At 33.1% G+C, this 57,671-nt stretch carries 58 protein-coding genes and 2 tRNA genes (2 of these 60 only partly in view); 30 read left to right on the top strand and 30 right to left on the bottom strand.

The genetic code is table 11. The features are described from left to right. On the bottom strand, positions 1-532 hold the 5' portion of the coding sequence (locus tag NNH57_RS09475) for a CDC27 family protein (RefSeq protein ID WP_074408858.1). The gene continues 191 nt to the left of window position 1, outside the view; the window shows 532 of its 723 coding nt (coding positions 1-532); its start codon is at positions 530-532; its stop codon lies off the left edge, out of view. A 19-nt stretch (positions 533-551) separates the two neighbouring features. After that, the gene (locus NNH57_RS09480) at positions 552-4,004 is read right to left on the bottom strand and encodes a pyruvate carboxylase (RefSeq protein WP_074408859.1); all 3,453 of its coding nucleotides are present in this window, start codon (positions 4,002-4,004) and stop codon (positions 552-554) included. Positions 4,005-4,285: 281 nt separating this feature from the next. Here NNH57_RS09480 and NNH57_RS09485 point away from each other — a divergent pair, with 281 nt between their 5' ends. Together NNH57_RS09485 and NNH57_RS09490 are read left to right on the top strand one after the other, a co-directional pair. Next, positions 4,286-5,125, top strand: a complete 840-nt coding sequence (locus NNH57_RS09485; protein ID WP_074408860.1) for a hypothetical protein — start codon at positions 4,286-4,288, stop codon at positions 5,123-5,125. Between the two features lie 190 nt (positions 5,126-5,315). Then, entirely contained in the window at positions 5,316-6,140 is an 825-nt protein-coding gene (locus NNH57_RS09490) for a hypothetical protein (protein WP_074408861.1), read from the top strand. An 81-nt stretch (positions 6,141-6,221) separates the two neighbouring features. Here NNH57_RS09490 and NNH57_RS09495 read toward each other — a convergent pair whose 3' ends face one another. From NNH57_RS09495 to NNH57_RS09515, 5 genes are all read right to left on the bottom strand, one after another. Continuing rightward, the gene (locus NNH57_RS09495) at positions 6,222-7,352 is read right to left on the bottom strand and encodes a TRAP transporter substrate-binding protein (RefSeq protein WP_254504152.1); all 1,131 of its coding nucleotides are present in this window, start codon (positions 7,350-7,352) and stop codon (positions 6,222-6,224) included. Between the two features lie 85 nt (positions 7,353-7,437). After that, positions 7,438-8,784: a TRAP transporter large permease gene (locus NNH57_RS09500; RefSeq protein WP_108807768.1), complete on the bottom strand. Its 1,347-nt coding sequence runs from the start codon at positions 8,782-8,784 to the stop codon at positions 7,438-7,440. A 2-nt stretch (positions 8,785-8,786) separates the two neighbouring features. After that, a complete protein-coding gene (locus NNH57_RS09505; protein ID WP_074408863.1) occupies positions 8,787-9,287 on the bottom strand; it encodes a TRAP transporter small permease subunit in 501 nt (166 codons plus the stop codon). Between the two features lie 288 nt (positions 9,288-9,575). Next, positions 9,576-10,337, bottom strand: a complete 762-nt coding sequence (gene yaaA, locus NNH57_RS09510) for a peroxide stress protein YaaA (protein ID WP_108807767.1) — start codon at positions 10,335-10,337, stop codon at positions 9,576-9,578. Between the two features lie 93 nt (positions 10,338-10,430). Next, the gene (locus NNH57_RS09515) at positions 10,431-10,832 is read right to left on the bottom strand and encodes a VOC family protein (protein WP_074408865.1); all 402 of its coding nucleotides are present in this window, start codon (positions 10,830-10,832) and stop codon (positions 10,431-10,433) included. A gap of 405 nt (positions 10,833-11,237) precedes the next feature. Here NNH57_RS09515 and NNH57_RS09520 point away from each other — a divergent pair, with 405 nt between their 5' ends. Next, positions 11,238-12,614 (top strand): glycoside hydrolase family 99 protein, encoded by a 1,377-nt coding sequence (locus NNH57_RS09520; RefSeq protein ID WP_108807766.1) that lies wholly within the window; start codon positions 11,238-11,240, stop codon positions 12,612-12,614. 72 nt (positions 12,615-12,686) lie between these two features. Here the strand turns inward: NNH57_RS09520 and NNH57_RS09525 are convergent, their stop codons facing one another. The 5 genes from NNH57_RS09525 to NNH57_RS09545 all read right to left on the bottom strand — a co-directional run bounded on the left by NNH57_RS09525 (position 12,687) and on the right by NNH57_RS09545 (position 17,211). Next, entirely contained in the window at positions 12,687-12,878 is a 192-nt protein-coding gene (locus NNH57_RS09525) for a cold-shock protein (RefSeq protein WP_024770737.1), read from the bottom strand. Positions 12,879-13,037: 159 nt separating this feature from the next. Continuing rightward, positions 13,038-14,381, bottom strand: coding sequence for an amidohydrolase family protein (locus NNH57_RS09530; protein WP_108807765.1), 1,344 nt, complete (start codon positions 14,379-14,381; stop codon positions 13,038-13,040). Between the two features lie 88 nt (positions 14,382-14,469). Then, a complete protein-coding gene (locus NNH57_RS09535; protein WP_108807764.1) occupies positions 14,470-15,561 on the bottom strand; it encodes a helix-turn-helix domain-containing protein in 1,092 nt (363 codons plus the stop codon). A gap of 61 nt (positions 15,562-15,622) precedes the next feature. Then, positions 15,623-16,678 (bottom strand): RluA family pseudouridine synthase, encoded by a 1,056-nt coding sequence (locus tag NNH57_RS09540; protein ID WP_234423362.1) that lies wholly within the window; start codon positions 16,676-16,678, stop codon positions 15,623-15,625. After that, positions 16,675-17,211: a PASTA domain-containing protein gene (locus NNH57_RS09545; protein ID WP_254504154.1), complete on the bottom strand. Its 537-nt coding sequence runs from the start codon at positions 17,209-17,211 to the stop codon at positions 16,675-16,677. Before NNH57_RS09545 ends, NNH57_RS09540 begins: the two co-directional genes overlap by 4 nt. Before the next feature lie 258 nt (positions 17,212-17,469). Between NNH57_RS09545 and NNH57_RS09550 the strand changes: the two genes are divergently transcribed. From NNH57_RS09550 to NNH57_RS09565, 4 genes are all read left to right on the top strand, one after another. Beyond that, the gene (locus tag NNH57_RS09550) at positions 17,470-18,453 is read left to right on the top strand and encodes a D-alanine--D-alanine ligase (RefSeq protein WP_108807763.1); all 984 of its coding nucleotides are present in this window, start codon (positions 17,470-17,472) and stop codon (positions 18,451-18,453) included. A 63-nt stretch (positions 18,454-18,516) separates the two neighbouring features. Beyond that, positions 18,517-18,972, top strand: a complete 456-nt coding sequence (gene coaD / locus NNH57_RS09555) for a pantetheine-phosphate adenylyltransferase (RefSeq protein ID WP_074408870.1) — start codon at positions 18,517-18,519, stop codon at positions 18,970-18,972. Positions 18,973-18,981: 9 nt separating this feature from the next. Beyond that, on the top strand, positions 18,982-19,371 hold the full coding sequence (locus NNH57_RS09560) for a VOC family protein (RefSeq protein WP_108807762.1): 390 nt from the start codon (positions 18,982-18,984) through the stop codon (positions 19,369-19,371). Positions 19,372-19,457: 86 nt separating this feature from the next. Then, entirely contained in the window at positions 19,458-19,916 is a 459-nt protein-coding gene (locus NNH57_RS09565; protein ID WP_074408872.1) for a GyrI-like domain-containing protein, read from the top strand. 80 nt (positions 19,917-19,996) lie between these two features. Here NNH57_RS09565 and NNH57_RS09570 read toward each other — a convergent pair whose 3' ends face one another. Next, the gene (locus tag NNH57_RS09570) at positions 19,997-20,371 is read right to left on the bottom strand and encodes a hypothetical protein (protein WP_074408873.1); all 375 of its coding nucleotides are present in this window, start codon (positions 20,369-20,371) and stop codon (positions 19,997-19,999) included. A gap of 41 nt (positions 20,372-20,412) precedes the next feature. Next, positions 20,413-20,730, bottom strand: coding sequence for a roadblock/LC7 domain-containing protein (locus NNH57_RS09575; RefSeq protein ID WP_074408874.1), 318 nt, complete (start codon positions 20,728-20,730; stop codon positions 20,413-20,415). Positions 20,731-20,929: 199 nt separating this feature from the next. Here NNH57_RS09575 and NNH57_RS09580 point away from each other — a divergent pair, with 199 nt between their 5' ends. Beyond that, the gene (locus NNH57_RS09580; protein WP_074408875.1) at positions 20,930-21,223 is read left to right on the top strand and encodes a hypothetical protein; all 294 of its coding nucleotides are present in this window, start codon (positions 20,930-20,932) and stop codon (positions 21,221-21,223) included. A gap of 233 nt (positions 21,224-21,456) precedes the next feature. Here NNH57_RS09580 and NNH57_RS09585 read toward each other — a convergent pair whose 3' ends face one another. Genes NNH57_RS09585 through NNH57_RS09600 form a run of 4 tightly spaced genes read right to left on the bottom strand, consistent with a single transcriptional unit; the run spans position 21,457 to position 24,312 of the window. Then, positions 21,457-21,675 (bottom strand): hypothetical protein, encoded by a 219-nt coding sequence (locus tag NNH57_RS09585; protein ID WP_074408876.1) that lies wholly within the window; start codon positions 21,673-21,675, stop codon positions 21,457-21,459. Then, the gene (locus tag NNH57_RS09590) at positions 21,672-23,066 is read right to left on the bottom strand and encodes a radical SAM protein (protein WP_108807761.1); all 1,395 of its coding nucleotides are present in this window, start codon (positions 23,064-23,066) and stop codon (positions 21,672-21,674) included. Before NNH57_RS09590 ends, NNH57_RS09585 begins: the two co-directional genes overlap by 4 nt. Positions 23,067-23,122: 56 nt before the next feature. Next, positions 23,123-23,578, bottom strand: a complete 456-nt coding sequence (locus NNH57_RS09595; protein WP_159099203.1) for a lysozyme inhibitor LprI family protein — start codon at positions 23,576-23,578, stop codon at positions 23,123-23,125. Further along, positions 23,575-24,312 (bottom strand): prolipoprotein diacylglyceryl transferase family protein, encoded by a 738-nt coding sequence (locus NNH57_RS09600; RefSeq protein ID WP_074408878.1) that lies wholly within the window; start codon positions 24,310-24,312, stop codon positions 23,575-23,577. Before NNH57_RS09600 ends, NNH57_RS09595 begins: the two co-directional genes overlap by 4 nt. A 313-nt stretch (positions 24,313-24,625) precedes the next feature. Between NNH57_RS09600 and NNH57_RS09605 the strand changes: the two genes are divergently transcribed. Further along, positions 24,626-25,759 carry a hypothetical protein gene (locus tag NNH57_RS09605; RefSeq protein ID WP_074408879.1) on the top strand — a complete coding sequence of 378 codons (1,134 nt, stop codon included), beginning with the start codon at positions 24,626-24,628 and terminating at the stop codon, positions 25,757-25,759. 134 nt (positions 25,760-25,893) lie between these two features. On the opposite strand, the gene NNH57_RS09610 is transcribed toward NNH57_RS09605, so the two are convergent. Next, complete coding sequence (locus NNH57_RS09610) at positions 25,894-27,735, bottom strand: SulP family inorganic anion transporter (protein WP_108807759.1); 1,842 nt, start codon at positions 27,733-27,735, stop codon at positions 25,894-25,896. A 160-nt stretch (positions 27,736-27,895) separates the two neighbouring features. Here NNH57_RS09610 and NNH57_RS09615 point away from each other — a divergent pair, with 160 nt between their 5' ends. Then, the gene (locus NNH57_RS09615) at positions 27,896-29,641 is read left to right on the top strand and encodes a M14 family metallopeptidase (protein ID WP_108807758.1); all 1,746 of its coding nucleotides are present in this window, start codon (positions 27,896-27,898) and stop codon (positions 29,639-29,641) included. 28 nt (positions 29,642-29,669) lie between these two features. Here NNH57_RS09615 and NNH57_RS09620 read toward each other — a convergent pair whose 3' ends face one another. The 3 genes from NNH57_RS09620 to NNH57_RS09630 form a co-directional block, all read right to left on the bottom strand. Continuing rightward, positions 29,670-30,902, bottom strand: coding sequence for a glycosyl hydrolase family 18 protein (locus NNH57_RS09620; RefSeq protein ID WP_108807757.1), 1,233 nt, complete (start codon positions 30,900-30,902; stop codon positions 29,670-29,672). A 104-nt stretch (positions 30,903-31,006) separates the two neighbouring features. Then, entirely contained in the window at positions 31,007-31,468 is a 462-nt protein-coding gene (gene lysM / locus NNH57_RS09625) for a peptidoglycan-binding protein LysM (RefSeq protein ID WP_034244109.1), read from the bottom strand. Positions 31,469-31,535: 67 nt separating this feature from the next. Further along, complete coding sequence (locus NNH57_RS09630) at positions 31,536-32,144, bottom strand: NUDIX hydrolase (protein ID WP_074408883.1); 609 nt, start codon at positions 32,142-32,144, stop codon at positions 31,536-31,538. A gap of 8 nt (positions 32,145-32,152) precedes the next feature. Here NNH57_RS09630 and pyrE point away from each other — a divergent pair, with 8 nt between their 5' ends. Together pyrE and NNH57_RS09640 are read left to right on the top strand one after the other, a co-directional pair. Next, positions 32,153-32,794 carry an orotate phosphoribosyltransferase gene (gene pyrE / locus NNH57_RS09635; RefSeq protein WP_108807756.1) on the top strand — a complete coding sequence of 214 codons (642 nt, stop codon included), beginning with the start codon at positions 32,153-32,155 and terminating at the stop codon, positions 32,792-32,794. Between the two features lie 15 nt (positions 32,795-32,809). Beyond that, positions 32,810-33,202 carry an orotate phosphoribosyltransferase gene (locus tag NNH57_RS09640; protein ID WP_074408884.1) on the top strand — a complete coding sequence of 131 codons (393 nt, stop codon included), beginning with the start codon at positions 32,810-32,812 and terminating at the stop codon, positions 33,200-33,202. Here the strand turns inward: NNH57_RS09640 and NNH57_RS09645 are convergent, their stop codons facing one another. Then, the gene (locus NNH57_RS09645; RefSeq protein ID WP_108807755.1) at positions 33,203-33,934 is read right to left on the bottom strand and encodes a biotin--[acetyl-CoA-carboxylase] ligase; all 732 of its coding nucleotides are present in this window, start codon (positions 33,932-33,934) and stop codon (positions 33,203-33,205) included. It abuts the gene before it with no gap. Between the two features lie 89 nt (positions 33,935-34,023). Here NNH57_RS09645 and rsfS point away from each other — a divergent pair, with 89 nt between their 5' ends. The 6 genes from rsfS to NNH57_RS09675 all read left to right on the top strand — a co-directional run bounded on the left by rsfS (position 34,024) and on the right by NNH57_RS09675 (position 38,806). Beyond that, entirely contained in the window at positions 34,024-34,395 is a 372-nt protein-coding gene (gene rsfS, locus NNH57_RS09650; RefSeq protein ID WP_024770761.1) for a ribosome silencing factor, read from the top strand. Positions 34,396-34,408: 13 nt separating this feature from the next. Further along, the gene (gene ftsH, locus NNH57_RS09655) at positions 34,409-36,361 is read left to right on the top strand and encodes an ATP-dependent zinc metalloprotease FtsH (RefSeq protein WP_074408886.1); all 1,953 of its coding nucleotides are present in this window, start codon (positions 34,409-34,411) and stop codon (positions 36,359-36,361) included. 116 nt (positions 36,362-36,477) lie between these two features. Next, entirely contained in the window at positions 36,478-37,089 is a 612-nt protein-coding gene (locus NNH57_RS09660; protein WP_025666716.1) for an LUD domain-containing protein, read from the top strand. A 1-nt stretch (position 37,090) separates the two neighbouring features. Then, positions 37,091-37,900: a phosphatidate cytidylyltransferase gene (locus NNH57_RS09665; protein WP_108807754.1), complete on the top strand. Its 810-nt coding sequence runs from the start codon at positions 37,091-37,093 to the stop codon at positions 37,898-37,900. Beyond that, complete coding sequence (locus tag NNH57_RS09670; RefSeq protein ID WP_074408888.1) at positions 37,890-38,537, top strand: phosphatidylserine decarboxylase family protein; 648 nt, start codon at positions 37,890-37,892, stop codon at positions 38,535-38,537. Before NNH57_RS09665 ends, NNH57_RS09670 begins: the two co-directional genes overlap by 11 nt. Positions 38,538-38,539: 2 nt before the next feature. Continuing rightward, positions 38,540-38,806 (top strand): acyl-CoA-binding protein, encoded by a 267-nt coding sequence (locus tag NNH57_RS09675; protein ID WP_074408889.1) that lies wholly within the window; start codon positions 38,540-38,542, stop codon positions 38,804-38,806. A gap of 63 nt (positions 38,807-38,869) precedes the next feature. Here the strand turns inward: NNH57_RS09675 and NNH57_RS09680 are convergent, their stop codons facing one another. Further along, positions 38,870-41,503: a valine--tRNA ligase gene (locus NNH57_RS09680; protein ID WP_074408890.1), complete on the bottom strand. Its 2,634-nt coding sequence runs from the start codon at positions 41,501-41,503 to the stop codon at positions 38,870-38,872. A gap of 257 nt (positions 41,504-41,760) precedes the next feature. On the opposite strand from NNH57_RS09680, the gene NNH57_RS09685 reads away from it, so the two are divergent. After that, positions 41,761-42,165 (top strand): DUF1573 domain-containing protein, encoded by a 405-nt coding sequence (locus NNH57_RS09685; RefSeq protein ID WP_074408891.1) that lies wholly within the window; start codon positions 41,761-41,763, stop codon positions 42,163-42,165. A gap of 57 nt (positions 42,166-42,222) precedes the next feature. On the opposite strand, the gene NNH57_RS09690 is transcribed toward NNH57_RS09685, so the two are convergent. Continuing rightward, entirely contained in the window at positions 42,223-43,572 is a 1,350-nt protein-coding gene (locus NNH57_RS09690; RefSeq protein ID WP_074408892.1) for an aspartyl protease family protein, read from the bottom strand. 457 nt (positions 43,573-44,029) lie between these two features. On the opposite strand from NNH57_RS09690, the gene NNH57_RS09695 reads away from it, so the two are divergent. From NNH57_RS09695 to NNH57_RS09710, 4 genes are all read left to right on the top strand, one after another. Next, the gene (locus NNH57_RS09695) at positions 44,030-45,223 is read left to right on the top strand and encodes a pyridoxal phosphate-dependent aminotransferase (RefSeq protein ID WP_074408894.1); all 1,194 of its coding nucleotides are present in this window, start codon (positions 44,030-44,032) and stop codon (positions 45,221-45,223) included. Positions 45,224-45,357: 134 nt separating this feature from the next. After that, positions 45,358-46,371: a UDP-N-acetylmuramate dehydrogenase gene (gene murB, locus NNH57_RS09700; protein WP_074408895.1), complete on the top strand. Its 1,014-nt coding sequence runs from the start codon at positions 45,358-45,360 to the stop codon at positions 46,369-46,371. 149 nt (positions 46,372-46,520) lie between these two features. After that, positions 46,521-46,727 carry a membrane or secreted protein gene (locus NNH57_RS09705; protein ID WP_074408896.1) on the top strand — a complete coding sequence of 69 codons (207 nt, stop codon included), beginning with the start codon at positions 46,521-46,523 and terminating at the stop codon, positions 46,725-46,727. 38 nt (positions 46,728-46,765) lie between these two features. Then, positions 46,766-47,338, top strand: coding sequence for an RNA polymerase sigma factor (locus NNH57_RS09710; protein ID WP_025666705.1), 573 nt, complete (start codon positions 46,766-46,768; stop codon positions 47,336-47,338). A gap of 15 nt (positions 47,339-47,353) precedes the next feature. Here the strand turns inward: NNH57_RS09710 and NNH57_RS09715 are convergent, their stop codons facing one another. Next, complete coding sequence (locus NNH57_RS09715; protein WP_025666704.1) at positions 47,354-47,584, bottom strand: hypothetical protein; 231 nt, start codon at positions 47,582-47,584, stop codon at positions 47,354-47,356. A 277-nt stretch (positions 47,585-47,861) separates the two neighbouring features. Here NNH57_RS09715 and lipA point away from each other — a divergent pair, with 277 nt between their 5' ends. Genes lipA through NNH57_RS09730 form a run of 3 tightly spaced genes read left to right on the top strand, consistent with a single transcriptional unit; the run spans position 47,862 to position 52,015 of the window. Further along, on the top strand, positions 47,862-48,734 hold the full coding sequence (gene lipA, locus NNH57_RS09720; protein ID WP_074408897.1) for a lipoyl synthase: 873 nt from the start codon (positions 47,862-47,864) through the stop codon (positions 48,732-48,734). Between the two features lie 24 nt (positions 48,735-48,758). Continuing rightward, positions 48,759-49,763 carry a type I glyceraldehyde-3-phosphate dehydrogenase gene (gene gap, locus NNH57_RS09725; RefSeq protein ID WP_108807751.1) on the top strand — a complete coding sequence of 335 codons (1,005 nt, stop codon included), beginning with the start codon at positions 48,759-48,761 and terminating at the stop codon, positions 49,761-49,763. Positions 49,764-49,792: 29 nt separating this feature from the next. After that, positions 49,793-52,015 (top strand): tetratricopeptide repeat-containing hybrid sensor histidine kinase/response regulator, encoded by a 2,223-nt coding sequence (locus NNH57_RS09730; RefSeq protein ID WP_165944048.1) that lies wholly within the window; start codon positions 49,793-49,795, stop codon positions 52,013-52,015. Between the two features lie 102 nt (positions 52,016-52,117). Here the strand turns inward: NNH57_RS09730 and lpxK are convergent, their stop codons facing one another. Continuing rightward, a complete protein-coding gene (gene lpxK / locus NNH57_RS09735; protein ID WP_108807750.1) occupies positions 52,118-53,128 on the bottom strand; it encodes a tetraacyldisaccharide 4'-kinase in 1,011 nt (336 codons plus the stop codon). A 105-nt stretch (positions 53,129-53,233) separates the two neighbouring features. Between lpxK and NNH57_RS09740 the strand changes: the two genes are divergently transcribed. The 4 genes from NNH57_RS09740 to NNH57_RS09755 all read left to right on the top strand — a co-directional run bounded on the left by NNH57_RS09740 (position 53,234) and on the right by NNH57_RS09755 (position 57,126). Further along, complete coding sequence (locus tag NNH57_RS09740; RefSeq protein ID WP_108807749.1) at positions 53,234-54,328, top strand: Nif3-like dinuclear metal center hexameric protein; 1,095 nt, start codon at positions 53,234-53,236, stop codon at positions 54,326-54,328. A gap of 3 nt (positions 54,329-54,331) precedes the next feature. Then, positions 54,332-55,108, top strand: a complete 777-nt coding sequence (locus tag NNH57_RS09745) for a zinc ribbon domain-containing protein (RefSeq protein ID WP_025666698.1) — start codon at positions 54,332-54,334, stop codon at positions 55,106-55,108. Between the two features lie 62 nt (positions 55,109-55,170). After that, positions 55,171-56,409, top strand: coding sequence for a glycosyltransferase family 4 protein (locus NNH57_RS09750; RefSeq protein WP_074408902.1), 1,239 nt, complete (start codon positions 55,171-55,173; stop codon positions 56,407-56,409). 237 nt (positions 56,410-56,646) lie between these two features. After that, entirely contained in the window at positions 56,647-57,126 is a 480-nt protein-coding gene (locus NNH57_RS09755; RefSeq protein ID WP_074408903.1) for a hypothetical protein, read from the top strand. 93 nt (positions 57,127-57,219) lie between these two features. Here the strand turns inward: NNH57_RS09755 and rpsT are convergent, their stop codons facing one another. The 3 genes from rpsT to NNH57_RS09770 form a co-directional block, all read right to left on the bottom strand. Next, a complete protein-coding gene (rpsT, locus tag NNH57_RS09760) occupies positions 57,220-57,468 on the bottom strand; it encodes a 30S ribosomal protein S20 (protein WP_074408904.1) in 249 nt (82 codons plus the stop codon). Between the two features lie 34 nt (positions 57,469-57,502). Beyond that, positions 57,503-57,574, bottom strand: a tRNA-Glu gene (locus NNH57_RS09765). A gap of 67 nt (positions 57,575-57,641) precedes the next feature. Then, positions 57,642-57,671: transfer RNA gene (locus NNH57_RS09770), tRNA-Glu, on the bottom strand; it runs 42 nt beyond the window's last position.

The raw sequence follows: 57,671 nt of genomic DNA on the forward strand, positions 1-57,671 counted from the left end.
TCTGTCTCAAATTATCTTCTGCTTTTTCAGACTGTCCTATTTCTTCTAATGCCAAACCATATAAAAACTGACTTCTAGATCCTTTAAAATCAGGTTTAGCATTTATCTTCTCGGCACAAAAGATAACTTTATCATAGTTTTTGATTTGATAATACCCTTCGATCAATTTTTTGATGACACCTGTATCTTTATCATAATTAGTACTAAGTGCCACTTCGTATTCGTTTATAGCATTAGTATAATCTTTTATTTCTAATAAAGCATCTGCCAAATTCACTCGATTCTGAAATGTATCAGCAAATTCTAATTGTTTTTGTAAATCATCAATCTTCTTGGTAGGATTAATCACGTTCACAATTTCATTCTGAACCACATCCAAATCTTTCTTACTAAATACCTGAGTCAAAAGGTAGATAACACTCCCCAATACTGGTAAAAATATAATTACAAAAAACCAATAGTAATTGTTTTTATTCTTGATAGCATGGTAAATACAAAAGCCTTGTAAGGCAATAATTAAAAAATATGGCATGATGTAAAAATAGACAAAACTATTTAAGCATGATCACCAAATCATCTGCATTTACCATCGTACCTGATTTAAGAACAATTTTCTTAATCACTGCATCTTCATTGGCTGTGATGGTGGTTTCCATTTTCATGGCTTCGATGATAAATAGTGGATCATTCTTCTTTACTTCCTGACCTGTTTTGACTAATACAGAAGATAATGATCCTTGTAAAGGGGCACCTATCTGTTTAGCATCGGCCTTATCGATTTTGGCATGTATTACTTTATCTACCTTAATCGAATGATCTTGTATCTCTACATTTCTGGTTTGACCATTTACTTTAAAGAATACAGTTACTTTACCATCATCATGAGGTTCTCCTACCGATATTAATTCTATTAACAGAATTTTTCCTTTATCAAGTTTTATAATGATCTCCTCTCCAGGTACCATTCCATAAAAAAAGTTTTTGGTTGGTATCGTCATCACATTACCATACTTTAAGTGATGATTATAGGCTCCTGTAAAAACTTTTGGATATAATTTATAAGAAAGGAAATCTGTAATATCCAGTTCTCTTCCCATACCTTTTTTGAATATTTTGACAAACTCTGTAAATTCGGTTTCAAAATCAACAGGTTCCAGATGTGCATTAGGTCTGTTTGTAAATGGTTTTTGATCTTTTAGTATTGATTTCTGAAGATCTTTTGGGAATTCGCCAACGGGCTGCCCTAATTCTCCTTTAAACAAACTAACCACCGATTGTGGATATGAAATAGTATCTCCCCGCTCTTTTACATCTTCTATGGTTAGGTTATTACTCACCAGATATTGCGCCATATCCCCCACTACTTTAGAGCTTGGTGTTACCTTCACAATATCTCCGAAAAGCTCATTTACTTCTCCATACATTTTAGTAATTTCATGAAAGCGATCTGCTAACCCTAATCCCTGCGCTTGTGGTTTTAAGTTAGAATATTGTCCTCCTGGGATTTCGTGTTGATATACTTCTCCTGTTCCTGCTTTTAGTCCAGACTCGAAAACATAATAGTATTCGCGTACAGCCTCCCAGTAATTAGAATACTCATTTAATTTAGAGGTATCCATTACATTCTCACGCTCATGAAATCTCATCATTTCTGTTATCGCATTAAAATTAGGTTGTGCTGTTAATCCAGATAGCCCACCTAAAGCAACATCTACAACATCTACACCCGCTTCAATTGCTTTGAGATATGTTGCTGATTGTACCGAAGAAGTATCATGCGTATGCAGATGTATAGGAATATTAATTTCGGATTTTAATGCCGAAACCAATTCATACGCAGCATATGGTTTTAGCAATCCTGCCATATCTTTGATTCCCAGAATATGTGCTCCTGCATTTTCGATATCTTTGGCCAGTTGAATATAATAATCGAGAGTATACTTCGTTCGGTTTGGATCTAAAATATCTCCTGTATAGCATAAGGAACCTTCGGCAAGTCCTTGTGTTCTTGTACGTACATGTTCGATACATGGGGCTATAGATTTCATCCAGTTTAGGGAATCAAAAATTCGAAATACATCTACTCCATTCTCCCAGGATTGTTCTACAAATTTCCCTATCAAATTATCAGGATATGCTGTATATCCTACACCATTAGAGCCACGAATCAGCATTTGAAGTAATATATTGGGCATTGCTTCTCGTAGCGAGCGAAGTCTTTCCCATGGATTTTCTTTAAGGAAACGAAGGCAGACATCAAAAGTAGCTCCTCCCCAAACTTCCATACTAAAGATTTCGGGATGGTTTTTAGCAAATCCTTCTGCCACTTTAATCATATCATAGGTACGCATTCTGGTTGCTAACAAACTTTGATGCGCATCACGCATCGTAGTATCTGTAAAATGAATTTTCTTTTCATTCTTGAGCCATGTTGCAAATTTCTCTGGTCCTAATTCGGTAAGTAAATCTTTGGTTCCTTTTGTATATCCCGAGGTTTCGTCAAATTTTGGAACCGTAGGTACTACAAAAGTTTTTGTATCGTCAATCTTTTTAACATCAGAATTACCATTAACGATAATATCTCCTAAGAAATTGGCCAATTTGGTAGCTCGATTACGAGGCTCTTTAATCGTAAATAATGATTTTGTATTCTGAATAAAATTAACAGTTACCTCTCCTTTTCTGAACGTATCGTGCCTTAGGATATTAGCCAAAAATGGCATATTGGTTTTTACACCACGTATTCTAAACTCAGACAGCGCTCTTAACATTTTTCTACATGCACCATCCAGAGTTCTACTATTTGCCGAAATTTTAACCAACATCGAGTCAAAGAATGGCGAAATGGTTACTCCCTGATACACACTACCAGCATCTAACCGAATCCCAAACCCCGAAGCACTACGATAGGTTGTAATAGTACCATAATCAGGTTTAAAATCATTTTCGGGATCTTCTGTTGTAATCCTACATTGTAATGCAAACCCCGTTGTTTTTATACTCTCCTGACTTTCAATTTTAATCTGTTTATCAGATAATTTATATCCTCCTGCAATAAATACCTGAGCTTTGATCAGGTCTATTCCTGTTACAATCTCTGTCACTGTGTGTTCTACCTGTACACGTGGATTTACTTCAATAAAATAAATACTTTGATCTTCATCAACCAAAAATTCTACAGTACCGATATTATTATAATCTACTGCTTTACAAATAGCAAGAGCATAATTGTATAAATCCTGTTTTATATGTTCGGATACTCCAAAAGAAGGAGCATATTCGATTACTTTTTGATACCGTCGTTGTACCGAACAATCGCGTTCAAAAAGATGCACCATATTACCGTGATGATCTGCTACGATTTGTATTTCGATATGTTTTGGGTTCTCTACAAACTTCTCTAGAAATACGGTATCATCTCCAAAGGCATTTAAGGCTTCTCTTCGTGATTCTGGGTATGCTTTTTCTAGTTCTTCATCATTTCGAATCACTCGCATCCCTCGGCCTCCTCCTCCAGAAGCAGCTTTAAGCATTACCGGATACCCAATACGCTTCGCTTCTTTTAAAGCAATTTTTACATCTGTAAGATCCTCTTTATTACTCTCTATGATAGGAATATCATTCTCGATCGCTACCTTTTTAGCCGTAATCTTATCTCCCAGAGAACGTAAAACCGATACTTTGGGGCCAATGAATATAATATCATTTTCTAAACATTGTTGTGCAAACTCTGCATTCTCAGAAAGAAATCCATACCCTGGATGAATTGCATCTACATTATTGCTTTTGGCAACCTTTATAATGGCCTCTACATTTAAATAGGGCTTTAATGGTTCATTATTTTCGCCAATCTGATATGCTTCATCTGCCTTGTACCTGTGTAAAGAATATCGATCTTCGTAGGTATACACTCCTACTGTTTCTAATCCAATTTCTGTACAAGCTCTAAAAATACGGATTGCAATTTCCCCCCGATTAGCTACTAAAACTTTTTTGATTTGCATGATATAAATTATGAGTTAAAACCATTTTTAGCGAACATTCGCTACGAAGATATTCATAACAAAAATGCTGTGCAACAGTAATGTTAAAATTGGTATAAATAAAATTAATCTGTGATATGCTTAACAATCTTCTGTCTCCAATTCAGCATCTTATAATAACATCTTATAACATAACCTTAACACAAATTAACTACACTCTTTATAAGATTCTGTGAGTTATAATCGTTTACTGATCATACGTCCCATAACATTTTTCAATTTATTAATTAAAGCTTTTAACAATGAAAAAAAGAATTTTTGCCTACACAGGCCTGTTATTCATAACCTGTAGCTTCTTGCTAAGCTGTAGTAATGACGATGACGCAACACAAATACCAACTACTGCGGTTACGACTTCAAAACAATATAAAGACATCACATCTGCTAACAAAGAAATAAATTCTGTAGTAGAAAATGTTTTTAATACCGAAACTAATATTGGTAATAAGTCTTTTTCTAATGTAAAAACACCTGAGTGTGCAACGATCACTTCTGAAGTAACTGATCAAACCAAAACAGTTACTATCGATTTTGGAGATAATTGCGAGTTACCTAATGGTGAAGTAATTTCTGGTAGAATTCAGATGAGTTTTAGTCTTAAACTAGATACAGAAAGTAAAATTGAGATTAGTTATAGCCTAGATAAGATTGTTTATAAAGATATTACTGTGAGTGGAACTGCCACTACTATATTTTCTTTTAACAGTGACACAGGAAATACTAAATTCACTACAAATTCTGATTTCACATTTGCATGGACAGATGGAATTACTGCTACAAGTAAAACTAATTTTGCAACAGAGTCTTTCCCAGGAAATAGTAATCCAGACACACCGCCTAATCTAATTTTTTATAGTTTAACTACAGGTAATAGTCTCACTCAGTTTAGTAATGGTGATCGATTTGCTGTGGAGATCACAACTCCTCTACGTAATGAAAGTTCATGTCAATACACTGTGAGTGGTATTATAGTAACTACAGAGAATAGTGCTGTTATTACTTTAAACTATGGTGATGGGGAATGCGATAATATTGCAACTCAGACTGATGCTGATGGTAATGAAACTACTATCGAATTGTAGTACGATCTTTCAAAATAATTAAAACGTTTTAGAAAAAATTTCTGAAACGTTTTTTTTGTTATACCATGAAAATAATCTAATAAACTTTAACAAAGGATTAGTACCTCTCATTGACTGTATTAGTTAAGTTTGCCGCCCAATACCCCGCAGTTAACTTATATATAAACCTTTATTTTTTAATTATTTTCTTATGAAAAACAGAATTATTGCTTTTGCAAGTATTTTGGTAGCTACCACTTTTTTGTTTAGTTGTAGCAGTGACGATGACAACACAAATGAAACAAATCCGATTACCGCCTCGGCTAAATATAAAGATGTGAGGTCTGCAAATCGAGAAATTAACGCTGCAGTACAAGGTTCTATGAACAATCCATCTAATGCGAATCGTAGTTTAAAGAATAGATCTAATGATTGTATCACCCTTACTTCTGAATTAACAGATACCGGAGGAACCGCTACTATCACTTTTGGTGAAAATTGTACATCTCCTGATGGAAAAGCTATTTCGGGGACAATTTTATTAAGCTATAAGATGAAAGAAGCTTCTGGAGTGTTAGCATTCGATATAACATACACCTTAGAGAACTTTTCTTTTAATGGTATAACGGTAAGTGGAAGCTCTATTGCCACATACAATATACTAGACAAAAAATTTGTTACAGATTCTAACTTTAAGTTTACCTGGGACGATGGGCTTTCTGTACTAAGTAAGAATACTACTTCAGTTGAAATCGTAATTAATGAAGAATCTGCCGAGTCATATACTCTTATTAATATGGATACTAAAGCTGAGTTTAGTAGTGGAGAATTATATACTTCTAAAACTACCACTCCTTTGAGAGTAGAAAACGACTGTAAATATGTTGTAAGCGGTGTTCTTGTAACCAATGAAAATGCATCAACCATTACTTTAGATTATGGTGATGGAACTTGTGATAATGTTGCAACGCAAACTGATTCTGATGGAACTGTTACCACAATAGATTTGGACGTAGAAGAAAACTTCACGCTTTAATAATCATTTTGTGTCTTATCTATTATAATCGATAAGAAAAACCGTTTCAAAGAAAATTTCTTCTGAAACGGTTTTTTTTGATTACTTCTGTATCTTATTATAATAAGCTTTTTCTGTTACTTCGGACCATTTGGAGATCCTTTTCTGAAAGCTTGAATAGCTCTCATATACTTCCTTAGAAAGTGGATCATCTCCTATCATTTCCTGGATGGCTTCATCGGTAAATCCTCGCAGAGCATCTAGAGTTCCTTTAGAAAATTCACGAATCTCGACACCTTCTTCATGTATTAATTTATCGAGATAAATCCCATTTTGTCTATCGAACTCTGCCAAAACCCATACTTGTGCTCGTTTAGAAGCTGCTTCTAAAACGGCTTGCAGATGTGGGGGCAAACCATCATACAAGTTCTTATTAATAAAAAACTCAAGTTGTGAACCGGTCTCATGCCATCCTGGTGTATAATAATATTTTGCAATTTTATGAAACCCCATTTTATAATCGTGATACGGGCCAATCCATTCTGTAGCATCAATAACTCCTCTTTCTAAACTTGTATACACCTCGCTACCTGCAACCAAAACTGCTGCTCCACCGGCTTTTTCTAATACTTTTCCTCCAATTCCTGGTAAGCGCATTTTTAATCCTTTAAAATCTTCTACAGAATTGATTTCCCGGTTAAACCATCCTCCCATCTGTACACCTGTATTTCCTCCCATAAATGGTACGAGGTTAAATTTGGCATATGTCTTTTTCCATAATTCATATCCTCCTCCTGTTTCTAGCCAGGAGGTAATTTGTTGACTATTCATCCCAAATGGTACGGCCGCAAAAAACTGTGCTGCCGGGGTTTTTCCTGCCCAATAATATGCTGCTCCACATCCCATCTCAATAGTTCCCTGGGATACTACATCAAAAGCTTCTAACGGAGGTACTAATTCTCCACCACCATATACTTTTATTTTAATCTGCCCATTAGACAATTCCTCTACCCATTCTGAGTATTTCTCTGCAACTTCACCTACTACCGGAAAGTTTGGCGGCCAGGTGGTCGTCATTTTCCAATAAAACACTTTGTCTGGTTTAGTCACATCATACGAAGTAGTACGCATACTTGCCGGTGGATCTCCCAAACAAGAAAGAAATAACACTACAGTGGCTACTAAGGTCAAATACCTTAAAATTTTATGTTTTTGGATGATAACAAACTTCATAAGACTTAGTACTATATTATTAAACATCTTTAGAAATAAAAAAAGGGTATTCTTTTATCGTTTCTAAAGGATACATTTTAGTATTCTATTTTGATATAAAAATAATTTCAGGAAAAAATACAACTACACCAACAATAATTAATTGAATAATGATAAAAGGTATAATTCCTTTATAAATCTGACTGGTTTTTACATGATCTGGCGCAACACCTTTAAGATAAAACAAAGCAAAGCCAAATGGTGGTGTTAAAAAGGACGTTTGCAGATTTAATGCTATTAAAATCCCGACCCACAACATATCCATACCAAAAGCATTAAAAATTGGAGTTACTACCGGTACTATAATAAAAACGATTTCAATAAAATCAATAAAAAAGCCTGCAATAAAAATCACTACCATCACCAATAGCAAAAACATAAGAGGTGTTAAATTAGATGACATAATCAATTCTTGCAGATATGCATCTCCCCCCAACGTTCTGAATACTAAGGTAAATGTAGTTGCTCCTAAAAGAATAAAAAACACCATCGATGTTAATTTTGTAGTTTCCTGAGCTACTTCTTTTAGAATTTTAAACGAAAACTTTTTTTGAATTATGGTTAGTATTGTTGCGCCAATAGCTCCAATAGCAGAAGCTTCTGTAGGAGAAGCTATACCCGTAAAAATAGACCCCAATACCAATACTATTAAAAGTATTGGCAAGAAGAGTACTTTTAGAATTTTTGAAGTAAAATTAGCTCCTCTAAATGCTGCAATCTCTTCTGCAGGAATACTGGGAGCATCTTCTTTATGAACGAAAGATTTTATTAAAATATAGGCAATATATAATCCTACCAATATCAAGCCTGGCAATAGTGCTGCAGAAAATAACGCTCCTACATCTACAGAGGCTGCTCCTCTTGATGAGCTATTGATTGTGTCTGCTAATAATACCAATACAATCGATGGTGGAATGATTTGCCCTAATGTTCCTGACGATGCTATCACTCCGGTTGCAAGCTCTGTTTTGTATCCTCGTTTAAGCATTGTAGGTAGGCTTATTAATCCCATTGTCACAACTGTTGCTCCCACAATCCCGGTAGATGCTGCAAGTAAAGCACCAACAATCACTACAGAAATTGCCAAACCACCACGTACACGCCCAAACATCATTGCCATAGTTTCTAATAAGCTCTCTGCAAGACCTGATTTTTCTAACATTATCCCCATAAAAATAAATAGAGGAACCGCCATTAGCACATAGTTATTAACTACTCCCATAATTCTTGCCGGAAGCAAATAAAATGTAGACATCTGAAACACTTCTGGAGCAAAAATAGATACCCCAAAGGCAAAGGCTACCGAAATCCCTCCTAACGTAAAAGCAACTGGATATCCTCTTAGAATCAGAATGAAGATAATTACAAATAGTAGTATTGCCAGGTATTCCATTTCTAATTCTTATTAAAAATAATTTGAATTGATTTCAACATATGGGATATTCCTTGAAGTAACAGAAAAACAAAACCCAGAGTAATACAAAATTTAAGTATGTATAGGGCAGGTAAGCCTCCCGGTTGAGGAGAACTCTCTCCTATCATAAAAGAAGATAACCCATAATACCAGGAAGAAACAATAACTACATAACACCAGGGAATAAGCAAAAGAGCTCCCCCTAACAGGTCCACCCACGCTTTTCCTTTTCTAGAAAGTTTGGTATAAAAAACATCTACCCGTACATGTTTCTCGTATTTAAAAGTATACCCAGACGCTAAAAGAAATAGCATCCCAAAGAGATAAATCTCTATTTCGATCATCCATACATAGGTAAACTTGAAGATATAGCGAATAATTACATCAAGACCAATGACTATCGCCAGTAACGCTGCTACCCAACTAACCAGTACTCCTATTTTCTCACCAACTCTGTCGAGAAAATTGATAATTTTTTGCATCTAATGATTTATGTTACTAATATCTGGGTTGAAGATACTAAAATTAGATGCATTTAAAAACGGAAGTTAGTAATTGAACTCGTCCTGAGTAATGCTTTTGCCTACAAAATCCACATTTTGCACTCTAATTTTGTTATTTTTTTTCAACGTAGCTAAGGCTATGCTGAAAAAAAAATTAACTTCATTATGGCACAAAAGCCAAACTTTTCGGCTTAAAACCACTACTCAGGATGAGTTCATTGTTAAATAACGTATCGAAGATTTTCGATACCCACATACGTATTAAAGTTACCGTACAAAAACCAATTCATTAGGTTTAGTTGTATATTCTTCACTAAACCCATACCCTTCATAATTAAACCCTTTTAAATCTTCAATAGTTTCTGCACCAGTATCTATAATATAACGAACCATCATACCTCTGGCTTTTTTGGCAAAGAAGCTTATCATTTTAAGTTTGTCTCCTTTCCAATCTTTAAATTGTGGAGTAATCACAGGTACTTTTAATGCTTTTTTATCTATTACGCTAAAATATTCATTACTTGCCAGGTTAATAAATAATTCATCATCCTGTAATTCATCATTGAAATACTGTGTAATTGTTTTTTTCCAAAACTCGTATAAATTATTTTTTCGCCCTACTTTTAATTTAGTCCCCATCTCAAGACGGTAAGGTTGCATTAGATCTAAAGGTTTTAGAACTCCATACAATCCAGAAAGTATTCTTAATTGATTCTGTAATGTGTCTAATTTTTTTTCGGGAATAGTATACGCATCTAACCCGATATACACATCTCCGTTAAACGAATATACCGCGGGTCTTGCATTTTCCTTTGTAAATGGAAGGTGAAACTCCTGATTACGTTGCCAATTAAGTTGTGCCAACTTATCACTTATACTCATTAGGTCAGACAATTTTTTAGGTGTTTTTTTCTTTAATACACCATTTAACTTTTCTATTTCTGTAAGAAAGGCCGGAGTCGTATACTGCTTAGTTGGTAATGTGGTTTCAAAATCTAATGATTTAGCGGGAGATATTACAATTTTCATGTAGGTGACTTTTTTGTTCTTCAAAAATACAATTGTCTATGGACAATTAAAATCTATATCTGTATTTATTCTCTATTTAGGTATTTGCAAAAGTTATTTTGATTTCAGAATATATTCTTCTATCTGTTTAATAAAAGTTTCTTCATCTCTAAACGCTATCAGATTCCTATCGGGATCGTAAAATTTTGCTACTTTTCCCCAATGGTGTTCCTGATAATCAACGGCTACTCCTTTTCTCTTTAAATTGTTTACCTCTCTTTGCACATTATCTACATTCATTCGTATACAACTAAATGCCTTTGCATTCATTTCAGTCATTTTCAGGTAATCTTCTCTATCTTCTTTTTCAACCATTAAATAGGTGCCATACAAATCAAAACATGTTAATTCATTATTTTGAAATAAAATAGATAGCTCTAAAATAGTTTCATAAAACACAATAGACTCCTCATATTTTTTAACATATAAAATAATCCCGGTTCTTTTTATTTTCATTCTGAAAGGTTTTATGGTTAAAATACGATGGTATCACGAAACCATAAATCAATCATAGTATTTCTTATCTATTGAATTATTGATGATCTCTATCTATAGGTTGCCATTACAGAAGTGAAGTATCAATAACAGTTGCTAATTTTTATTTGAAACAAATATAAATAACTGATTTTCAGCTAGTAAAAAACAAAAAAAATGTCATATTTCTTTTTAGAAAAAAAGAATTTAACTAATTTTAATGCAAATAACGTATTACAAAGAGGGGGAAACCCTCATTTTCGTCACAAAAGCATGAACTCTGATGTATTAAACATTAGAACACATTGTCTAATTATTCACAAATTTTCTTCTAAACATAAAAACTCTTTAGACATTTTGTTTAACGTTTAATTTAATATTTGTGATATGTTAAGATCTTCGAGTACCTTTATTTTTTTCATTTTTCTTTTTATTATTTTCTTTTATTCTTGTGAAAAAGAAGATATTACTTTAATTGAGCAACAACAGATTGAAGAACAATCTGCAGCAGAAGTTGTTCAGGACACAACATATACTGATGCCGAATTACGGAAAGTTCTAGAGGAAGAAATAGAATTTTTAGAACTTGAGAAAGAAGGATATATTGTTGATATTTCTGGTATGGATGTCGTTAAAGAAAATCCAAAAAAAGTATATGTACATTATTTGCCCTGGTTTCAAAATAAAGATTTTGATGGATATTGGGGGCAACACTGGACAATGACCAACCAAGATCCCGAAATCAAAGATGAAAATGGTAATTCGCAAATCGCCTCGTATTATTATCCTCTTATCGGTCCATATTCTTCTAGTGATCCTGATTTACATGAATACCATTTTTTAATGATGAAGCTCTCGGGAATCGATGGGGTAATTTTTGATTGGTATGGTAGTAGAGATGTACACGATTATGGATTGATAAAAAAATCAACAGAAACCTTTATTAACACCCTGGAAGATTTAGGTCTTGAATTTTCGATTATGTATGAGGATCGTGTCGCTGCTCAAGCAACAGAGCAATCTCTTACTACAGATATCATAGAAGCTGCACAAGAAGATTTTACATATATTAATGACACCTATTTCTCTAGCCCCGAATACATGCAATATAATGGTAAAAATATGTTATTCGTATTTGGTCCTCATCACATAACCACAGAAACCGAATGGAATCAGGTATTTGAAATACTTCCCACAGAAAATCGCCCAGACTTTTTAACATTATGGGCGGCAAGTGATCGTGTTGGAGTGAATGCTTCTGGAGAGTTTTTATGGGTAGATAAAGATCATTTACTTGCTCATCAAAATTATTATGACACTTATCAAGCATCTAATGCAATAACCGTAGGATCTTCTTATCCCGGTTTTAGGAGTTTTTATACAGAAGGAGGATGGTCTGATGGTAGTAATGATTGGACTATTGATCTTAATTCTGGCCATACTTTTGCAGAAACTCTTAATTATACACATCACGAACTTTCAGACTTTATTCAAATCATCACCTGGAATGATTTTGGTGAAGGTACTATGATAGAACCCACACAAGAGTTTGGTTTTACCTACTTACAACTCTTACAACAATATACAGGGGTTTCTTTTTCTCCTAATGATCTGCAGGTAGCTCTGGATCTGTATCATATCAGAAAAAAATTTAAGAGTGACGAGCAAGTACAAAATATTTTAAATCGCACATATAAATACATAAAACAACTTGATATGCAACGTGCTGATAAGGTTTTAAAAGCTGTTAAGCGATTTTATTAAGATCGGTACGTTTTAAAATGGAAAAAGCCTGTCTAATCGACAGGCTTGTGTTTTAAAAAAGTCAAATGTATATTATAATACTTTCACGTTTACCGCGTTCAATCCTTTTTTACCTTCTTGTAGATCAAATTCTACTTCATCACCTTCACGCACTTCGTCGATTAAACCTGAAATGTGTACAAAATGATCTTTGTTTGATCCTTCTTCTGTTATGAATCCAAATCCTTTGGAGTCATTAAAAAATTTTACTGTTCCTTTGTTCATTATAATTTATTAAAACGCAAAGGTAGTATTATTTGATCAGTAATCCTTATTTATTTCAAAATAAAGTTTTTAGTAACCTTTATTTAATCTTCTCTAAATATGATGATAATGAACGAAATAACTACATTATACATCATTTTTTAATTAAAACACAAGAGGTTATTTTTCTTTTTTCTTTTTAGAACTATACTCATCTTCTACTTCTTTCAATAGGGTGTTTAATTCATTTCTTGCCAACCATTTTCCTTTAATCATCACGCCTTCAATAGTTTTCGTATTTCGAATATCTTCTAAAGGGTTTTTATTAAGTAACACCAAATCTGCTTTTTTGCCTTCGGTAATTGTACCACTTACAGCGATTCGATTTAAATATCGAGCAGGGTTCACCGTAGCTGTTTTTAAGGTTTCGTAAGGCGAAAGTCCGGCACTACAGATTAATTCTAATTCTCTATGTAATGAAAACCCTGGCAAAAAAAGACCGTAAGTATCACTTCCGGCAAGTAAAAACACGTTTTCATCATTTAATATTTTTGTGAGTTTCTTTTGCCATTGTAGTTCTTTATTCAGGCGAATAAGAGATTCTGGGGCCGTAAACCAAGTATTGGTACGATAATGAATACTATCTGAAGTACAATATGCTGCATATGCTTCGGGAAGGTATTTTAACTCATCGCTTTTTTTAAGTATTTCGAATTTTTTATCATCTGCATATCGACTAATCATCTCAAAGACTCCCAGAGTCGGAGACACATATACTCCACTTGTTTTGATCTGGATGGCTGCTTGTTTTAGATATGCAGTATCTTTTTTTTGCTCCGTATTGAATATATTCATAAACTCTTCTATATGGGCTATAGATTTCATTCTGAGAGAATATTCTAGAGGAAGTTTTCTTTGCCCATGACCAATAACCGGAATATTGTATTTACTAGTCTCTTCTATCAATTTCAGATATATTTCTTTCGGAAGATTATCAGCTATTTTTAAATAATCATATCCTCTTTCATGATGTTTTTTTACTATACTAATGACATCATCGACAGTTTTTAAATGATGAGCTTTTAGATAAGGGCCTGTAGTCGTATAATGTGGTGCCAAAATTTTATTACCATTAGCTTTTTTACGAACTTCAATTTGATCCTGTCTTTCATACTCTGCCATATTTCGAGCCGTTGTTACTCCATTGGCTATTAAAAGTTTAAACTCATTTTTCGCATTATTTTCCAGGTGAAAGTGCATTTCTGCTAAACCAGGAATCAAATATTTACCTTTAGCATTAATAGTTATATTGATATTTTCTGAAGGTTTTTGAGAAACGGGTTCGATTGTAGTTATTTTCCCATCTGTAATAATCACTCTTTGATTAAGTAATACCGCTTCTTTATACATTGGGATTACATTTACATTTTCAAAAGAGATAATTTCGGTTTGAGCTTTACCTACAACAGCGAAGAAAAAGCAACATAGTAAAGAAAACACTTTATGACTACTTGATTTACACATACTTATTTGTTTTAGTTTATATGTTGCAAACCTATCTAGGTGGTATATTTTTACCGTTCTATATTGTCAGAATATGAGAAATTCGAACCTATTGATTTTGTTTTTTAAACTCGTTGGGAGATAGTCCTGTCTCCTTTTTAAAAGCCGTATAAAAAGTAGTTTTAGAGTTAAACCCTGCTTCCAGGCCAATGGCAAGAATACTATATTTATCGAACTCAGGATCCAGAATCATTTGTTGTATATCTTTTACCCGATAACTATTTATAAATTCTGAAAAATTTTTATTACTTGATTTTTTGATTTGTTCTGAAAGATACCCGCTACTTATCCCAAGCTTTTGAGCAACACTATCCCGGCTAATGTCTGGGTTATGATGAATATTTTCGCGATCTATCAATACCAGTAATTGTTGCATATAGGAATTAACTTCATTTTTAGGTACTTTCTTGTTGATTTTGGATCGTTGTAGCTGATTTCTAATTTCATACTGGTCATTAGATAGTTTAAACTGATAAAGTCCTTTATAGATAAGCCAATACATAAAAACAGAAACCCCTACCCACAAATATGTCAATGGCATTTTATAATCATACATAAACCTATACACTTCTAAAATAACTCCATAAATTTCTAAAAGAGAAATAAAAACCCAGATTCTCTTTATCCATTTTATACTAAATGCTGTGTTTGAATAGAACAAATATCTAAATGATATTGCCATAAAAATGATTGGAAAAACAACAGATACTATACTTACTGTTTTATAAAAGAAAAAAATGATTTCTTTTTTATTAGGTATTATGATTTCATAAAGGCCAAAAATTGTATCTAGAGATATAATACCATTAAGTAGACTTAAGATGAAAAAAGGAATGTACAGAAAAAAAATTGTATTGCTTTTTACCAGAGGGTGTTTTATTTTTTTTACAAAAAACACAAATAAGGTAACTGGATATAAAAATTGCCATAAAAACAGATCCAATATTGAAATCAACACTGGGTTTTTTCCCAAATCCCAAAACCAATTATTTAACCCTATAATAGATAATATAATTAGGGTGTATGCTAAATACGCATTGTCTTCATTTTTAAAAAACCTCGAAAACAGGATTATTACCCCCAGGACAAAACCATGAATAACTCCTATAAGAATAAAGATTTCTAAAAAAGAAATTTCCATTATCGGGATATTTTAAAAGCTAAATTTTTATTTGAATATCTCAAATGCAGGTATTACACCTTTATTCTTCTGACAATTGATTTTTAGCATATTTCCTCCAACGTTCTATACATTGTTGTATATCTTCTGGGATTTGAGTTTCAAAATGCATATGCTCATTAGTTACCGGGTGCTCAAAACCAAGAGTTCTGGCATGTAAAGCTTGTCGAGGTAAAATCTTAAAACAGTTATCTACAAATTGCTTGTATTTGGTAAACGTAGTTCCTTTTAATATTTTCTCTCCGCCATAGCGTTCATCATTAAATAAAGTATGGCCAATATATTTCATATGTACTCGAATCTGGTGTGTTCTTCCGGTTTCTAATCTGCAAGAAACCAAGGTAACATATCCTAATCGTTCTATAACTTTATAATGTGTGATTGCCGGTTTTCCTTTATCGGCTTCATCACCTTCAAAAACAGTGTTTTGCAGTCTGTTTTTAGGATGTCGTCCTATATTACCTTCTATTGTTCCTTCATCTTCTGTTACATTACCCCATACAATTGCTACATATTCACGTTGACTGGTTTTATCAAAAAACTGTTTTGCCAGGTGAGTCATTGCTTCTTCAGTTTTGGCTATTACTAACAGTCCGCTGGTATCCTTATCAATGCGATGTACTAACCCTGGTCGATCACTACTATTATTAGGAAGGTTATCAAAATGATAAATCAGAGCATTAATTAAGGTTCCCGAATAGTTACCGTGACCTGGGTGTACCACCATCCCTGCTGGTTTGTTAACAACCAATAACACATCGTCTTCGTATACAATATCTAAAGAAATGTTCTCTGGAGTTAGTAAATTTTCATAAGGAGGATGAGAAAATAACACTCGTACAATATCATTTGGTTTTACCTTATGATTTGATTTTACCGGAATATCATTTACAAAAACACTTCCGTTTTTTGCAGCCTGTTGTATTTTGTTACGGGTTGCGTTTTCTACAAAGTTCATTAAAAACTTATCCACCCTTAACGGTACCTGCCCTGCTCCAGCCACAAATCGATGATGCTCATAGAGGTCATCCTCATTAGCATCAAAATCTCTCGTATCTTCGTTTTCTTTCAAAATCAATTAGATAAGTTTATCGTTCCTCCTTCTCCATTCCCCAGAACCAAATCTATAACAGAAGTTTTCATTAATTTCGTACCTGGTTTTAACCGTTTACCATTATGTCTTAATTCTAATACCATATCTCTTGCAATATTAGGTTGATAGGTAACAGAACCTATTTTAAACCCAAGAGCAACCAATTTTGGTTCTGCTTGTCTTCTGGTTCTCTGTACTACATTAGGAACTTCTATTTTACGGTAACCCGACGGATTTAAGGTAACGTATATTTTACGATTTTCTTTTACTTCGCTACCTGCAACAGGGTTCTGTTCTAATACAGAATATCTTGGATAATCAGGATTAAAGTTTGCAGAATCCTGAACTTCGTATCTCAACTCTTTTTCTTCTAATACCTTCCCTACCTCGTCTAATGTCTTTTTACTTAAGCTGGGTACTACAATACGTTGATGATGATTTGTTGTACTTTCTAGCCACTCTAATGCAACATAAGATAAGATAGCAAGCATTGCTACCGCTATAACTAATTGTATCAAAAATATTTTACTATAAATAAATTTGAATAGACCCCTGAAGAAATTTATAAATGCACTCATCTGTTTTATACCTGTTATTGTTATAGTCAAACACAATCTTCTTGATTATGTAAACAAAATTTACCAATAATCACTCTAATTATTAGCATTAACTTTATTGTAATGGCTTATTTGATAATTTGGACAAATATATAAAAACGGAAAGTTTTAAGCTTTTCTTATAAGATAAATGATATTTTTGTTTTCAAAAGTCACTTTATGAAGAAAAATATTGCCGTTTTAATGGGCGGGTATTCTAGCGAGTTTGAAATCTCGATTCAAAGTGGAAATGTGGTATATAAATATCTGGATAGAGATTTATATATTCCGTTTCGTGTTCATATCACCAAAGATAGCTGGTATTATGTAGATGATAATGATCAGAAGTATAGTATTGACAAAAACGATTTCTCACTAACCCTAGAAGGCTCTAAAATTACTTTTGATGCTGCTTTTAACACTGTACATGGTACTCCTGGTGAAGATGGTTTGTTACAGGCATATTTTGAATTAATTGAGATTCCACAGACGGCTTGTGATTTTTATCCTGCTGCGCTTACTTTTAATAAACGAGATTGTATTAGTGCTTTAAAACCTTATGGAATACCCACTGCCACCAACTATTTTTTAAATAAAGGAGATACCATAGATAGCGAAGCCATTATAGATACTGTAGGATTACCCTGCTTTGTAAAAGCGAATAAAGCTGGTAGTAGCTATGGTGTTTCTAAAGTTAAAACTGTAGAAGATCTTCTACCCGCAATAGAAGTGGCTTATAAAGAAGATGATGAGATTATTATAGAATCTTTTTTAAGCGGAACCGAAGTTTCTGTAGGAGTTATCCAACATAATGAAAAAGATACAGTACTACCATTAACTGAAATTGTATCTGAAAATGAGTTTTTTGACTACGAAGCCAAATATATGGGTAAGTCTGAAGAAATCACTCCTGCCCGTTTATCTGATAAGGATACTCAAAAAGTTAAAGATCTGGCCTTAAAAGTATATCAGGTTTTAAAAATGAAAGGATTTTCAAGAAGTGAATATATTTTTCATCACGGAGAACCTTATTTTGTAGAAATGAACACTAATCCCGGATTAAGTGAAGCCAGTATCCTACCTCAACAAGCAGAAAAAGCTGGAATTAGCTTAAAAGAATTATTTTCTAATGCTATAGAATCCTGTATACGTTTACAAAAATAGAAGTGCAATCTATAAATTTATAATTTGGAGTATCTTTGTAGATACAATAATTAATAATCACCAATGAGAAGAGCTGTTTTTCCCGGATCATTTGACCCCATTACATTAGGACATTACGACATTATCGAAAGAGGCCTTACCTTATTTGATGAAGTTATCCTTGCCATAGGCGTAAATTCTGAGAAAAAATATATGTTTTCTCTTGAAGAGCGAAAGCAATTTATCGAAGAAGCTTTTAAAAATGAGCCTAAAATTAAAGTAATGACTTACAAAGGGCTAACCATTGATTTTTGTAAACAACAAAATGCCGAATTCATATTAAGAGGCCTTCGTAATCCAGGTGATTTTGAGTTTGAAAAAGCCATCGCACACACCAACAGAAAAATGTCGGATATCGAAACGGTATTTTTATTAACCTCTTCTGGTAAAAGTTATATCTCCTCTTCTATTGTTCGTGATGTAATTCGTAATGGTGGAGATGTTTCTGAATTAGTTCCAGATACAGTTCGTGTAAAATAATACGCTGCCATGAAAAGAAAAATAGGAGCTATTGCTCTGGTTGTAAAGGACTACGATAAAGCGATTCGGTTTTACACAGAAAAGCTCAATTTTAAACTTATAGAGGACACCAGACTTGATGACAAAAAGCGATGGGTTCTTATTGCTCCTAACAATCAAACCGAAACTACTATTCTTTTAGCTCGGGCAGCTACTCCCGAACAGGAAAAAGTAATTGGAAATCAAACCGGTGGTCGGGTTTTTCTATTTCTTTATACCGATGATTTTTGGAGAGATTACAACGCCATGAAATCTAAAGGAGTTTTATTTCTGGAACAACCACGAGAAGAACCCTACGGAACCGTTGTTGTTTTTAAAGACTTATATGGCACCAAATGGGACTTACTTGAGTTAAAATAACACAAATTATAAATCCTTCCTGACATACCTTTGTCACTACCTGCATTTAGTTTTGTAGTACTATTAATTTCTAACATCAAATAATTATGATAAAAACAAAAATCGAACCTTTCTGGATCGTTGGGATTTCGGTACGTACAACTAAAAAAAACGAACAATTCGCAAAAGACATTCCTAATTTATGGAATACCTTTATGTCTGAAGGTACAATGCATAAGATCCCAAATAAACTTGAAGATTCTATCTATGCCGTATACACAGATTATGAAAGTGATCACACCGAAGGATACACTACAATCATAGGATGCAAGGTTGCAAACTTAGATACTATCCCACCGGGAATGACCAGTGTAAAAATCGAAAGAAGTATCTACTCTCGATTTACTGCCAAAGGAGATATTACCAAAGGTGTCATCTATGATAAATGGACCGACATATGGGAAATAGACCTGGATAGAACATACACTACCGATTTTGAAATATACGGCGAAGATGCTGTAAACCCTACAGATGCCGAAGTAGATATTTTTGTAGCAATTGAATGAAGTTATATAAAAAAAGACTTCACAATGTTAACATTGTGAAGTCTTTTAAAGTAATATTTTCACATAAAAAAGTCCTTTAATTATAGTTGTGACACCACATCTTTCTTGTATTTTTTCAAGAGCGCACGTGTCATTCCGAGATTTGCTTTTGTAGAATCAACAGCCAAATAAATAAAATATTCACCGTTTTCAGAAACATCGATCATATGAATTTGACCATCAAGAGTAATTATGATATCCTGAACTTTCGATTTCAGACCTAATGCCTCGATAGCATTTTTCTTAGCTTTTACAACTTCCAAATTATAAGCAGAAGCAGTTTCAGGATCAAAATCTTTTTTATCAGAATTAGACGCATAGCATACACCTGTACTTACTTCTGTAACAGTAACTGCAATATAGCCCGGTACATTAGATTTAATATCTTCGATGAATTGTTCTAAAAAATTTGACATAGTTTAATTTAATTTAATTATTAATAATATTTTCTATAAAATTATTTTTCTAAAGAGCTCATATACTTAAGGAGTAGTCCAAGTTTTGACATGTTTTTAGATACTACTAATATGATCGAATCAGATTTAATCCTATTTGCAATAAGAAAACCTTTTGAAGATTTAGCCATCAATTGATCGAGATCCCCCTTAAGTAAATCCTTAACCATATCATCACACATCGAAAACGCTGTTTCTATCATCAAGGCAATATTAGTATCATGTTTTGTGCCTAATGCATCTATTACATTACCACTTTTATCGGCAATAACAATACTATCAACTTCGGTATCTTCTTTAATCTTTTTCAGATCAATCATGGGTCTAAAATTAGGATGTTTTTATTCTCTGTTTGGTAAATATAGAAACAATAATCTTTTAAAAAAATTCTTTCGTCGTTTTTTTTTACTTTTAAACGATTATTCGTATCTTGTACTAAATATTTTTTGTAAAAAAATTCCTACAAATCATTAAATTGATTTAAAAAGAAATCTAACAATATAAAATGATGTCTAAACTATGACGCTAATTAATCTACCAAACTCTGAATTAAAGGCAATTTTAAAAACTCGAAAAGAAAAGTTTAATTCCTACAGGATTGGAAAAAAACAAGTTTCTCAAAAGACCGAGGATGTTTCTACCGAGGATATTTCTGAAGTAATAGAACGATTAACTAAAAAAGAGGCAGAAATTTCTTCTAAAAAGAAAAAAAAATCTGGTGCTAACAATTCTACAGACGCCGCTCAATCTACAAAAACATATACCGAAAAAATAAAAGGAGGCTATTTTGGAAAAAGAAAAAGTCGTTTTTAGCATGATTTCTATCTTACCATTGTAATAATAATAAAACATTAATAAGGACCGGTAAATCAAATGGTAAACTACTACAAAAACAAATCTTCTAATTCCTTCTTACTATTATAAATGGTATTTCTATAAACGAAGCGGTTTAAAATAATTTAAGAAATCGTTTTTTTTATAAACAAACATAAGACTTGGCTTACTATAGATTGTTTTACAATACAATTACTTGTAATGGTTTCACCTTAAAACCCAACCATAAGAGCTCCGCAGATTCCTAATCCTACAACAAGGTATATCCCGGCAAGGATAAAGAAAATTTTCCCTGCTTTTCGGTTTTTAGTTTTGAATAAGATTAGACCAATAATCGAGAGAAATATTGGAGGACCTAAAAGGATTAAAAGGATTAAATACACTAATCCATCGAGGTTACCTACTTCCAAAAAAATGGTATTTGCAATCATATCGTTTCTTTTCTTAATTGTTCTAAATACTCCTGCTTATCATCCCTATAAAATAAATTCATCGTTTCAAAAGGAATAATTTTGTAATCCTTATTTACAATATGCACACAGGACTTTTTAATTGCTCGTACATCAAAATTATAAGCATCAATAAATTGCATAATTATAATTCTAAACAGATTATCATACCCTAAATCCGGAGCATCGATCTCTGGTAAACAGCACATTATAGATTTTAGGTTTTCTGAAGCTGTTTCTACAGAATTCCCAGTACTGAATAGCTCCAGGACTTTACCATGTAACGCTTCGTCCTGCTCATATACAATCGTATTTTTACCATTATCCAACAGATCTGCCGGATTAATATATCGGGTAAGAGGCAGGATTCCATCTTCATTTTTTAAAGCGTATCCCATAACCAAAGCATCTGGATTACAAGGTACAGGGATAAGATCATCGGATTCAAAAACCGGAAATTGCTCTAAAATCTTTCTTCGCACCTCGGTCAATGTGATTCTATCGGTTTGTGTATCAAAATCTTCTAATCGCCCTGCTATTTGAGTAGGTTGAAATGTAACACCTCTCACACATTTTTGTTGTGTTGCAAATGTTAGTATATCGCCAATTAGAGTATCATTTAATCCTTTTTCTAAAGTAACGACCAGAGTAGTCGATAAATTTACACTATTTAAGTTTTCGATCGCTTGTTTTCTAATTTTGGTAAGATCCTCTCCTCTCAATTTTTGCAACACTTCGGCATCTAATGCATCAAACTGTAGGTAGATTTCAAAATCCGGCATATAGCTTGCTAACTGTTGGGTAAACTTAATATCCTTAGCAATACGTATTCCATTCGTATTTACCATTAGATGTCGGATCGGTAATTGTTTGGCATAGTCCAGAATTTCAAAAAACTGAGGGTGTATTGTAGGTTCTCCCCCACTTATTTGTACTACATCTGGTTCTTTTTCATTTGCAACTATTGTATCCAGCATTTTCTTTATTTCATCTAATGATCGATGTCTGCCGTAATGCGGAGATGAAGAAGCATAACAGGTAGGACAAGTCAAATTACACCGGTCTGTTACCTCGATAATCGACAAACATGAGTGCTGCTCATGATCAGGGCATAATCCACAATCATAAGGACATCCATAATCTGTAGCAGTATTAAATTTATAAGGAAACTCAGACGGTTTGTTATAATTTCTAATATTCTTATAATAGGCTATATCATCTGCAATCAAAACTTTAGATCTACCATGCTCTGGGCATCGCTTAAGCATAAATACTTTATCATCTTCAAAAACAATTTTGGCTTCAATCCTTTTTAGACAAGTAGGACATAAACTTAGTGTAAAATCGTAATACGTATAATTTCTAGTAGGCATTTATCTGTTTTTTTTGAAATTCATATCCCAAAACAAATGGATATTGAAGAATTATTTTAATTATCTGTATCATAATCAATCATTTTGCTCGATAATTCCACAATTTCTTTAATACGCTGCATTGTTGTTTCTACCATACACCCCAGATATATAATCCCAAGCATGTGACCTCTGTACCCTTCTGAAACAATTTCACTTTTCATTCTTCTATGATGCACCCAAGCATTTTGATAGGTTTTGATGGTGGTTTTGATCGTGTCATTAGCAATAGTATGCAACATCTTTTTGAGTTTCACATTCATAATAGAATCAGTCTGTTGAAACTTTAGATTTAAACAAATTCTGTCTCCAAGAGTGGTTCCCATAGTACTATTACAATCTGTTCTTTTAGCATATTTCATATATGATAGTTCTTTTAATCGCAAAGCATCGGATATATCCTGAGCAGATAGATTCATAACATCTAGGCAGATTAAAAACCATATAATTATGATTATTCTGATTTTGCTCATTTGAAAACTATTTGTCGTAAAGTTTTTTGATAATAAATCATGCATAAGATACATAAATACTGAATACTACTAAGGCCGAGTACAAAAAAAGTATTAGGTTTCAGAAATTCAATACAAAACCTAAATAGAAAATAAGAAATCATGAAATATTTAAACAGTAATCCACTTTCTGTTTTGGATTTTGTTTGAAAGCGTTTCAGAATTCTCCATAAGATCAAAAGAAAAATAACTTCAAATAATGCTATTGGGTATCTATAAAGGCCATCCCCTAAATCCATTCCTAGAAATGAAGTGGTTTGCTTGCCATAGGTAAATTCTTTAACTCCAGCCAAAAAACAGCCTATTCTCCCTATGATAATTCCTAATATAATAGGAAACGTAAATAAATCACCCGAAGAATGTTTCTCGCCGATTATCTTTTTAGCCAACTCTACTCCTAATAAACCTCCAAAAAGCCCTCCCATTATAGTTTTTATACTTAATAACCGAACCACGTATTCTGGGTCGAAAGAAAAAGCCGGATGTTCTAAAAAACCAAAAAAACGAGATCCAAAAAATGCTCCAAATACCGCCCCAATGATTATAGATAACCTGTTTGATGATGAAATAGGATCCTGAGTACGTTTTTTAAGGTGTACATAATATCGAAATCCAATAAAGAAAGCTGTATATTCTAAAATCAAATGAATATTCACTTTATAGCCAAAGACAATAGGTTCAAAAGGGATATCCATGCAGTATTTAATTCGATTTTATAACCGAAATATAAGTTTATTTATAGGACTTGAATAATTAAAATCTATTCTAAGCGATAAATTCTTCGTATGTAATAAAAATATTTAGGAGAAATCTCCCCTAAAACACATACTTCTAACGATTAATTTTGCACTTCATCAAAATCCATAAAGACTACTTGTAAGAATAAACCTATTTATTTAATTCCCAGTAATATACAACAAAAATTCTATTAATTTATTTAGTTTTTTTAGTACCAGAAATACACTTTTTTGTTAGTTTTGCCGCACTAATTAATTAAAAACACTTTATATGAAAACAAATTACACATTGGGGTATTGGTTCATTGCTTTATTTTTAATTTTCTCTTCTTGTAGCAAAGATGAAAATGAAGTTATTGTTGAATCTGAAAAAACTACTATTGAGCCAGATTTTATTAAAAATGATGGTTCTGAAGGAATAGAAGATGAATTACAATTAGAAGAAGAAGAACCTATCCTTACAACAGACACTAATTCAAAAAGCTACAGACATTGTAACTACACATTACTTACACCATCAGATGTTGATGTTGAAGCTTGTGGTGAAACTACTACTATGCCACTATTAGTTGGATCTAGAAAACTAGAAGTTGGTAGCGTAACCGTATCTAATGATGGTGAAAATCTATACTTAAATTTTGAGGCCAATGACCGTAACCTTATGAAGAAGGTATACCTTTATATTGGGGCAAAAGAAAATATACCTTTTTACTCTAATGGGTTTCCTAATCTTCGTAAATTTAATTACAAAGCTTTCCCTTATTACTACGGAGGGATGAAAAAAGCTACTTATGTTATTCCATTATCATCAATAGATCTTGATTGTTTTGAAATCGTAGCGTATTCTAAAGTATATAACAAAGATAGTCATTGTTATTATACATCTTTTGCTTATGACAAGACTTTAGATCAACAATATAGTTACTATGGATGGTGGAGTTGCGTTTACTATGGTGATTGGGTAAGATCATTTAGTTATTGCAAACAAGAATGTAAGCCAGAATGTGTTCAAGCATATGGGTACCATGAAGAGTGTGGAAAATGTGAAAACGACATTTTTAACACTTTCTTTGCCTATACCTTCCTTGATAGTAGAGGTGAAGCAGGAGTTGATATAGAACTAATTATTAATCCTAATGGATGCGACATTACTAATAGTGAAGAAGTAGGTCATATAAACATTTCTTCAATAAGTGAAACTAAATTAAAAATAGAATATCAACTAAGTGCTGGGTACGAAATGTGTGGATTAAGTTTTAACTATGGTACTACTAAGTTTAACACTCCAAACAATTATTCTCAACAATTCGATACTACTACTACTTCATATAGTTTTGAAATTGATAAGCTTACAGGAGCAAACATCTGGTTAGATAGCAAAGCAGAAATTACTCCAAGTAATTAAAAAACATAGACCGTTGTGTCTACAAAGACATTAACTTGTATATGAATAAAAAAACAGGGGTATGATTTTTAAATCATACCCCTGTTTTCATTTATTAATTTATCTTTTTTCTCTGTTAGAAAGAAACCAACGTTTTACTCCATTGCTTCTGCCATTACATGATATCTTGGATCATCGATATCGTGCTCTATAACACTGGCTAATCTAGGAGAAGCCTTTATCATAAGAGCCTGGCACTCTTCACTAAGGTGTTTAATTTTCACTTTCTTTCCTGCATCTTCATATTTTCCTACAAGATTAAAAATAGCTTCTAATGCTGAGTGATCACTAACACGAGATTCTATAAAATCAATCTCTACATTTTCGGGATCATTTGCTACATCAAATTTATTATTAAAGGCCTGAATACTTCCAAAGAAAAGCGGTCCCCATATTTCATAAACTTTAGTACCATCTTCGAGGATATGTTTTCTTGCACGAATACGTCTTGCATTTTCCCAGGCAAATACCAAGGCAGACATAATAACACCTGCGATTACTGCTATTGCCAAATCAAAGAACACCGTTAATGAAGACACTGCAATCAATACAATAGCATCTGCCAAAGGAATTTTATTAAGGATTCTAAAACTAGACCAAGCAAAGGTTCCTATGACTACCATAAACATTACCCCAACCAATGCCGCAATAGGAACTTGCTCAATTAACCCTGAAGCGAATAAAATAAATAGCAATAACGTTACTGCAGCAACAATACCAGAAAGTCGGGTTCGTCCACCACCTTTAATATTAATAATTGATTGGCCGATCATTGCACAACCTCCCATTCCGCCAAAAAGTCCCGTAATGATATTGGCGCCTCCCTGAGCCATACATTCTCTGTTCGAATTACCCCTGGTTTCGGTTAGTTCATCAATTAGATTTAAAGTCATTAATGACTCTATCAATCCAATTGCAGCAAGAATTACCGAATACGGCGCTATAAAGCGAAATGTCTCCCAGGTAAATGGGATTTTCTTAAAAATATCGATCTGAAACTGTGGCAAGCCTCCTTTAAGGCCTTCTCCTCCTCCATCTCTAATAAAACTACCCACGGTAGCCACATCCAACTTTCCTATAATCACTATAGCAGAAACTACAATAATAGCCAATAATGCTTCTGGAAGTTTATTTGTTAATTTGGGTAATCCCCACATGATTAATATCGTAAGTAATACCAATCCTAGCATTAACAATAATTGATTTGTAGGTAGCCAGGATTTTGCTTTTCCTTTTTTTACAATACTATAGATTACATTATCTTTAATATTAAAGACTACTTCTTTGGTGTTTAGGTCAAAAACCTGCCCTTCATACATTATATATTTTCCTTCCTTAGAATCGATATCAGACAACCTGTTGTTTTCAAAACTAAACAAAGCTTTATTTGTCGTTATATCATATACAATGTTATCTGCTCTAATTTCAAATTTTTCCTCAAGAGATTCTGTAACGTATTTATTATTATTAAATACATCTTTCTCAGCTTCTTTAAACATTCCTAATTGCGAAAGGAAAATTACAATTGCCAAACCATTTACAAACCCCATCATTACAGGATGCGGAATCAAACGAACAAATTTACCCAGCTTAAAAGCTCCGGCAAACATTTGTATAATCCCCATAAGGATAACAGTTGCGAAAAGATAATATAGCCCTAATTCTTCCCCGGGGGCTCCCATTTCATTTCCTTCTGCGACAAGACTAACCATAACAACGGCTAATGCTCCTGTGGCACCAGAGATCATACCTGGGCGACCTCCAAAAACAGAAGTGATCAATCCAATCATAAACGCAGCATATAATCCAACTAATGGATCCACCCCCGCCACAAAGGCAAAGGCAACCGCTTCGGGAACCAAAGCTAACGCTACCGTTAACCCGGATAAAATATCATTTTTAGCATTCGCTACTCTTTTTCTTACAAACTCAGTCATAGTTGTGATATTTTGAGGCTGCAAAAATACAGTTATTTTATAGCCCTACAAGTAAAACAAGCTTCATAATCATATATCTCATAAAATTATATTAAATCCTTACATAGAATTTTAAACCTTGAAATCTTTAGTATATTTAGCCTTCTTATATACAATACAGATGCGAAAAATTACTCTCATTGTTAGCTTTCTAAGCATTATTTCTTGTAATACCTCTGAAAAGCAAAATTCACAAGATTTTGATTTCACTACTATTTTCGAAAAAAGTAATGGAACCGAAACTCCAACATACTCAGAAGTTATTGCATATTATAAAAATTTGGCAGAAACTTATTCTTCAATTCATATACAGGAAATCGGAATGACCGATAGTGGTAATCCCTTACATATCGTGACATTAAATCCTGATGCAATTTTTGATTTTGAAAAAATAAGACAAACAAAACGCGTGCTTTTAATTAATAATGGGATTCACCCTGGGGAGAGTGACGGTATTGATGCGACAATGTTGTTGTTTAGAGATATTGCTCAGGGTAAAATCAGTACTCCTTCAACTACAGTTTTGGCTACCATTCCCATATATAATATTGGTGGGGCTTTAAATCGAAATTCGGGAACGAGAACCAACCAGAATGGTCCTAAAACATATGGTTTTAGAGGCAATGCACGTAATTATGATTTGAATCGGGATTTTATAAAAAATGATACCAAAAATGCGCAAGCTTTTGCCAAAGTATTTCATTTAACAAAACCTGATGTTTTTATCGATAATCATGTAAGTAACGGCGCAGATTACCAATATACGCTTACTCATTTGTTTACTCAACACAATAAATTAGGTGGTGAATTAGGAAATTATTTGCATAAAGAAATGCATCCACAACTAGAGGCATCACTCGAAGCGAAAAAATGGGATATTACGCCCTATGTGAATGTATGGGGAACTACTCCCGAAAAAGGCTGGACTCAGTTTATGGACTCTCCTCGATATTCTACGGGATATACAACCCTTTGGAATACTTTGGGGATGATGGTAGAAACACATATGTTAAAACCCTACAAACCAAGAGTCGAAGGCACTTATGAACTTATGAAATCTATGATTGAAATCACAGAAAAAGATGGTACCAAAATTCGTTCGTTACGAGAAAAAACCTTTGCCAAACAAGCTAAACAAGAAACATATCCAACACACTGGAAAGTAGATACCGCGAAGGTCACTACTTTTGATTTTAAAGGATATGAAGGAGAATATATGGATAGCGAGATCACAGGGGCAAAACGATTAAAATATCACCAGGACAAACCCTATACAAAAGAAGTAACCTATAAAAACTACTTTACTCCAACCACCGAGATAAGTATCCCACAAGCTTATGTTATTCCTCAGGGCAGATGGAGGGTAATCGAGTTATTAACACTCAATCAAGTAGAGTTTAAACCGCTAGAAAAAGATTCTACAATTACTACCGAAGTATATCATATTAAAGATTATGAGACCATAACATCGCCTTATGAAGGGCATTATCTACATTACCGGGTTTCGATTAGAAAAAATATTGAGAAAGTCACTTTAAAAAAAGGAGACCTCATTGTTAAAACAGATCAAAAAGCTTTTAGATATCTTATGGAAACTTTAGAGCCAGAAGCTCCGGATTCTTTCTTTAACTGGAACTTTTTTGATACTATTCTACAACAAAAAGAAGGGTTTTCTCCTTATGTATGGGAGGATAAAGCAGCAGAATTATTAAGAAACAATAATGAATTGCGGGTACAATTTCAGAATAAGAAAAAAGATACAGCTTTTGCTAATAACTGGTATGCGCAACTAGATTGGATACATAAGCAATCTAATAATTATGAAAAAGCGCACATGAGATATCCTATATATCGAATTTTGAAATAAACTAAGACAAAGCAAATAAGGGCTCTACTTATTGTTTTTGCCCAAACTTGTTAGCCATGAGTTCCCATAATTCGGTATAACCATGATCATAGCCTAAAGCCCATATTCCTACTCCAGCTAGTTTTTTATGTTTAATCCAATCATATTTATAGGATAACGAAAGACTATCATCAAACCAAAGTTGTTTTGTTACTCCTTTTTCTTCATATATACCATACTGCGTAGAACTTATGGTATCAAAACTAATCTTATATTTTTTTGTATCAAGCAATTCTCGAGTTGTGCTATACATATCGTGAGAAAGAAATTTTTCGGCTTTGCTTGGTATAGGAGTATCTTCGGTTTTCCATTTATCTCCATAATAGGGCAACCCTACTATTAGTTTACCTGGCTTAATACCTTCATTCATATAGTAATCAACAGAAGACTCAACACTATGCATCCCCCATCGTTTACTACTTTTTAATGGAGAAACTGGCCCTGCATGTTCACTAAATCCTCCATAATAATCATACCCCATTAGTGTATAAAAATCGATAGAAGAATCAATTGTTTTTATATCGAATATTTTATGATAATCAACTGCATATAATGCCACCGAAACCATATAATCAGGATTTACTTTGTGCAACTTATCTGATAATGTAACAATAAACTGATTAAACTCTTTTTTGTTTTTTGATGAAACTCCTTCAAAATCTATGTTTATACCATTTGCTTTTCTATGATCCAACAATACACTTAAACTATCTGCAAGAGTTTTCTGAGCTTTTAGATTCTTTAAAAATTGAGCATTTCTTTTTTCACCAAAATTAGACACGGTGAGAAATACCTTACAATTATTCACTTTTGCACTATCCACCAAAGCGGTTGTTTTCCATTGATGAATATTATCATAGCTTCCTGTCTCGGCATTAACCATATACGAAAAATAGGAAACACCCCATAACAGTGAAAAATTATAACTCTTATAAGCAGATCCTTTAGAAAATATATGCCAGCCAAAAGTTTTATAATCTTTATGAATATTATACCCAGACGCAGGCTTAAAATGATGAGTCATATTATTTAGACTGTCCCATTGTTGTTCTGTTGTAAAATTATAGTCAGAAAATTGTGTATAATGCGAATGATTGGGACCTATATATATGTTTGTAGAATCCGGATCACTAGATATGATTTTTTCTTTACTCTCTTTAGTATTACAGGCAACACCTAAAAAAAGAAGTAGAAAAAAAAGTGTGTATACATTAATTTTCATTTTGTTATCAAGTATCAAATTTTAAAACTAATTACTTCTTATTGTATAAAAAAGGGAGATAACATACCTCCCTTTTTTATACAATATTATATCTAGTTATTATATTAACTCATTACAGGAATTCGTAATGTTTGCCCTGGATAAATTTTATCAGGATGTTCGAGCATTGGTCTGTTTGCTTCAAAAATAACATTGTATTTCATAGGGTCTCCATAAACTTCCTTAGATATTTTTGAAAGTGTATCTCCACTCTTAACCACATGAAATTTAGCCTCAGGCTCTGGATTAGTTACTGTAATATTATCCTCTACACAACCAACACAATCAATATTACCCATTGCCAGAATAATCTTTTCTCTATCTGCATTAGTTTCTGTTTGCCCTGATACGGTTATCATTTCAGAAACAGATACATCAAGACCAGAAACAGGTATACCTAACCGATCAATTTCAGCTTTTAATAAATCGGTCTTGCTTTTTGGCGTTACCACTTCTTCTTTAGCTGCCTCATCTTTAATACCGAATAGCTTTTTTCCTGCTCCTTTAATAAATGAAAATAAACCCATAATGTTTTGTTTTAGTTAGTAATTGATTATATAGTAAAAATATTTTTAATAAAATTAAAAAACAACATTATGACAAATAATCATGCGAAAATAATAGCTTAATATTCGAATAAGAATCCTGCAAAGCTTTTTTAGCTTTTTTAGTATTTTTCCACCTTACCTTAGTAATCCCTTCATTTTTTTGTGGCACTAATTCTCCTTCATAGTTGGTTTTCATCTCAAACCAGTACGTAACTTTTAGCCTAAACTCTCCATTTCTTTTAAAAATATGATAGCTTCGGTACAAGAATTTGGTAATCTCTAATCCCGAAACCCCTGTTTCTTCCTCTACTTCTCTCATCGCAGCGGTTTCCATATCTTCCTTTTTTTCAACCTTACCCTTTGGCAGATCCCATTTCCCATTACGGCGAATAAACAAGATTTCTTTATCCTCATTATACACCTTTCCTCCTCCCGCAACAACTACTGGTAACTTCGAATATAAATGCTCTATTAGCTTATCTTCTTTTTTATGGTAGAGATGATATTTTGCTTCTTCATGTATTGCTTCCTTATCAAGAATATCTCTTATAATTACCGGAAAGCTAGCTTCTTTTATCGGGATCATTTCATAATCCTCAATCGACTTTTTTGTAGATAGAATAATAGGGGTATTATTCACAAAAACTTTATACATTTGCAACTATGATTTTTGATAAAGATACAGCAAAAAAAACTGCTGAACTACTACTGCAAATTAATGCAATTAAATTAAACCCACAAGAACCATTTACTTGGGCATCTGGATGGAAATCTCCTATCTATTGTGATAATCGAATTACACTTTCTTATCCAGAAATTCGAAATTTCCTAAGTAAGCATCTTGCTGAGTTTATAGAAAAAGAATATGGTAAACCCGATGTAATTGCGGGAGTTGCTACTGGTGCTATTGGTATAGGAATTCTCGTTGCAGAACAATTAGATCTTCCTTTTATTTATGTACGCCCCGAAGCAAAGAAGCACGGTAGAAAAAACCAAATCGAAGGTATCGTCCCAACCCATAAAAATGTTGTGGTTGTCGAAGATTTAATTAGCACAGGGAAAAGTAGTCTTAATGCTGTAAAAGCACTAAAAGAAGCTGATGCTAATGTAAAAGGAATGGTAGCTATATTTAACTATGGCTTTGATATTGCAGTACAGAATTTTAAAGAAGCGGCATTGTCTTTGCACACGTTAAGTAATTATGAGAATCTTTTGGAACAGGCAGTTGATACTGAATATATTACAAAAGAACAACAACAAACATTACAAAGCTGGAAAACAAATCCTGCCGAGTGGAACATATAACAATTTAATAACATTATGAACTTAGAAAGCCCTACTGTTACTGTAAATAAAACAGCAGAAGATGTATTCGAATTTTTGACTAAGGTTGAAAACTTTGAACAACTTATGCCAGAAAGCAAGCAAAAATTTGAAAAAATAAGTGATTCCAGATTTCTTTTCCAATTAAAAGGAATGCCAGAATTAGTATTAGATCAAAAAGAAAGTACGAGCCCAAGTCAGGTTGTTCTTGGAGCTGCGAGTGACAAGCTTCCTTTTACATTAACTGCTGACATTGTTGATTCTGGAGATGGAAAAAGCACAGCAAAACTTACTTTTGATGGTCAGTTTAATGCTATGATGTCGATGATGATTAAAAATCCCATCCAGAATTTTATCAATACCCTAATAGAAAATATCGGTAAACTGTAATTAGTACAATAGTTTAATCTCTTTGAGATCAAAATCCGAGATAATTTCGTCTTCTATTAAAACTTGAAGCTTACCTTCGTTGGTAATAGTTTTGATAATCCCAACAAAAGATTCGCCCTCTACATCTAAAAACGTAGAGGGTTTGTTTTTTCTAAAAAGTACTGTCTCATATTCTTTTTTAAGATGTACAAAATTAGAAACACACAATGCAGAAAATCGTTTTTCTAACTGGACTAATAAAGATTGTAAAACTTCTTCGATATCTAAATTCTGGCCTAAAACTTGTTTTAAAGATCCTGCTTGAGGTAAGTTATCGAAGTCTATTTGATTAATATTAATCCCAATCCCAATAATAGCTCCAATCATACTGCCATTCTTTACCACATTTTCTATCAAAATACCACACAATTTCTGTTTATCTGACAGAATGTCGTTAGGCCATTTTATAGATAATTTAGGTACTACAAGACGATTTAAAGTGTCATAAACAGCTAATGATGTAGCTATAGAAACATAAAACTGGTCTGTTAACGGTAACCCCTCAATAGGCATAAACACACTACATGTGAGGTTTTCGCCTGGGTTACTTTGCCAAACAGTACCCATTTGTCCCTTACCCGACAGTTGCTTTCTTGCTATTACGCAAACTGGAGCTATAAAATGCTTTTCACGATTCAAGTCTCTTAGAAAAGTATTTGTCGAGTCAATGGCATCAACTTTGATTATATGCATGTATAAGGTGTAAAAGTTTTACAAATGTCCGACTAATACAGACATTAAAATCATAAAAAGTAATAACTTTACACAAATTAAAAAAATGCATGACTAAAAAAGAAATCGGTAACGATCAATTAATTACTCAAATATTAAAAGGTATTGAAGAAGTAAAAGGTAAAGATATTAATATTTTAGATCTCAGAGATATCGAAAATACAGTATGTAACTACTTTGTAATCTGCAACGGAACTTCTAATACGCAAGTAAATGCAATTGTAAGCTCTATCCAAAAAACGGTAAGTAAAGAACTCAAAGACAAACCTTGGCATATAGAAGGTAGTGAAAATGCAGAATGGGTATTAATTGATTATGTTAATGTTGTTGTGCACGTTTTTCAAAAACACATCAGAGAATTCTATGACATAGAAGGACTTTGGGGAGATGCAAAAACTACAGTTATCGAAACAAATTATTAAAAGAAAACCGTAAATGGCGAAAGAAAATAAAAAAACAGAACCGAATAAAAAACCAAAGTTTAGTGCATATTGGATTTATGCAATTATTATCATTGGTTTTTTAGTATTGAATTTTATGGGTGGAAGTGGACTAGGATCTGCTCCCACTACTTCTCCTTCTGAATTCCAGGAGTTTTTAAGTAACGGAGAAGTAGAAAAAGTAGTGATTGTAAATCGCCGAAATGCTAAGGTCTTTCTTACCGGTGAAGCTAAATCATTAGATAAGCATCAAAAAAACAAGAACAAATCTCTATTACCGGCAAGTCCAAATGATCCTGATTATCAATTTGAATTTGGTGACTTACAGAATTTTGAAAACAAAATTGCCACAATAAAAAAAGAGAACGGATTATCAACCCAGGTAAATTATGATACCGAAAGTAATGTATGGGGAGAAATTTTTATCACTCTTTTACCATTTGCACTTATAATCGGAGTATGGATATTCATCATGCGAAGAATGAGTGGTGGTTCTGGTGGTGGTGCCGGAGGACAAATATTTAATATCGGAAAATCTAAGGCTAAGCTTTTTGATCAAAATACCGAAGTTAAAGTTTCTTTTGAAAATGTAGCTGGATTAGAAGGTGCCAAAGAAGAAGTACAAGAAATTGTAGATTTTCTAAAAAATCCAGAAAAATACACCTCTTTAGGAGGTAAAATTCCTAAAGGAGCTTTACTAGTAGGACCTCCGGGAACCGGTAAAACGTTATTAGCAAAAGCAGTAGCTGGTGAAGCAAAAGTGCCATTCTTTTCTCTATCTGGATCAGATTTTGTAGAAATGTTTGTGGGTGTTGGAGCTTCTCGTGTTCGGGATTTGTTTAAACAAGCAAAAGAGAAATCCCCTGCTATTATTTTTATTGATGAAATTGATGCTGTGGGTAGAGCCAGGGGTAAAAGTAATTTTTCGGGATCTAATGATGAAAGAGAAAATACGTTAAACCAGCTACTTACAGAAATGGATGGTTTTGGTACAAATACCAATGTAATTGTTATAGCAGCTACCAACCGTGCAGATGTACTTGATAAAGCATTATTACGTGCCGGTCGTTTTGATCGCCAGATATATGTAGATCTTCCGGATATTCGTGAGCGTAAAGAAATATTTGATGTTCATTTAAAGCCATTAAAGAAAGTTGAAAATGAACTTGACACCGAATTTATGGCAAAACAAACTCCAGGATTCTCTGGTGCTGATATTGCAAATGTATGTAACGAAGCTGCTTTGATTGCTGCAAGAAAAGGTAATAAAGCAGTTGGAAAACAAGATTTTCTTGACGCTGTAGATAGAATTGTTGGAGGATTAGAGAAAAAGAATAAAATTATTACCCCTGATGAAAAACGAGCTATCGCTTTTCACGAAGCAGGTCACGCAACTGTAAGCTGGATGTTAGAACATGCTGCTCCACTAGTAAAAGTTACTATTGTACCCAGAGGACAATCTCTAGGTGCTGCTTGGTATTTACCAGAGGAGAGGCTAATTGTACGACCAAATCAAATGCTTGATGAAATGTGTGCCGCATTAGGAGGTCGTGCTGCAGAAAAAGTTATATTTAATGAAATCTCTACAGGTGCTCTAAGTGACTTAGAAAAAGTAACTAAGCAAGCAAGAGCTATGGTTACAGTATATGGATTAAATGAGAAAGTAGGAAATCTTACCTACTATGATTCTTCGGGACAAAGTGAATATAATTTCACAAAACCATATAGCGAACAAACAAGTGAGCTTATTGATAAAGAAATTTCAAATATAATTGAAGAGCAGTATCAACGTGCAATTAAATTATTAGAAAAGAATAAAGACAAACTAACAGAATTAGCAGAGGTCTTATTAGAAAAAGAAGTGATTTTTAAAGATAACTTAGAGAAAATTTTTGGCGAAAGACCATTCGGTAAAAAAGAAGAAGAAATCATTAAAGAACCCTCTTAAACATATTATTTTTACTTGTAAATTGAAAAATCTTAACCTAACGGAATATTAGGTTAAGATTTTTTTTATCTTTGGAGGTAATGTAAAACCGTAATTTCCCAATCCCAATCCAAAAAATGAGTCTATTTAGAAGAATATTTTCCTCAAAATCTAAATCAGACCAAAAGAGTAAAGAACGTCACTTAGATGATCGCAGTAAATATATGCCAGAAATCGATCTACCGATTGATGAAAGCTTTATGATAAATTTTAAAAGAAACGGTGGTAAGTTTCTTTATTGTGATGATGAAAATGAAGTCTCTGATTCTTTTGATAAGATTCTTTTGGAAAATGATTGGTACGAGAAAGACGTATGCTGTTTTGATATTGCTTTAGAACATAAATTCTCTGGTTTCAATCTAAATTATGTCAAAAGCTTTTCTGCCTCTTTCTTTTTTGCTACTTGTGAATATTTAATTGCAGATAACGGATCTATATTAGTATCTTCAAACCAACTTAGAGAGAAAAAACTTACCGAGCTTCCTGATAATTTTGTAATCTTAGCAGCTACCAGTCAACTAGTTAAGAGCATTGGTGAGGGATTAAAAGGTATAAAAAATAAAAATAAAAATTCTATTCCTTCTAACATTACTACAATCAAAGATTTTGAACCGCAAAAAGAAAAGGATTTCTTAAGCTATGGAAATAGTTCAAAAAATTTATATTTGCTGCTGCTGGAAGATTTATAATATGAAGGAACTGCTTACAAGATCTTTATCGGGGCTTTTATATGTCTCTATTTTACTACTATCTATATGTATCAATAGATATACCTTTATTGGAATCTTTTTGGTTTTTGGGGTAATCGCTATATATGAATTTCAAAAATTAATTTATCTTAGAAATAAAAGATTGTATGTAATATTCATTACCCTCTTAGCAGTGTTAAACATATTTCAGGATAAGCTCTATTTTTATCTTATTCTCCCTGTTTTGACCCTTACCATTATTACAGAATTGTTTTTGGTAAAAGATTTAGTTACGATTCGTATTATCCCAATGTTCGAGAAACGAAAATATCATACCAGTATTTTTTATCTAATCACATCTATTGTGTTTCTAACTCTTGTACCGTATTATACAGGAGAGTATCAACCTTTCATTATTGCGGGAGCATTTTTAATCACCTGGGTCAATGACACTTTTGCTTATTTGGTTGGTAAAAATTTTGGAAAACATAAATTATTAGAACGAATATCTCCAAAAAAGACTATAGAAGGGTTTATCGGAGGGTTTGTTTTCTCATTATTAGCAGGATATTTAATCGCCATATTTACCAATACTTTATCAATAGGCATTTGGTTGATTATAAGCATAATTATGAGTATTTTTGGGACTCTGGGAGACTTAATCCAATCTAAGTTCAAAAGACAGGCTGGAGTTAAAGACAGCGGCACTATAATGCCAGGTCATGGCGGCATATATGACAGATTAGATAGTGTTATATTTGCCAGCCCATTTTTATATGCATTTTTACAAATATTAAAGCATGTTTCATAAAGAAGGATATAAAATAATATCGGTAGCACTTGTATTATTTCTAGGCATTAATTTGGCCTCATACGTAGCGATTCAGATCGATGAATGGCAAATCGCTATATTTTCGGTTACATTAGTATTTCTGATTTTAATTTTGCAGTTTTTCAGAAATCCTAAAAGACATACAACAGTAAATGATAGCACTGTAGTTGCACCTGTTGATGGAAAAGTAGTAGTTATCGAAGAAGTATTCGAAAAAGAGCATTTTAAAGATAATCGTTTACAGGTTTCAATTTTTATGTCCCCGGTAAATGTTCATGTAACACGCCATCCAATAAACGGTGAAGTTATTTTTAGCAAATATCACCCTGGTAAATACCTTGTAGCCTGGCACCCTAAAGCTTCTGAAGAAAATGAAAGAACTACCGTTGTCGTAAAAAACAATAGTATAGAAGTACTTTATCGACAAATAGCAGGAGCCCTTGCAAAAAGAATTGTAAATTATGCTAAAGAAGGAGAAAAGGTGGTTCAAGGCTCTGATAGTGGTTTTATTAAGTTTGGATCAAGAGTAGATGTATATTTACCTATAGGAACCGATGTAAGTGTTACTTTAAATCAAAAAGTAAAAGGAGGAGAAAGTGTTATTGCTAATCTATAATCATGACCGAAGAAGAATTAAATATCGCCTTCGATGACGCATATAAGCGCGCCTGCAATACTAAAATACAATTGCCACCCGATGTTATGCTTCATTTCTATGCATATTACAAAAGAGCAACGCATACTGAAGGCTTTTTTACCCCATCAGGAGATAGCGAACTTAGAAATGCATTTAAGCTAAATGCATTTTTTCAGGCAAAAAACCTTACTCCAAAACAAGCCAAAGAAAAATATATAGAATTGGTAAATGAACATATAACCGATTAATTAAAAAAGGCCTTGATTTATATAAATCAAGGCCTTTTTTAAATTATTACACACCAATTACATCTAATTGCTCAAACTCTTCAGGCTTGACTTTATAGTAGCAATTTTAGCTTCGGCATCTGCTTGTTTCTTCTTTTCGTTAGCAATAACCTGGTCTGGTGCATTATTTACAAAGCGTTCATTTTGTAATTTTTTCTGAACAGATTTCAAGAAACCTTCTGTATACGATAGTTCATCAGTTAATTTCTTAATTTCTTCTTCTACATTGATCGCTCCAGAAATTGGAATAAAATATTCATTAGATTTTACTCTAAAAGAAAGTGCTCCTTCAACCTTGGCATCTACATAACTTAATGTCGACAGGTTTCCGAGTTTACTAATTACTGCATCAAAAGAGGCGCTATTATTTTCACTATTTAATACAAATAATTCGATAGTTTCCTTAAACGCTATATTTTTCTCCTTTCGTATAGTTCTAATTCCAGAAACTACATCTGCCGCAATTTCGAATTCTGCAATCAAAGTTTCATTAACTACTTGTGGTTCTGGCCAACTGGCAATAATTAATGCTTCTTCTGGTGTTCTATCTGTGATCTGTTGCCATATCTCTTCAGAAATAAAAGGAACAAAAGGATGTAAAACCTTTAAGTTGTCTTCTAAAATTTTGATCACCTCCTGATACGTTTTACCGTCAATAGGGCTACCATAAGCAGGCTTCACCATCTCTAATAACCAGCTACAGAAATCATCCCATATCAACTTATATGTTGTCATTAAAGCATCACTGATACGATATTTTGCATAACTATCTTCAAGCTCTAACAGTGCTTTCTGAAATTTTGAAGTATACCATGCAATCGCCATAGCAGAAGCTTCTGGTTGCTCTATAGTATTATCAACCTCCCAGCCAAGAATAAGTTTAGAGGCATTAAATATTTTATTAACAAAAGCACTACCTTGTTTACAAAGATCTTCATCAAACATTAAATCATTTCCTGCAGGAGAACTTAGTAACATTCCTACCCTAATACCATCTGCTCCATATTGGTCAATTAAATCCAACGGATTTGGAGAATTACCTAAAGATTTAGACATCTTACGGCGCTGCTTATCTCTCACAATACCCGTAAGATATACATTGGTAAAAGGTTTTTCTCCTCGATACTCGTATCCAGCAATAATCATACGTGCTACCCAAAAGAATAAGATTTCTGGTGCAGTAACCAAATCATTAGTTGGATAGTAGTAATTAATCTCTTTATTATCTGGTTCTAGAATACCGTTAAAAACACTCATAGGCCATAACCAGGAAGAAAACCAGGTATCCAAAGCATCGGGGTCCTGAGTAAGATCTGCAATAGTCAACTCGGTATTTCCTGTTTTTTCTTTAGCCAAAACCAAAGCCTCTTCTCTACTTTCTGCGACTACAAAATCTTCTTTACCATCTCCATAGAAATATGCCGGAATTTGATGTCCCCACCATAACTGGCGTGAAATGTTCCAATCTCTAACATTTTCCATCCAGTAACGATAGGTATTTATAAATTTTTCGGGAACCAGATTTACCTCTTTATCTAAAACAGCATCTAATGCTGGTTTGGCCAGATCTTTCATTTTCAAAAACCACTGATCACTTAATTTTGGTTCGATCACAGCTTTGGTACGCTCACTAGTTCCTACTTTATTAAGGTGTGTTTCGGTTTTTGCAAGTGCTTCAATACGTTCAAGTTCCTTTACAATCTCTTTACGAACTACAAAACGATCTTTTCCTTCATACTGCAATCCAAAAGAGTTCAATGTAGCATCATCATTAAAGATATCTATAACCTCTAGATTATGCTTATCTCCCAAGATCTTATCATTAGGATCATGAGCAGGTGTTACTTTAAGACACCCAGTACCAAACTCCATATCTACATATTCATCCTCGATTATAGGTATAACGCGATTAGCAATAGGTACAATAGCTTTTTTACCCTTAAGATGTGTAAATCGATCATCATTTGGATTAATACATATTGCGGTATCTCCCATAATTGTCTCTGGGCGAGTTGTTGCAATAGTTAGTGTATCTTCTGTTCCTTCTATTTTATAGTTTAGGTAATATAAATTCCCTTGTTTTTCTTCATAAATTACTTCTTCATCAGACAAGGTGGTCTTAGCTTGAGGGTCCCAATTTACCATTCTATACCCACGATAAATCAATCCTTTATTATACAGATCTACAAAAACCTTAATTACAGATGCCGACAAGTTGTCATCCATTGTAAAAGCAGTACGTTCCCAATCACAAGAAGCTCCTAGTTTTTTTAACTGTTCCAGGATAATTCCTCCGTGCTTATGGGTCCATTCCCAGGCATGTTCTAAAAACTCTTCTCTGGTAAGATCATTTTTATCGACCCCTTCATCTTTTAGCTTAGCAACAACTTTAGCCTCTGTTGCTATCGAGGCATGATCAGTTCCCGGTACCCAACATGCATTATATCCTTTTAGACGCGCTCTACGGATTAACACATCCTGAATTGTATTGTTAAGCATATGTCCCATATGCAAAACACCAGTAACATTTGGTGGTGGAATAACAATAGTATATGCTTCTCTTTCATCAACCTCTGAGTGAAAATAGTTATTTTCCATCCAGTAGGCATACCACTTTTCTTCTATCGATTTTGCATCGTATTTTCCTGCTAAAGACATACTTTGGTCTGATTTTTGAATTAAGAAGTGCAAAAGTACTTATTAAAGTATGAAGTACGAAGTTAGAAATATGAAAATTTTAAAAAAACCTGAGTAATGAAATTAAACAATGTAGCTATAAAAATATAATAGTTTATATCATGTGCTATATAAAAATTTCTAACCTCGCACCTCTAGCTTTTGACCTCTTACTTTTAGGTATCATTTTGCAGTTGAGTAAAAAGTAAGTACTTTTACGTTTAACAAAAACCTACATCATGAAAAAAATAATGATAATTTTATTTATTGGTGTTCTTGGCGCAACCTTAAATGCACAAGACACTAATAAAGCACAAATAAAATTTAAATCCGAAGTTGTTGATTATGGCGAAATCGCCAAAGGCAGTGACGGTGTACGCAAATTTGAATTTACAAATACAGGAAATGCTCCTTTAGTTATCTCCAGAGTATATTCAAGCTGCGGATGTACCATTCCAAAAAAACCAGAGCAACCAATTGCTCCAGGAGAATCTGGTGTTATCGAAGTTAAATACGACACCAAAAGAGTGGGACCAATTCGTAAAACTATTACAGTAACATCTAATGCAGGAGATACTCCTACAATGGCTATAAAAATTAAAGGAACTGTCCTTGATAAAAGTGTTTTAGAAAAGAAAAACTAGAACTCGTATAATTAATCGTAACAAAAAAGGATACTCTAGAGTATCCTTTTTTATTTTTTAGATTACTTTTTTAAGTGAGAAATTGTAGCTTATTTCTATTCCTAATCGTTCTATTCTCATCTTGATTCTTCTTCCTTCTTCAGAATAAAACATATCATTTAGATCAGAAAGCTTATACCTATATGCACTTTTACCATTTACTTGTAAAATAACATCGCCTTTTTTTAAACCCGCAAGATCAGCTGGCGAATTAGGTCTAACATCCAAAATTTCGTACTTAGGCTGAAGAATAAAGTTGTTTGTCAACTCAATCGTTTTTTGGTTTACTAATTTATTTAACCCCAAATACACTCTATCTTCTTCTTTATAATTTCTTACTGCTGTGAAACCTGTATGCTGAATGGTAAGTCCACTCATATTATAATGAAAAGGCTTATTAAAAAAACTATTCTTTTTAAAAGATATTTTCTGACGGGTATAATCCAAAATAAGATTAAACCTCCTTAGGATATTTCCTCCTAATGACCCTTGCCTGTTATTTAAAGATATTCCTTGTATATAGATAGAATCCGGAAATGAGGCTGTTACCTCCTTCATTTTAAATTCACCAATATTGAGTTCTTTTATTTTAGTTTTTTCACCATAAATATCTCCACTAAAACCTTTACCCAAAAAATCTCTAAAGGAATTCTCACCTGCATATATCCCCTTTTCTTTATTCTCAAATAACCATAAAGAAGAACCAGAACCCGAATCTAGCAAAAGATTGATATCGATCAACCCATTAGCAGATTTATATTGAGCTGTAATAAAAGGTCTTTTCTTTTTTTCCCTAAAATCAATTTTGGTTTGATAGCACTTTTTACACTTTTTATAGGTATACGACTCTGGTTTATACATTTTTATGTACTGCTTTGCATAATTAATATCCAAAACAAAGTTTTTAATAAAATCATGACCTATAATCCCATGTACAGGAAATCCCATTCTGGGAGAAAAATTAATTGACTCATCCAAAACCAGGTAAATCTTGTGATTAGTACTAACAGCATCACCTATCCTAACTTCGTTATTAATTGATTTTATAGCCTCTACTGGTTCATTTTCACCTAACCCTCTAAGGTAAATTTTTGATGCATTTTTAAGTTCTAAGGAGCTTTTATTGTCTACACTAAAGATAATTGTGGATCCCACACCCGTATCTAAAATAAAGGAAAGTTCGACACCATTTACAACAACAGGAATAACAATGAGGTTATTTGCTAATTCAAATCTAATCTTATCACTTTTTTCTCCAATAGGTAACCGGAAGTTTTCTTGGGCAAAAAGAGCTGTACTAAAGATTAGAAATAGTACTAAAATCTTACTTTTAAAAAAATGACAAAAATCTAGTGATAAAATCTTCATTACTCTAAATATAAAAAATATAGTTGAAAAACCTACAAACTAAATAGGGATTTACAAGTTCAAATACATTATTCTTTTGTTAGATAACCTTTTTTAGATAGAATTTGCACTTTACCTCTACTCCTAATCGTTTTATCCAATACCAGTACCCAGCATAAAAGAAGGCTTGGTATCGTTTACAACGACAAGAATAACAATTAGATTATTGATTAATTGAAATTTAATTTTAGTGCTATTTTGTTTAAAAGGTAATCTGAAATCATTTTGAGTATGAAGAACAAAGTTGAAAAGTAAAAATACCATTAAAAGCCTACCTTTCATAAAACAACATAATTAAGCCATAGAAGCTTGATCGCATTAAATATAAAAAATAGTTAAAAAAACACCCCAACTACACCCCCTATTCCTAAAATATTTAAGAAATTTACCGCTATTTTATTTTTTTAAATCAGATCAGATGCCAATAATATCGCATAAAGGCAAAGCTATGCCCGAATCACCAATTCGAAAATTGGTGCCTTTTGCAGAAAAAGCTGCAAAAGAAGGTAAGCATATTTACCATTTAAATATCGGTCAACCAGATATAAAAACACCGATTGAAGCCATGGATGCTATACGAAACCACAAATTAGACATTTTAGCGTATAGCCACTCTGCCGGATTTGAAAGTTTTAGAAATAAATTAGCTAACTATTATGCAAAACATAATATTACGGTATCTTCTGATGAAATTTTGGTCACTACCGGAGGTAGTGAAGCATTAATTTTCACTATGGGTAGTATTACAGATCCTGGTGATGAGATTATAGTTCCCGAGCCTTTTTATGCAAATTATTATAGTTTTTCGACACAATCTACTGTTAAGGTAGTTCCTGTTATATCTAAGATAGAAAACGGATTCGCATTACCATCAATTGCAGAGTTCGAAAAATTGATTACGAAAAAAACCAAAGCCATACTGATCTGTAACCCCGGTAATCCAACAGGTTACCTTTACAGCAAAGAAGAAATAAAACAATTAGCAAAACTTGCTATCAAGTATGACTTATTTTTGATTTCTGATGAAGTGTATCGAGAATTTGTATATGACGACTCAGAGCATTACTCTATTTTACAAGAAAAAGGTCTTGATGAATATGCCATTATTGTAGATTCTGTCTCTAAACGATACAGCATGTGTGGAGCCCGTATTGGATGTATGATAAGTAAAAACAAAAGTGTAATGGAAACTGCTATGAAATTTGCACAAGCACGACTAAGCCCTCCTACTCTTGCGCAAATTGCTAGTGAAGCGGCTTTAGGAGCGCCAGAATCTTATTATACAGAAACGGTTGAAAAATACAAATTAAGGAGAGATACCTTGGTTGCCGGACTTAGAGAAATTCCAGGAGTAAAAGTAGGAGTTCCTAAAGGTGCTTTTTACTGTATTGCCGAATTACCAATCGAAGATGCTGATCATTTTGCACAATGGCTTCTAGATGAATTTGATTTAGATAAACAAACTATTATGGTAGCACCAGCTTCTGGATTTTATTCGGGACCTAACAAGGGGAAAAATCAAGTAAGAATAGCATATGTTTTAAATCGAAGAGATCTTAAAAAGGCAATTGAAATATTAAAAATAGCTCTTGAAAAATACAATAATCAATGAGGCGAACATTAAAAAATTAAACCTATTTTCCCAAAAGGAAATGTTTAAGATTTTTAATGAGAGAACGTAGTGATTACACATGTTCTCAATTTTATAATTAATTTATCATCAAATAATTACTAAAATTTAAACGTGTGGAAATTGAATATAATAAATCTTTAAAAAAATACAATACTTTTGGGATTGACGTTGTTGCAGCAGAATTTGCGGCTATTACATCAGAATCCGAACTCGATACAATGCTCTTAAAAAATAATAAAAATCCACTTTTTATTTTGAGCGGCGGAAGCAATATGCTATTGACAAAAAATCTAGACATGTTAGTGTTGCACATTGCTATAAAAGGAATTACAGCTATAGAAGAATCAGACAAATATGTATCTGTATCTGCAAATGCAGGAGAAAACTGGCATGACTTTGTACAATACTGTATCAAAAATAATTATGGAGGCTTAGAAAATTTATCTCTAATTCCCGGATATGTAGGTAGTGCCCCTATTCAAAATATTGGCGCTTATGGTGTAGAACTTAAAGATACAATGACAAGTTGCGAAGCAATCAATATCAATACCCGAAAGAAACATATCTTTTCAAAAAAAGATTGCAAATTCGGATATCGCAACTCTATTTTTAAAAACGATGTAAAAGGTGAATACATAATCACCAAGGTCACTTTTAGATTAACTAAAAAAGAACATACTCTTAATACAAGCTATGGTGCAATAGAAAATGCTTTAGTAAATAGGGAAATTACCCAACCCACAATTAAAGACGTTTCTGAAGCAGTAATTGCTATACGAAAAAGCAAACTTCCCGATCCCTCACAAATAGGAAACAGTGGTAGTTTTTTTAAAAATCCTGTTGTTGATGTTAAACATTTTACCAAGCTTCAAAAGGCATATCCTAACATTCCTTTTTATAAAATAGATGAAGAACATATTAAAATTCCTGCAGGCTGGCTGATCGAACAATCTGGTTTTAAGGGAAAACGTTGGGGTGATGCAGGAGTGCATGAAAAACAAGCTTTGGTTTTAGTAAACTACGATAATGCCTCTGGAAATGAAATTTTGAATGTATCTAAAAGAATCTTAACCGACATAAAAGAAAAATTTGATATTCTTCTGGAAACTGAAGTCAATATTATATAATACAATATTGAGACGTTAATAAATATATCTAATCAAAAAAGGTTAATATTAATCAAGAATTGACACATTATTCTTAATTTTTTGTTTAATAGCTTCTTAGCCATACATTCTTTGTATCTTTGTAATCAATTTTGATTTTTTATATTATTATGAAGCTTTTATTACTTACAATTGTTTTATTACTATTAGCATTTGGTGGTATTGCAATTAAACTATGGGCGAAAAAAGATGGTAAATTTGCTGGTACTTGCGCAAGTCAAAGTCCATTTTTAAATAAAGAAGGGGAATCATGTTCTCTTTGTGGCAAAACTCCGGATCAGTACTCAAGCTGTAACGAAGAAAAACACACTAAATAGTTTCTTATCGATTATCTATTTCACTCAAAAACAATGTATTGAAAAAAGAAGACTCTATCCTTTTAGAAGATCATATCAAAAAAGCTAAAGAAGGGAAACAAATATCTTTTAATTATCTTCTTGATACTTTTTGGAATGATGTGTACAATTTTCAGTTAAAAAAAACTCAGGATGAGTACGAAGCTGAGGATATTACTATACAAAGTTTTTCTCGAGCATTTGACAAAATTAACACGTTTAAAGAAGAATACAACTTTAAAACATGGTTGATTCAGATCTCAAAAAACATACATATAGATCTATTGCGAAAAAAAAATGCATCAATACAGTCCAAAACCACGACACAAGTAGATGATGCCGTATATAAAATCATCGATCATAACCCAACCCCAGAAGATAAACTAATTACCGAGCAAAATTTAGCTCAATTACTGCTCTACATTAAACAACTAAAACCTAATTACCAAAAAGTAATTAACCTAAGATATTTTCAGGAATTAAGTTATAAAGAAATTGCTGATCATCTCAATGAACCTATAAACAATGTTAAAGTAAAGTTATTGAGGGCCAGAAAACTACTTTCTGAAATAATTACCAATGCAAAACACTAATTCATAAACGAAAAACTATCGCAAGGTAAAAGAAGTAAACCTTTTGATAACGCTATACAATGGATCAATCCATTTGTCGTTGATCTTTTTATCGTATTTCACAAACTTTTGTATCAATCCTTTTGGCGCAGAAATCTCTTTTTCTATAGCTGTGATATTAATATACTTCTGGTTATTAAGCAACCATTTTTCTACACGCTTTCGATTGTTTTTTGTTTTTTTAAGACTTATCAATTCTTCGGGCATGATTTTTTCTCTTTATCACATGAGATAACTGTCAAATTCAAAAAAAATTTTACGTTAACTTAATTTTAACCTGATGTTAAGACTTTGTATAGATATGGTTTTACTGTAAGAGTAAATGTATAGAAACTATAGCTCTTATCCCCCTTTAATATCACGTAGTTTAACAACGCTCTTTTTTTCAAAAATTAACATGCCTCTTGTAGTGATGTATTAACTTTATTCAAAACTTCATTTTAATCTAAGCTTTCTTTGTATTTTTGCTAAAAATATTGCTTGTATGAATAACAATGTTGCTAGCGTAGCACCTCCTAAAGGAAAACCAAAATGGTTACGTGTTAAACTTCCTACGGGAAAGAAATACACAGAACTTCGGGGATTAGTAGATAAATATAACTTACATACCATTTGCACCTCAGGAAGCTGTCCTAACATGGGGGAATGCTGGAGTGAAGGGACCGCTACTTTTATGATATTAGGTAATATATGCACCCGTTCCTGTGGTTTTTGTGGCGTTAAAACCGGAAGACCAGAAACTGTAGAGTGGGAAGAACCCGAAAAAGTAGCTCGATCTATAAAATTGATGAAGATAAAACATGCTGTCATTACATCTGTAGATAGAGATGACTTGTTAGATGGTGGATCAATTATCTGGGCAGAAACTATTCAAGCTATTCGCAGAATGAATCCAGAAACTACATTAGAAACATTAATTCCGGATTTTCAAGGAAAAACAAAAAATATAGATAGAATTATTACAGTAAAACCAGAAGTGGTTTCTCATAATATGGAAACTGTAAAAAGATTAACTCGAGAGGTTCGCATCCAGGCCAAATATGAGCAAAGCTTACAAGTATTAAAATATCTTAAAGAAAATGGTATTGAACGTACAAAAAGCGGAATCATGTTAGGACTTGGCGAAAAAGAAGAAGAAGTTATACAAACACTAAGCGACCTTAGAACAGTAGGTTTAGATATCGTTACAATAGGGCAATACCTACAACCAAGCAAAAAACATCTTCCTGTAAAACAATTTATAACTCCGGATCAGTTTAAAAAATATGAAGAAATAGGTTTAGAAATGGGATTTAGGCATGTAGAAAGTAGTGCCTTGGTAAGATCTTCATATAAAGCTCAAAAGCATTTAACTTAATCCAAAAACAGTAGTAAGGATTTAATGAATACACCTATTAGAATTGCCATCAACGGTTTTGGAAGAATAGGCCGTAACTTGTTTAGATTATTAATTAATCATCCTAGCATACAAGTTGTAGCAATAAACGACCTCGCCGACTCAAAAACTTTAAGTCACCTTCTTAAGTATGATAGCATACATGGTATTTTATCTTTTGAGGTATCGCATACCAAAAGTCATATTATAGTACAAGATGCATCAATACCTTTACTTAATGAAAAAAATCCAGAACATTGCAACTGGAAAAAATATGATGTAGATATTGTTATCGAATCAACTGGAAAATTTAAAACCAGACCTGATGCAGAAAAACACCTTAAGGCTGGAGCAAAACGAGTTATTTTATCGGCTCCTTCTATAGAAGATAGTATAAAAACTATCGTCGTAGGTGTAAATGATCATATCCTTGATGGGTCAGAAACTATCTTATCTAATGCTTCTTGCACCACAAACAATGCAGCACCAATGATCAAGGTAATTAATGATTTATGCGGAATTGAACAAGCTTACATCACCACTGTACATAGCTACACTACTGATCAAAGTTTACATGATCAACCACATAGGGACTTAAGACGGGCACGAGCTGCAAGTCAATCCATAGTACCTACGACAACTGGTGCAGCAAAAGCACTAACAAAAATATTTCCCGAACTAAGTGATGTAATAGGAGGATGTGGTATTAGAGTTCCTGTCCCGAATGGATCACTTACAGATATTACCTTTAATGTTAAAAGACAAACTTCTATCCAAGAAATTAACAACGAATTTAAAAAAGCTTCCCAAACTAGTCTAAAAGGTATTTTGTCATATACAGAAGATCCAATCGTATCTATTGATATACTTGGCAATCCGTACTCTTGTACGTTTGATTCTTTAATGACTTCTGTGATAGGAAAAATGGTAAAAATCATAGGTTGGTATGACAATGAAATAGGATATAGTAATAGAATAATTGATTTAATTATTAACATTTGTAAGAAATAACTATCTTAGTTGAGATATTTCAGAGGAAAATGCCAACCCAAATCAAATATTTTATAGCGCAATTTTTACTTATTTGTTGTTTTTTTGGTTCTGCACAAACGACTGAGCTTTCAGAAAACAATCAAATGAAAGACTCTATTGAGAGCTATTTGATGAATGCTTCACAATCTATTGACCAAACTAGATTAGAACTTGCGCTTTCTAATATTATCAACGCAAAAGAGCTTGCTTTACAACAACAAAACAAAACTTATATAGCAAAGACCAATATGGTGCTTGCTAAACTATACCGGGAATTGGGAGATCTCAAAAAAGCTGAAGAGCAAATCCTAGATGCTATTGCTTTTCAGAATGAAACCAATGACGAATTTATGCTTGTTTCTTCATATACAATATATGGATCAATTGCTACAAAGCTTGGAAAATTTAAAACCGCATTAAAATCCCTTCAAAACGCATTAGCAATAGCCAAAAAGAATGATTACAAAAATCAGGAAGGACCTATAAAATTAAATCTTGGACTTTTAGCTCTTGCTCAAGAAAAACCCAAATTAGCTATACAACACTTTAATAGCGGGCTTCCTATCATAAATTCATTTGATCAGTATTACTTCAAAGCAAAACTCTATACAAATAAAGCCAGAGCACAATTATCAATAAACCAACCTGATGAAGCCATGAAAACCAATGATTTGGCTATGCAAATTGGTGAAGATATGGAATATGCAGAAATACAATCAGAATGTTTCGAACTGTATAGCCAGATTTATGAACGAAAAGAAGATTATCCCGCCTCTCTTAAAAACCTTAGAGCACACGAAAAAATAAAAGATGCTCTTTTTAATACCAATAAAGAAATTATAGCTCAGGAAGCAGGCGCAAAACTAAATCTAAATGAAAATAACGTTCTAATAGAAGAGCTAACAGAGGAAAATATACAACAACAAAGATCTTTAAAATTAGGGCGACTTACAACCATACTAAGTATTGCTTTGATAACAATATTATCTCTTTTAACGCTTTCTCTTTATAAAAATAATAACTTAAGAGCCAGAGCAAACGAATTATTACAAAATAAAAACACAGAACTTATACTGGCAAAAGAGAATGCAGAAAGAGCTAGTGAGGCCAAAGTTCAATTCCTTTCTACAATAACACACGAGTTAAGAACACCATTATATGCTGTTACAGGATTAACACATTTGTTACTCGAAGAAAGCCCTACTCCTAATCAAAAAGAGCATCTTAATTCCCTCAAATTCTCTGGAGAATATCTTTTGTCACTAATTAATAATATTCTGGATCTAAATAAACTTGAGGCTAACAAAGTAGAACTGGAGAACACATCATTCAATTTAAAAAAACGAATAAATGATGTATTAATAGCGCTGGGTAAATCTGCTAAAGACAGAAATAATAATTTGCATTATGAATTTGATGAGTCTATCCCAGCTAAACTTAAAGGAGACCCGCTTAAAGTTTCTCAAGTCTTAATTAATCTTATCGGAAACTCTATAAAATTTACACAAAACGGAGATATTTGGATACGAGTAAAACCTATTAATCAAATTGACAATAAAGTCTCGCTTAGTTTTGAAATTGAAGATAACGGAGTAGGAATATCAGAAAAAAAGCAACTTAGTATTTTTGAAAACTTTACTCAAGGCTCTGTACAAATTAATAGAAAATTTGGTGGTACAGGTTTAGGGCTATCAATAGTAAAGAATTTATTGTCCTTAATGGATAGTGAGATCAAACTAGAAAGTGAATTAAGCAAGGGATCAAAATTTTTATTTGACCTTACATTCGAAATTTTTGAAGACAAAAGCACTAATTACACCGAAGAAGCTAAGAAAATTGATTACAGTATAATGATCGACAAACATATACTTGTGGTCGAAGACAATAAAATCAATCAACTAATTACCAGAAAAATCTTAGAAAAGAACGAGATAAGATGTGATGTTGCCGATAATGGTGATATTGCGGTAAATAAAACAAAAGAAAACACCTTTGATCTTATTCTTATGGATATCCATATGCCAGGAATCAGTGGCATTGAAGCCACCAAACAAATTAGAAAATTCAATAAAGAAATCCCAATTATAGCATTAACAGCCGTTACTCTTGATGATAATCTGGATGAGTTCTACGATAATGGATTTAATGACATCATACCAAAACCATATAAAACTGAAGAGTTTTTCACAAAACTCCACAAAGCATTGGTAAAAAAACAAGCCACTGCTTAGTGGTTTGGCACAGCTTTTGAGAAGTAAAGGTTAACCGAGTTTATATACATAAACTTATTTGAGTTAGCCAGAATTAAAAAATTAAGATCCTATAGTAGGATCTTAATTTTTTTCAATAAACTTCAATATTTTATCATCAAAAGAAGAAGCGCCTTCTACAAACCTCACTTCTATCGGCTGGTACCATAATTTCTCTTCAGAAATATCCGAAGCCAATCTCACATAATCTTTTTCTGTCGTAATAATAAATTCAAGATCATTTAAATTATCTAATTCAGTATCAGTAAAATTATGATGATCAGGAAAACTAATATGATCAAATGTCAACCCTAAAGACGTATAATAATCTAATAAAGGAGTAGGATTAGCAATACCGGTAACCAAAGTAAAATGAATATTTTGCAAGAAATTGATAGATTTTGTTCCAGAAACATTTACTATATCATTTCCATAATCAATAGTGGTAAAAAACAAATCCTGATTAGGTTTTATCGCAAGTTTATCTGTAATTCTTTTTCTCTCTTCAAAAGACAATGGATTAGGACATTTTGTAACGACAATAATATCAGCCCGATCAGCCCCTTTTTTGGGTTCTCTTAAATTTCCTGTAGGCAAAACAATATCATTACAATAAAGATCATAATATGCAGTAAGCAAAATATAGAATCCTGCTTTTACCTTACGATGTTGATAAGCATCATCTAATAAAATCACTTCTGGTTTGGGTGTTAATGATCTTAAATTAGAAATTCCACTACGCCGATCCGCATCTACCGCTACAACAACATCTGTGAATTTTCTTTTAAACTGAAGTGGTTCATCTCCTACTTGTTTTGCTGTAGAAGAAGTAGCAACCAGCTTAAATCCTTTGGTTTCTCTTTTATACCCCCTACTAAGTGTTGCTAATGACACCTTATCTTTAAGCAAAGTAATTAAATATTCTACCATTGGTGATTTACCGGTTCCTCCTACACTAAGATTCCCTACTGCTATTATCGGAAAGGTATATGTCGTAGATTTTTTAATCCCCAGATCATACAATTTATTTCTCAACCAGGTAATCAGATAATAAAAAGGAACAAAAGGTAAAAGTATTTTTCGCAGTAAATTCACACGTTTAAAATTTTCAATATATCAGTGCAACAAAAGTATAAAACGAAACTTTGATTATTGATAAAAGTTTTTTTACATTCAATTTTTATTCAAAAACATAATAAAATGCAAATAAAAGAGGTTATACAGCATCTTGAAACTTTAGCTCCAATCACATACGCAGAGGATTTTGATAATGTTGGTTTATTGGTTGGTAGTCGCGAAACTGTAGTAACGGGGATTCTGGTAACCCTGGATACTCTCGAAAACATAGTAGATGAAGCAATAGAAAACAACTGTAATCTCATTATAAGTTTTCACCCCATCGTATTTAAGGGACTCAAAAAATTTAATGGCAGTAACTATGTAGAGCGAGTAGTAATGAAAGCTATTAAAAATGATATTGCTATTTTTGCTATTCATACAGCTCTAGACAATGCAATACACGGGGTAAATAATATGATATGTGAGCAGTTAGGACTTCTGAATCGCAAAATTCTTATCCCGCAAAGCGGAAATATAAAGAAATTAGTCACCTTCGCTCCTACTGCTGAAGCTGACGTATTACGCAACAAATTATTCGAAGCCGGAGCAGGAAGCATTGGTAATTACGACAATTGTAGTTTTTCTTCTGAAGGAACAGGAACATTTAGAGCCTCTGATACTGCAAACCCCTCAATTGGTGAAATCGGAAAAACACATCACGAAAAAGAAACTCAGATTCAAGTTACATACCCCAAACATTGTGAAGGTAAAATCCTTAAAACTCTTTTTGAAAATCATTCTTATGAAGAAGTAGCCTATGAAATTACCACTCTTGAAAATAAAAATCAAAATATTGGGATGGGTATGATTGGGGAGCTGCCAAACCCGGTAGAAGAGCTTGAGTTTTTAAAACACATCAAAAATATTTTCAAAACCGGATGTGTACGACACTCGGCATTACTAAACAAACCTATCAAAAAAGTAGCTGTTCTTGGTGGTAGCGGTAGTTTCGCTATTGCTAATGCACATCGAGCAGGCGCAGATATTTTTATCACTTCAGACCTAAAATATCATCAATTTTATGAAGCCGAAGGAAGGCTAATATTAGCCGATATTGGTCACTATGAGAGCGAACAATACACAAAAAACTTAATTGTTAGTTATCTTAGAAAAAAAATCAGTAATTTTGCAATCATTTTATCGGATAAAAACACCAATCCTATTCAATACATATAAAATATGGCAAAGAAAGAAGTTACTGTTGAGCAAAAATTAAGAGCACTATATGACTTGCAATTAATAGACTCTAGAGTTGATGAGATCAGAAACGTACGCGGAGAATTACCTTTAGAGGTTGAAGATCTTGAAGATGAAGTAGCCGGATTAAACAAAAGATTAGAAAAGCTAAACAATGATCTTGAAACTATCGCCGAAGGTATTAGTAACAAGAAAAACCTAATTGAAGAAGCTAAAGCACTAATCAAAAAATACGGAGAGCAACAAAAAAATGTTCGTAATAATCGCGAATACAATTCACTTAGTAAAGAAATTGAATTCCAGGAATTAGAAATTCAATTAGCAGAAAAGCATATCAAGGAACATAAAGCTCAGATTGTTCAAAAAAATGAGATCATCGATCAGACCAAAACAAAACTTGGAGAGCGTAACTCTCACCTTTCTCACAAAAAAGGAGAACTTGATGCTATTTTAGCTGAAACTGAAAAAGAAGAGCAAGCTTTAATCTCTAAGTCTGAAGATTACCAAAAAGAGATCGAAGAACGTTTGATCAATGCCTACAAAAGAATACGTAGTAATGTAAAAAACGGACTTGCTGTTGTACCAATTGAACGCGGTGCTTCTGGAGGATCATTCTTTACCATTCCGCCACAAGTACAGATGGAAATTGCTTCTCGCAAGAAAATCATCACAGATGAACACAGTGGCCGAATTTTAGTCGACCAAGAACTTGCAAAAGAAGAAAAAGAAAAAATGAATGCACTTTTTGCAAAACTATAATAAATAATAGTTAAACAACATAGAGCCTCAGTTTTACTGAGGCTTTTTTGATTGCACAAACAATGAATCACATCCTCATCATAGGCTTTGTTTGGCCAGAACCCAATTCTTCGGCAGCAGGAAGCAGAATGATGCAGCTTATAGCACTATTCGAGGCTCAAAACTGGGGGATCACCTTTGCCAGCCCTGCAGCAGAAACAGAGCATATGGTAAATCTCGAAAACACAAATATCACTAAAGCAACAATAGAGCTTAACAATTCTAGTTTTGATGATTTTATCAAAAAACTACAACCAGACATAGTGATGTTTGATCGATTTATGACTGAAGAACAGTTCGGATGGAGAGTCACAAAATATTGCCCTAATGCTTTAAAAATATTAAACACAGAAGACCTACATAGTCTTAGAAAAACCCGACAAGAATCATTTAAAAGAAATACAACTTTTAACAACAACGCTCTTTTATGTGGCGACATTACAAAACGAGAGATTGCAAGTATATATCGATGCGATCTATCCCTAATTATTTCTGATTTTGAAATAAAGCTTCTTAAGGAGATCTTTAAAATAAATGAAGACTTATTATTCTATTTACCTTTTCTACTTGACCCCATTACTGCAGACATAAAAAAAACATGGCCAGAGCACAAAAACAGAAAACACTTTGTTACTATAGGAAATTTTCGCCATGAACCAAATTGGAATAGCGTGTTATACCTTAAAGAAGTCATTTGGCCATTAATTAGAAAAGAGCTTCCAGAAGCAGAATTGCATATCTACGGATCATACCCCCCTCCTAAAGCAACACAGCTACACAATCCAGAAGAAGGATTTTACATTAAAGGATGGGCAAAAAGTGCAACAGAAATAATGTCGAAAGCTCGTGTTTGCCTTGCCCCTTTACGATTTGGAGCAGGAATTAAAGGAAAACTCGCAGAGGCCATGCTTTGTGGCACACCAAGCGTAACCACCTCTATCGGAGCAGAAGGAATGCTCGATGAAGAAGCCGATTGGAACGGTTTTGTTATCGATGACCCTTCAAAATTTGCCAAAGCAGCCATAAGATTATATAATAACGAAAGCCTCTGGCAACAATCACAACAAAACGGAATAGAGATTACAAACACACGGTTTCAGAAAAAAAAGTTCTGCACCCCATTTCTCGATCAGATTTCTAAACTTCAAAAAAACCTTAATAAACATCGTGCCAAAAACTTTATCGGTAGCATACTACAGCATCATACGCTACGAAGCACCGAATTTATGTCTAGATGGATAGAAGAAAAAAACAAAGCCTAGTGAGCTCGCATTATAAAACAACACTATCTCAATAACCCACTGTAAATCAATTAGTAAAATTGAAAAACAGGGGAAATCCCCCTTTTATTAGAATAAAAATATCTCTAATTTTACTTTACCAACAAAATTAATTTTAGGAGGAATCAGAAAATCCTTTAATAGAGTACGAACACAACTAGTACTGGCTTCTATTACTATATAGATTTAATCGGAAACTAGTACAAATCTTAAAACCTTATGAAAAAATTCACACTAACCATCCTGACAAGTTTTATGTTACTATTGTTCTCATCTTGCGAAAAAGAAGTTAACACTACAATCGAAACTCAGGAAGCAATTACCCAGGAAGATATCACTGGAATCAAGAGATCCGAAATACCTGATGATATTAAACTTGATTATCACGAAAAATATGGTGTTATACGAGCAGATGAATACCCTATGGAGCGTAGAGGTACAGAAATTACCTTAGAAACATTTTTAGAAAAAGCAAATCTCAAAAAAGATGATTTTGCTGATTACAGAATCACCGAAAGACAATTTTCTGGAATTGGACTAGCCGAACATCGAATAAACAGGGAAGTAATTCAGGTACATCACGAATATAAAAACGAACCTGTAACTGTTTTTGAAGGAGTTACACATGAAGGCAAAAGAGTAACAATAATCATCATTATTATCTGTTCTAATGGGCTTGTTATTGTAATTATTCTCTAAACTTCTAAAAACAATAATTCCAAAATAAAAAATCAGGAGTTATACCATGACGTATCACTCCTGATTTTAATATTATAATAAAAGTACTGCTACTTAAAGTGCAGCTACGTGTTTTGCTAATTGTGATTTCAAGTTAGCAGCTTTATTCTTATGAATAACATTATTCTTAGCTAACTTATCAAGCATAGAAACAACCGTAGGAAACAAAGTCTCTGCTTCTTTTTTATCAGACTCACGTAATTTTTTTATAGCATTACGTGTAGTTTTATGCTGATACCTGTTTCTAAGACGTTTTGCCTCGTTACTTCTGATTCTTTTTAATGCTGACTTATGATTTGCCATCTCTCTTCTATTAAATTTCTTACTATAAAATTTGTAGCCCGTAGGGGAATCGAACCCCTCTTACCAGGATGAAAACCTGGCGTCCTAGCCGATAGACGAACGGGCCATTTTCCCTTTTCAAGGATTGCAAATTTATAGCTTTCACTTTAAATTTGCAATTAATTTCATTATTGTAGCCCGTAGGGGAATCGAACCCCTCTTAC

Origin of the sequence: Aquimarina spinulae, from assembly GCF_943373825.1 — a bacterium.
GTDB classification, from domain to species: domain Bacteria; phylum Bacteroidota; class Bacteroidia; order Flavobacteriales; family Flavobacteriaceae; genus Aquimarina; species Aquimarina spinulae.

Excerpts from the sequence above, each read along its gene's own strand:
- NNH57_RS09665 (WP_108807754.1), top strand. The coding sequence starts at position 37,091 with ATGAAGGAACTGCTTACAAGATCTTTATCGGGGCTTTTATATGTCTCT.
- NNH57_RS09530 (WP_108807765.1), bottom strand. The coding sequence starts at position 14,381 with ATGTGTAAATCAAGTAGTCATAAAGTGTTTTCTTTACTATGTTGCTTT.
- NNH57_RS09740 (WP_108807749.1), top strand. The coding sequence starts at position 53,234 with ATGCAAATAAAAGAGGTTATACAGCATCTTGAAACTTTAGCTCCAATC.
- NNH57_RS09575 (WP_074408874.1), bottom strand. The coding sequence starts at position 20,730 with ATGATTGATCTGAAAAAGATTAAAGAAGATACCGAAGTTGATAGTATT.
- NNH57_RS09755 (WP_074408903.1), top strand. The coding sequence starts at position 56,647 with ATGAAAAAATTCACACTAACCATCCTGACAAGTTTTATGTTACTATTG.
- NNH57_RS09605 (WP_074408879.1), top strand. The coding sequence starts at position 24,626 with ATGAAAACAAATTACACATTGGGGTATTGGTTCATTGCTTTATTTTTA.
- NNH57_RS09685 (WP_074408891.1), top strand. The coding sequence starts at position 41,761 with ATGAAAAAAATAATGATAATTTTATTTATTGGTGTTCTTGGCGCAACC.
- NNH57_RS09585 (WP_074408876.1), bottom strand. The coding sequence starts at position 21,675 with ATGATTGCAAATACCATTTTTTTGGAAGTAGGTAACCTCGATGGATTA.
- NNH57_RS09495 (WP_254504152.1), bottom strand. The coding sequence starts at position 7,352 with ATGAAGTTTGTTATCATCCAAAAACATAAAATTTTAAGGTATTTGACC.
- NNH57_RS09520 (WP_108807766.1), top strand. The coding sequence starts at position 11,238 with ATGTTAAGATCTTCGAGTACCTTTATTTTTTTCATTTTTCTTTTTATT.
- NNH57_RS09595 (WP_159099203.1), bottom strand. The coding sequence starts at position 23,578 with ATGAGCAAAATCAGAATAATCATAATTATATGGTTTTTAATCTGCCTA.
- rsfS (WP_024770761.1), top strand. The coding sequence starts at position 34,024 with ATGACTAAAAAAGAAATCGGTAACGATCAATTAATTACTCAAATATTA.
- NNH57_RS09570 (WP_074408873.1), bottom strand. The coding sequence starts at position 20,371 with ATGTCAAATTTTTTAGAACAATTCATCGAAGATATTAAATCTAATGTA.
- NNH57_RS09535 (WP_108807764.1), bottom strand. The coding sequence starts at position 15,561 with ATGGAAATTTCTTTTTTAGAAATCTTTATTCTTATAGGAGTTATTCAT.
- pyrE (WP_108807756.1), top strand. The coding sequence starts at position 32,153 with ATGATTTTTGATAAAGATACAGCAAAAAAAACTGCTGAACTACTACTG.
- NNH57_RS09565 (WP_074408872.1), top strand. The coding sequence starts at position 19,458 with ATGATAAAAACAAAAATCGAACCTTTCTGGATCGTTGGGATTTCGGTA.
- lipA (WP_074408897.1), top strand. The coding sequence starts at position 47,862 with ATGAATAACAATGTTGCTAGCGTAGCACCTCCTAAAGGAAAACCAAAA.
- coaD (WP_074408870.1), top strand. The coding sequence starts at position 18,517 with ATGAGAAGAGCTGTTTTTCCCGGATCATTTGACCCCATTACATTAGGA.
- NNH57_RS09500 (WP_108807768.1), bottom strand. The coding sequence starts at position 8,784 with ATGGAATACCTGGCAATACTACTATTTGTAATTATCTTCATTCTGATT.
- NNH57_RS09680 (WP_074408890.1), bottom strand. The coding sequence starts at position 41,503 with ATGTCTTTAGCAGGAAAATACGATGCAAAATCGATAGAAGAAAAGTGG.
- NNH57_RS09670 (WP_074408888.1), top strand. The coding sequence starts at position 37,890 with ATGTTTCATAAAGAAGGATATAAAATAATATCGGTAGCACTTGTATTA.
- gap (WP_108807751.1), top strand. The coding sequence starts at position 48,759 with ATGAATACACCTATTAGAATTGCCATCAACGGTTTTGGAAGAATAGGC.
- NNH57_RS09485 (WP_074408860.1), top strand. The coding sequence starts at position 4,286 with ATGAAAAAAAGAATTTTTGCCTACACAGGCCTGTTATTCATAACCTGT.
- lysM (WP_034244109.1), bottom strand. The coding sequence starts at position 31,468 with ATGGGTTTATTTTCATTTATTAAAGGAGCAGGAAAAAAGCTATTCGGT.
- NNH57_RS09715 (WP_025666704.1), bottom strand. The coding sequence starts at position 47,584 with ATGCCCGAAGAATTGATAAGTCTTAAAAAAACAAAAAACAATCGAAAG.
- NNH57_RS09750 (WP_074408902.1), top strand. The coding sequence starts at position 55,171 with ATGAATCACATCCTCATCATAGGCTTTGTTTGGCCAGAACCCAATTCT.
- ftsH (WP_074408886.1), top strand. The coding sequence starts at position 34,409 with ATGGCGAAAGAAAATAAAAAAACAGAACCGAATAAAAAACCAAAGTTT.
- NNH57_RS09630 (WP_074408883.1), bottom strand. The coding sequence starts at position 32,144 with ATGTATAAAGTTTTTGTGAATAATACCCCTATTATTCTATCTACAAAA.
- NNH57_RS09640 (WP_074408884.1), top strand. The coding sequence starts at position 32,810 with ATGAACTTAGAAAGCCCTACTGTTACTGTAAATAAAACAGCAGAAGAT.
- NNH57_RS09515 (WP_074408865.1), bottom strand. The coding sequence starts at position 10,832 with ATGAAAATAAAAAGAACCGGGATTATTTTATATGTTAAAAAATATGAG.
- NNH57_RS09745 (WP_025666698.1), top strand. The coding sequence starts at position 54,332 with ATGGCAAAGAAAGAAGTTACTGTTGAGCAAAAATTAAGAGCACTATAT.
- NNH57_RS09660 (WP_025666716.1), top strand. The coding sequence starts at position 36,478 with ATGAGTCTATTTAGAAGAATATTTTCCTCAAAATCTAAATCAGACCAA.
- NNH57_RS09505 (WP_074408863.1), bottom strand. The coding sequence starts at position 9,287 with ATGCAAAAAATTATCAATTTTCTCGACAGAGTTGGTGAGAAAATAGGA.
- NNH57_RS09480 (WP_074408859.1), bottom strand. The coding sequence starts at position 4,004 with ATGCAAATCAAAAAAGTTTTAGTAGCTAATCGGGGGGAAATTGCAATC.
- NNH57_RS09590 (WP_108807761.1), bottom strand. The coding sequence starts at position 23,066 with ATGCCTACTAGAAATTATACGTATTACGATTTTACACTAAGTTTATGT.
- NNH57_RS09675 (WP_074408889.1), top strand. The coding sequence starts at position 38,540 with ATGACCGAAGAAGAATTAAATATCGCCTTCGATGACGCATATAAGCGC.
- NNH57_RS09730 (WP_165944048.1), top strand. The coding sequence starts at position 49,793 with ATGCCAACCCAAATCAAATATTTTATAGCGCAATTTTTACTTATTTGT.
- NNH57_RS09580 (WP_074408875.1), top strand. The coding sequence starts at position 20,930 with ATGACGCTAATTAATCTACCAAACTCTGAATTAAAGGCAATTTTAAAA.
- NNH57_RS09550 (WP_108807763.1), top strand. The coding sequence starts at position 17,470 with ATGAAGAAAAATATTGCCGTTTTAATGGGCGGGTATTCTAGCGAGTTT.
- NNH57_RS09690 (WP_074408892.1), bottom strand. The coding sequence starts at position 43,572 with ATGAAGATTTTATCACTAGATTTTTGTCATTTTTTTAAAAGTAAGATT.
- NNH57_RS09615 (WP_108807758.1), top strand. The coding sequence starts at position 27,896 with ATGCGAAAAATTACTCTCATTGTTAGCTTTCTAAGCATTATTTCTTGT.
- NNH57_RS09705 (WP_074408896.1), top strand. The coding sequence starts at position 46,521 with ATGAAGCTTTTATTACTTACAATTGTTTTATTACTATTAGCATTTGGT.
- NNH57_RS09600 (WP_074408878.1), bottom strand. The coding sequence starts at position 24,312 with ATGGATATCCCTTTTGAACCTATTGTCTTTGGCTATAAAGTGAATATT.
- yaaA (WP_108807767.1), bottom strand. The coding sequence starts at position 10,337 with ATGAAAATTGTAATATCTCCCGCTAAATCATTAGATTTTGAAACCACA.
- rpsT (WP_074408904.1), bottom strand. The coding sequence starts at position 57,468 with ATGGCAAATCATAAGTCAGCATTAAAAAGAATCAGAAGTAACGAGGCA.
- NNH57_RS09620 (WP_108807757.1), bottom strand. The coding sequence starts at position 30,902 with ATGAAAATTAATGTATACACACTTTTTTTTCTACTTCTTTTTTTAGGT.
- NNH57_RS09490 (WP_074408861.1), top strand. The coding sequence starts at position 5,316 with ATGAAAAACAGAATTATTGCTTTTGCAAGTATTTTGGTAGCTACCACT.
- NNH57_RS09610 (WP_108807759.1), bottom strand. The coding sequence starts at position 27,735 with ATGACTGAGTTTGTAAGAAAAAGAGTAGCGAATGCTAAAAATGATATT.
- NNH57_RS09695 (WP_074408894.1), top strand. The coding sequence starts at position 44,030 with ATGCCAATAATATCGCATAAAGGCAAAGCTATGCCCGAATCACCAATT.
- NNH57_RS09560 (WP_108807762.1), top strand. The coding sequence starts at position 18,982 with ATGAAAAGAAAAATAGGAGCTATTGCTCTGGTTGTAAAGGACTACGAT.
- NNH57_RS09525 (WP_024770737.1), bottom strand. The coding sequence starts at position 12,878 with ATGAACAAAGGAACAGTAAAATTTTTTAATGACTCCAAAGGATTTGGA.
- NNH57_RS09645 (WP_108807755.1), bottom strand. The coding sequence starts at position 33,934 with ATGCATATAATCAAAGTTGATGCCATTGACTCGACAAATACTTTTCTA.